This window comes from Roseibaca sp. Y0-43 (genome assembly GCF_020667835.1).
Classification (GTDB): Bacteria; Pseudomonadota; Alphaproteobacteria; order Rhodobacterales; family Rhodobacteraceae; genus Roseinatronobacter.
The window spans coordinates 222700-278416 of the sequence record NZ_JAFMPR010000004.1; the positions used below are offsets into that span (position 1 = coordinate 222700).

The following is a 55717-nucleotide window of genomic DNA, read 5'->3' on the forward strand; positions in this document are numbered from 1 at the left end:
GCGCAAAAACAAGCACGCGGCGTGCAAGAAAAATAAAGGCCTGTGTCTATTCCGCCGACAGCGCGACTTTCATGTCCTTCACCTGGTAGATCACTTCGCCATCGGCCTCGACGATGCCGTCGGCCACACCCATGGTCAGGCGGCGGGTCTGGATCGCCTTGGTGAAATCGACCTTGTAGGTCAGCATTTTACGGTCGGGGCGGACCATGCCGGTCAGCTTGACCTCTCCGACGCCAAGCGCATAGCCGCGCCCGGTCCAGCCGCGCCAGCCAAGGTTGAAGCCGGTCAGCTGCCACAACCCGTCCAGCCCAAGGCAGCCGGGCATGATGGGGTTGCCGGGGAAGTGGCATTCGAAAAACCACAAATCGGGAGTGATGTCGAATTCCGCCACGACGTGGCCCTTGCCGTGCAAACCGCCATCGCCGGAAATATCGGTGATGCGGTCCATCATCAGCATGGGCGGGGCGGGCAGTTGGGCATTGCCGGGGCCGAACAATTCGCCGCGGGCGCAGGCCAGCAGGCCTTCCTTGTCGAAGGATGTCGGGAATTGGGACATGGGAACCTCTTCTTGTTGCGGCCAGACGCGGGCCGGATGGGTCTATCACCCTCGTCCAAGCCACTGCAAGAGTGCCTGCGCCAAGCTGCGACCTGTTTTCATTTGAAATCTGCCGCAAGCGCGCGTATCTATACTGCCATGGATACGAGCTTTGCAGATATAACCGACCGCTCCATGGAAATGGGCGCAAACTGGCTGTCGCGCGCGCAGGTGCGCCCGACGCGGCAACGCCTGTCGCTGGCAAGCCTGCTGGTGGGCGATGGCTGCGACCGTCATGTGACCGCCGAAGGCTTGTTCATGGCGGCCAAGGAAAAGGGCGAAAGCGTTTCGCTGGCAACGGTTTACAACACTCTGCGCGCCTTCTGCGACGCGGGCCTGATGACCGAGATCACGGTCGATGGCCAGAAATCCTATTTCGATACCTGCACCGACGATCACCCCCATTTCTTCTGGGAGGATTCGCAGGAACTCAGCGATGCCCCCTCGGCAGAACTGGAGATTGCGCGCCTGCCAAAGGCACCGGAAGGTGCGGAAATCTCGCGCGTGGATGTCATTATCCGGGTGCGCCGCAGCTAAGCCACGCGTCCTGCGCGAAGGACAGCTTACAGCGTAATCAGACGCATTGCCTGAAACAGGAACGCCGACAGGATCGCGGCGGATGGCACGGTCACGACCCAAGCCGCGAGGATGGTGGTGAAATGCCCCCGGCGCACAACCTTCTTGCGCGTGCGCAGTTCCGGCGGAGAGGTCGTATCCAATCGGTTCTTCTTCAAAATCCGCTCGTGATACCATTCCCGAAAGAACCCGACCCCGAAGATCGCACCGATCGCGATATGGGTTGAACTGACGGGCAACCCCAGCCATGATGCGAAGATGACCGTGATCGCCGCCGCCAGCGAGACGCAATAGGCGCGCATCGCGTTCAGGCGGGTGATCTCGCTGCCGACGATGTTGATAAGCTTTGGCCCGAACAGCAGCAGGCCCATTGACAGGCCAACGGCCCCGATCAGCATCACCCAGAACGGAATGCCGACGCTGTCGGACGATCCGCCGATCTGCACCGCGTGCACGATCGCGGCGACTGGCCCGATGGCATTGGCCACGTCATTGGCCCCATGCGCGAAGGACAACAGCGCCGCCGAGAAGATCAACGGAATGTTGAACAGGATCTTCAAGGATTTCTTGCGGTTCTCCATGCCCTCGCTCTGGCGGCGGATGACCGGGCGCATCAGCACCGTCATCACCACACCGATGACCAGACCCGCCAGAAGCGCCGTGTCGAAGCCGACCTTGTAGATCTTGCTGAACCCTTTCAGCGCCAGATAGGTCGTGAAGCAGCCCGCCATGATCCCGATCAGGATAGGCACCCAGAAGCGCGCGGCTTCGATCATGTTGGGGCGATAGATGATCCGTGACTTGATGACGGCCAGAAACGCCGCCGCGAACAGACCGCCCAGCAGCGGCGAGATGACCCAGCTGGCCGCGATCTTGCCCATGGTCGCCCAATTGACCGCGCTGAAGCCTGCCGCCGCCACGCCCGCGCCCATCACACCGCCCACGATGGAATGCGTGGTAGAGACCGGCGCGCCGATCCATGTGGCCAGGTTGACCCAAAGCGCCCCGGCCAGAAGGGCGGCCAGCATGGCCCAGATAAAGGTCTGGGTTTCCGCCACCGCCGATGGCGCGATAATCCCCCGAGAGACGGTTCCCACCACATCGCCGCCCGCGATCAGCGCGCCCGCCGTTTCGCAGATGGCCGCGATGATAAGCGCCGTGCCGATGGTCAAGGCCCGCGCACCGACCGCCGGCCCCATGTTGTTGGCCACGTCATTCGCGCCGATATTCAGCGCCATATAGGCACCGATGATCGCGGCGGCGACAACGATCAGCCCCAGCGGGTCGAAACCGATCAGCGCGGCGGCGATGATGCCGGTCATCGCCATGAAGGCCAGCGCCACACCAGAGGCAACAAGCGGCCGCGCGGTATAGGCCATGGCCTGCTCGAGCGCGGAAATCCGGTCCAGATCCTTGTTCAGGGTCTTCCACGATTTTTCGAATTGTTCCGACACGCCGCGGACCCCTGTGTAACGGATTTGTGACGGCGCGGGGATAGCACCGCTTCCACGCGGCGGCAACACTCAAGGCGCGGGGGCGGTGCGGGTGTTACATGTCCTGAAAAAGCCGTGCGAGGCCGGGGGTCTTCACCATGCGCGCGGCTTCCGCCGGGCTGACCCAGCGGCGCGTGCGCTTCGCCGCTTCTGGGTAGGTGTCATGTGTCTCTGTCACGTCCAGCCGAAACACCTGCGCGCGGCATTGCACCGGCAGGCCGCTATTCTTGATCTTGGTGTAGTTGAACGACCCGAACGGCTCGCTGCAAATCTGCCCGCGCACGCCGGCCTCTTCCCAGGCTTCCTGTGCGGCGGCTTCGGCCAGCGTCAGCCCTTTCATGGGCCAGCCTTTCGGGATCATCCACAGTTTGCGTGTCAGGGTCTGGATCAGCAGCACTTCGGGACCAGCCGCGCCGGGGCGCAGGCACATGGCCGCGACCTGAATGAAAGACGGCCGCATGAATTCCAATGCGGCGGAAACAAGTTCCCTTGGTCGGCTGGGCGAATTCATCTGCTCTATTCCTTGTTGTCGGATGCGCCTGCCATGAATTTGTATCAGTTTTATGACGCGCCGGGCTGTTTCGTGACGCTTGCGGCTAGTCCGTCGGCGGTGTGGCGCGCCCGGCCTTGATATTGGCCCGATGCGCCTTTGCTTCAAGTCGGCGGCGCTTGCTGGCCAAGGTGGGCCGGGTGGCGATGCGCGGCTTGGGGCGCTGGGTGGCCTGACGGATCAGCTCTGCCATGCGGGTGCGCGCGATCTCTCGGTTGCGGGCTTGGCTGCGCGTGTCTTCCACCCGCAGCACGACCGCGCCGTCCTGTGTCCAGCGCCGCCCCGCCAAGCGTCTCAGTCGGTTTTTCACCGGCTCGGGCAAGTTCGGGCTGCGCGCGGCTTCAAAGCGCAATTCCACCGCAGAGGACACCTTGTTCACATTCTGCCCGCCCGGCCCTTGCGAGCGCGTGAAGCTTTCGGTGAATTCCCAGTCTTGCAGCGTGATTTCAGCGTTGATCTGCATCATTCCTCTGGCGGGCAATCGAAAGGGCCGCCCAATTTTTGGACGGCCCTAAACGAGCTTCAGGAGATGGAGCCGAATTAGAGCACGGCCCAATCAAAAGGGGTTCCCCATCGGGGCTGCCGTCAGGTTTTGCCCCCTCTGACTGTCTTCGCACCTCTCTCCAACATCACTCTAGACACTGGACCACCTCCTTTCTTTGCGTTGCTGTTAATAAGGATGGTGGCACATATTTTGTGTTTGTCAAAAGAAATTATGCGACAGGTTGCGTCATTCGCGCGACGATCAGGCGGAACGGCACCAGTGCCAGCAGCGCGAGCGACAGCTTTACGCCCCAATCCGCGACCGCCAGCGACACCCAGAGCGGCATTTCCGGCCCAAAACCCAGCAAAGGCAGGATTTCACCGGCCCAAGACACGTCATTGGCGGGTTCAAGGAAAGAAAACGCCGCCGAAAACGCGATGCTGAAAAATAAGGCAGTATCGAGCGTTGAGCCGACAAGCGTCGAGGCCAGGGGCGCGCGCCACCACGCGCCGCCATGCCTGTCTTCGCGCAGGCGGTCGAAAATGGCCACGTCGATCAGTTGCGCGGTCAGGAACGCGATCCCCGACCCCAGCGCGATCCGCAGCGTCACCAGCGGGCCGAATTCGCCCATGATCTGTGTGCCGATCAGCGAACAGACAACGCCCACGCCAAAGCCCACCCAGACCACGCGGCGGGCGGCGGCGGGGCCATAGACGCGGTTCATCACGTCATTGACAAGGAATGCCAGCGGATAAGTGAAGGCCCCCCATGTCAGCCAGTTGCCGAACAGGAATTGGACAAGGATATTCGAGGCGACGACAGTGGCCGCCATGGCCAGAATGCCGGGCAGATAGGTGCGGGTCATGGATATGGTCCGTTTTGGCAAGGTTGCGGAGACTTGTGTCCTGAAACAGGACAGGGCGCGCATAGTGCGCGCCCTGACGAAATGCAAGCGATGTGCCGGCGTCCTAGCGCGCTTTCAGTGTGTCACGGATTTCGGCCAGCAGCTCTTCGGTGGTTGGACCCTTGGGCGCTTCTTCGACCGGGGCTTCTTCCTTCTTGGCCATGCTGGCCACGCGGTTCACGCCTTTGACCAGCAAGAACACCACCCAGGCGATAATCACGAACTTGATGACCGCGTTGATGAAATTGCCGACCATGAATTGCGCATCACCCAGGCCGAAGCTGATGCCGCTGAAATCCACCCCGCCGATGACCAACCCGATCAGGGGATTGACCAGATCATCGACCAGCGAGGTGACGATGGCGGTAAAGGCCGCGCCGATGATGATGCCGACGGCCATGTCCATGACATTACCGCGCATGATGAAGGCCTTGAACTCGTTAATCATGGGATGCTCCCGGTTTGTGATAGCGATACCAAGATTAAGCGCGGCGCGGCTCGGTCTGTAAAGCCGGTTTTTAGCGGGGGAGGGTGCCGTCGATGACATAGCGCAGGATCTGGGCGACCTGCTCTGGGGTTTCCACCACGGCCAACGCGGCGGCATCGACCTCTTTCAGGGCGTGCTGATGATCGGCGCCATGCATCACGATCAGCGATTTGCCCAAGGCCGCCGCATAGCCCGCGTCAAAAGCCGCGTTCCACTGCTTGTATTTCTCGCCAAAGCGCACGACGACGATGTCGGCTTCCTCGATCGCCTTGCGGGTGCGGATTGCGTTCAGTTTCGCGCCCTTGTGGTCATGCCAGAACTTGTTGTCCTCTGCCCCCAGAATGGCCACGCCGCAATCGTCCGACGCCGCGTGATCCGTCACCGGCGCGCTGAAGCTGACTGGCAACCCGTCAGAGGCTGACACCAGCGCCTCGCGCCAGTCGGTGTGGATTTCGCCCGCAAGGTAAACGCTGTAATGCATGTCGTGATCCTTTCTTTTGCTGCGCCGTCATCTAGCACGATGCACGCAAAGCCAAAACCCGCGCGCGGCGCTCTATGTCATGTTGCGATGGGGGGCGTTCTGTGGCAAGCACGGGGCAAGCCGAAACTGAACCGGAGAGTTCACGTCATGCCCGATTTCGCCGCCCGCCGCACGATGATGGTCGACACGCAAGTGCGCCCTTCGGATGTCACCAAATTCCCGATCATCGACGCGATGCTGGCAATCCCGCGCGAACGCTTCACACCCGACCGCCTGGTCGAGGCCGCCTATATGGGCAACAATATCGAGCTGGGCGCAAACCGCGTCCTGCTGGAGCCGCGCACACTGGCCAAGATGCTGGACGGGTTGAACGTCTCTGACACCGACCTTGTTTTGGACGTGGCCTGCGGCACCGGGTATTCGTCGGCGGTCCTGTCGCGGATCGCGCAGGGCGTGATCGCGGTGGAAGAAGATGACACGCTGGCAGATGACGCAGAAGCGGCGCTTGCCGCCATCGGCTGTGACGCCGTGGTTCTGCATCGCGGCCCGCTGACCCAAGGGGCGACGGAATACGCGCCCTATGACGTTGTCATCGTGCAAGGCGCGGCAGAGGAGTTTCCCGACGCGCTGGCGGCACAGCTTGCCGACGGGGGCCGCGTGGCCTGCGTCTTCATGGAGGGGGCGCTGGGCGTGGTGCGTATTGGGGTGAAGCGCGGCGACCGCGTGGCGTGGCGCGATGCGTTCAACGCAAGCGCACCGGTGCTGCCCGGCTTTGAAAAGGCACGGGCGTTCAGCCTGTAAACGACTTGGACCAAGGAAGGTCGCACATATGATCCGTTCTCTCCATGCGCTTTGCATTACGGCGGTCTTGGCGGCCCCGGTGCCGGTAATGGCGCAATCCTTGGCCGATACTTTCGTCGCCGCTTACGAGAATTCGAACCTTCTCGAGCAGAACCGCGCATTGTTGCGTGCCGCCGATGAAGATGTGGCCATCGCCGTGGCCTCTATGCGGCCGGTGCTGAATTTCATCTCCGGCGTCGAGGCGCGGGCGGCTTCTGGTCCTGCGCCCATGTCGATTACCATGTCCTTCAACCTGAGCGCCGATGTCACGCTTATTGATTTCGGACGCGGGAAGCTCGCGAAAGAGGCCGCGAAAGCGCAGGTCTTGGCCACGCGTCAGGCGCTGGTCAATGTCGAGCAGCAGGTCTTGCTGGATGCGGTCGGCGCGTTCATGGATGTGCGCACCGCAATCGAGGCGGTGGCGCTGCAACAGGCCACGGTCCGCGTCATCACCCGCGAGCTGAGCGCGGCGCGCGAGCGGTTCGAGCTGGGCGAGGTCACGCGCACCGACGTGTCGCTGGCCGAAGCGCGGCTGGCAGCGGCGCGCTCGCAACTCGCGGCGTCCGAGGGTGATCTGGCGGCGGCGCGCGAAGGCTACAAGCTTGTGACCGGCAGCTACCCCGGCAATCTGCGGCAAGCCCCGGCGCTGCCGCAAACCGCGGCCTCGCTGCAACTGGCGCAAGACATCGCCCGGCGCACTCATCCCAGCATCTTGCAGGCGCAGTTCGAGGTGACGGCGGCGGAATTCAATGCCGAACGCATCGAGGCGCAGCGCCATGGTTCTGTCACCGGCAATGCCCGGCTTGGCCGCAGCTTTACCAATAACGGCGGCGACAGCACCACCGCCAGCGCCGGGCTGACCTATGCCCGCCCGATCTATCAGGGCGGTCAGATCCGTGCCTTGACCCGTCAGGCCATCGCGCGGCGCGACGCGACCCGTGCGGGCCTGCACCAGACCGTGGCGCAGGTGTTGCAGAACGTGGCCCTTGCCTGGGCCAATCTGGACGTGACCCGCGCGCGCATCGCTGCCAGTCGCCAACAAGTCGCCGCCTCGCAGGCCGCGTTCGAGGGCACCCGCGAAGAGGCCCGCTTGGGCGCGCGCACCACGCTCGATGTGCTGAACGCGGAAAACGATCTGCTCAACGCCCGCACGACCCTGCTTCAGGCAGAGGCCGGGTTGCAGACGGCAACCTACGCGCTTCTGGCCAGCATGGGGCTGCTGACGGTCGATCATTTGGGTCTTGGCATCACGACCTACGACCCCGAAGCCTATTACAACGCGGTCAAGGATGCGCCCGCGCTGTCCGCGCAGGGCGAGGCGCTGGATCGTGTGCTGCGTGCGCTGAACCGGGGCGAGTAACCTTTCGCGCGCATAGGTGATTGTCTGAACGCGCCGGACGCGCTACGTTAACATTTGTCAAGATCGAAGCCGGGCAGCAGACCCGGCGTAGTCGCGGCGTGTATGGGTAGGCGAAAGGGCAAGACATGACAGAGGCGATGTCGCGTCACGAAATTGAGGACGTGTTGTCATCCATCCGTCGGCTGGTCTCGCACGAGGACCGCAGCCCGCAGGTATCCGCGCCGCCCGCATCAGCGGCCCCCGCCAAGCTGGTCCTGACCTCTGCCCTGCGGGTCGATGGTCCTGATGCGCAAGACGACAGCACATCCAATCATGCCGAAGCGCCCGAAGCTTTACCCACTCCGTCACCGGCCTTTGCCGATGCGCCAGCGCGCGCGCCGCTTCTGACCCGGATCGCACAGGCCGGTCAGGCCATCGCTGCGACCAGCACAGAACAGACGCCCCCAAGCGATGCGTCCCAGCCCGCTAGCGCGGCCCCTGACCCGCAAGCGCCGATGGAAGACGCCGTTACCGACACCGTGCTGGAAGCCACGCTTGCGCGTCTGGAGGAAGCGCTGTCGATCACCCCGTCGAAGCCAGACAGCCCGGCCACGGCCGATGCCGTGATCGACGAAACCGCGCTCGCCCAGATCGTGTCGCAGATCGTCCGACAGGAATTGCAGGGCGAGCTGGGCGAGCGGATCACCCGCAATATCCGCAAGCTCGTCCGCGCCGAAGTGGCGCGCGAATTGCAGATGCGAAACCTCTGAGCGGGCTTGCATTCGGCTTTCGCCGCATATTACACATGATGCACGGAAACCCCGCGCTCTCCCTCGCTTTTCCGGCATAGCCCCGCGTCATGCGGGTTTTTTCTGAGGGAGAAAACACATGCATCGTCGTCTTTTTCTGCAATCGACCATCGCGGCCAGCTTGGCCGCGCAAGGCCTGTTGCCCCGCCGTGCCCGCGCCACCACCACGCTAGAGGCCGGGGGCGCGCGGCTGGACATGGTGTCGGATGGCAACCTTGTCCTGCCTTTCGATACCACGCTGGAATCTCTGCCTGCCGAATTTCTGGCCGAATTGCGCGACCGTTACGGGTTGACCGGCGACCAGATGACCCCGCCGTGCAACCACACGCTTCTGCGCGACGGCGACCGCACCGTTCTGTTCGATGTGGGCGCGGGGTTCGATTTCATGCCAAGCGCCGGGATGTTGCCCGACAGCTTGGCAGAGATGGGGATCGCACCGGAAGATGTGACCCATCTGGTCATCACCCACGGCCACCCCGACCATATCTGGGGCTTGCTGGATGATTTCGACGAACCTTTCCTTCCAAATGCCGAAATCATCATGGGCCGCGCGGAATGGGAATACTGGATGGACCCGACCACGATCGACACGATCGGGGCCGAGCGCCAGTCCTTCGCCGTGGGCGCGGCGCGGCGTCTGGAAATGATCGCCGACCAGGTCACGCTGATCGAGGACGGGGCCGAAGTGGTGCCGGGCGTGCTTGCCGTGGCCAGCCATGGGCATACGCCGGGCCATATGTCGTATCAGGTGCAGGTCGGCGGGCAGGGCGTGCTGGTCACGGGCGACGCCATTGGCAACGGGCATGTGGCGTTTGAACGTCCGACATTCGCCTCTGCCTCTGACCAAGATCCGGAAACCGGCGCGACCACGCGCGCGGCGCTTCTGGACCGCATCACCGCCGACGACCTGCTGGTCGCGGGCTTCCATGTCGGCGATGGCGGCCTTGGCCGTGCCGAAAAACTGGCCGATGGGGCCTATCGTTTCAATCCGGAGATTTAATATATGTTGCGTTCCATGCTGCTCGGGGCAACCGCACTGGTCTGGGCCGGTGCGGCCCTCGCCTCCGAGGATATTGCGGATAAATACCCGCAATCCGTGCTTTACAACAAACCGGTCGAGGTCATTCCCGGCGTCTGGTCGTCCATCGGGGCCACCGCGCCGCCCACCTATGAAAACGCGGGCCATAACAACAACCTCAGCTTCATCATCACCGGCGATGGCGTCGTGGTCATCAATTCGGGGGCGTCCTACAAGCTGGCCGAAGCGCTGCACGCTGAAATCCGCGAACGCACCGATCAGCCCGTGAAGCTGGTCATTGCCGAGAACGGTCAGGGCCATGCGATGCTGGGCAACAACTACTGGATTGACCAAGGCGTGCCGGTTCTGGCCCATGTCGATGCCGCGCATGAGTTCGAGAAGGACGCGGGGCAGGGGCTGGCCAGCTTGCAGAACTACGCCCGCGAGAACGCCGAGGGCACTGTGCCCATGGCACCCACGCTGACATTCGAGGACAGCTATGACGCCTCGATGGGCGATTTCCGCATCGAAGTGCTGCATCTTGGCCCGGCGCATAGCGCGGGCGACACGCAGGTCTGGCTGCCCGAGCAGTCGCTGATGATCGCGGGCGACATTGCGTTTCAGGAACGGATGCCGCCGATTTTCGAGGGCACCTGCACAAGCTGCTGGATCGAGACATGGGAAACCGCGTTCGAGCCGTTGAACCCGACCTATGTCATTCCGGGCCACGGCCACCCGACCAACCTTGCACAGGTGCGCCGCTATACGCATGACTATCTTGTCTACCTGCGCGAGCAGATCCGTGCGCATATCGACGAAGGCGGCGATCTTACATCGGCCTATTACGTCGACCAGTCGCCCTATACGCATCTGGATACGTTCGAAGAACTGGCGACGAAGAATGCGGGCGTCGTCTTTTCCGAGATGGAATGGGAGTGACCGGGCACCCCGGTTCCCCGTGACACGCTGCTACCAGATGGCCCGCATCACGCGGGCCATTTTTCTTGTTTGCGCGCAAGATGCGCCCGCTAAGCCAGGCCAAGGCACGCGGGCCGAACGAAAGCAGGTGCCGAAGCGCCGCCACCCGCGCGCCCAGATCGTCCAGGTCGGATTGTGTATGCTCTGGCAGCTTCAAGGCGCGAATAATCGGTTGCATCTTGGCCTCCATAGGTCATTTATGAAAGGATGGCTGATGAAAACCCGGAATTATACGCTCAAGATCGGATTGATCCTTTCGCTGGTGAAAAGCTAGGCTGGGGCGATCTGGAAGTGTTTTTCCATGTCGCGGCCTCTGGCGGGCTAAGCGCGGCAAGCCGCCATACGGGGCTTAGCCCGCCCACGCTTGGGCGGCGCATGGTGGCGTTGGAGCAGCGCGCCGGACAGGCCTTGTTCCAACGTGGGCCACGCGGCTACAGCCTGACCCCGGCAGGGCAGGCGCTGTTCGCGCGCGTCAGGGCGATGAATGCGGCGGCCCAACCGGTGAACGACCTGCTCGCGCCAGAGGCGAGCCGACCCTTGATCCGCGTCTCGGCAGGCACCTCGACCGCGCGGTTTCTGGGCGACAACCACCATGCGCTGTGCCGCCCCGATGACGGTTTTCGCCTGCACTACACCACCACAGAGGTGACGCTGGATGTCAGCCACCGCGAGTTGGATCTGGGGATTCGCAACTCCCGGCCCGAAAGCGGCGCGGTCGCGACCCGGCGGCTGGGGCAGGTCGCCTTTGCGCCCTATCGCAGCTGGTCGGCCCCGGCGTCAGGGATGTCGGGCTGGGTGGCGCTGGACCTTGCGAATGCCCGCCACCCGGCGGCCCGCTGGCTGCATGGCCAAGACCTGCCCATCGTGGCCATGGCCAGCTCGGTCGCGATGGTGCATGACCTTGTGCGCGCAGGTGTGGGGATCGGGTTGATGCCCTGCATGATCGGCGACCGCGACGACCGGCTGTGCCGGGCCGGTCCCGTCGTGGCAGACTTGACAGAGGATCAGTTCCTCGTTTTCCATGACGACGACCGCCACAGGCCGCCGCTGCGTCGGCTGATCGAGCGTCTGGTCAAGCTATACGCGGATCAGGCCGCGCTTCTGGCTGGCGAGCGCCCGCTGCGCTGAGCGCGGGCGCGGCGCTCAAAGCGTCAGACCGCCACGGGCAAGCTGCGTTGACCGCGCTGGTCGACCAGCAGATCGGTGATCCCTGCGCCGACCCACATGCTGAGCAGTGCAAGCCAAGCCGTCGCGGCGAAAACCGATGCACCGGTCAGCGAGCCGATGGCACAGCCGCCCGCCAGCATCCCGCCAAAGCCCATCAGGGCCGCGCCGAACAGCGAGCGGCGCATGGCGTTGGCGCCGTCATAGCCCTGCCATTTCAACTCTCCCGCGAACAGGGCGGCCAGGAATGCGCCCAGCACCACGCCAGGCACCAAGCCGATATCGAAGCGCAGCTGCGGGGCCGGTTCCAGGAAGAACATCAAGGTATTGGCCGACGGGCCGGTGAAGGTGGCCGAGGTGACGTTGACCGGGTCAAAGGCGATTTGGGCCAAAGTCCATGTCGCGATCCAGCCAAGCGCCACGGCAAAACCGACGCCAGAGGCGAAGATCAGCGAGCTCCATGTCAGTTTGTGCCGAAAGGCAAGAAAGAGCGCGAGCAATGCACTTGCCACACCAAGCTTCAAGCCAAGGTTCTGGCTTAGTCCGAGCAGATCCATCAGATGGACATTGCGCCCGCCCGAGGTTGTCCACAGACTGGCAAGCCAGGTGCGGAAGGGCGCAAGCCATCCGTGCAACGCCATCTGCGCGACCAGCGCGAAAACCAGACCGGCTATGACAGAGCGCAGGTTGCCCGTGGCCGCCAAGACCAGCAGCCGTCCCGAGCAGCCGCGCGCCAGAACCATGCCCGCGCCGAACATCAGCCCGCCGATGATCGCGCCCGACCAAGAGCCTGCAACCGCCATCAGCCGCGCATCTTCGGCGCGGAACAGGCCCAGCATTTGCGCGCCCTGCACCCAGACCACGGCGGTCGAGAATGTGAGAAGCCAGATCGCCATGCGAGGTCCAAGCTGGCCGCGCGCGAATTCGACGGTGGCGGCGCGCAGGCAAAAGCTGGAGCGTTGCGCGGCGATCCCGAACACCATGCCGACGAACAGGCCCATCAAGGCCTCGACAGTGTTTTCGCCCAAGGTTTCGACAATCGGAATCAGGTCCATTTCAGCGCGCCCCAGATAATACGAGTGTGGGGCACACTAAACCCATGCGGGCCATGTTACCTTGATCTGGATCAGCGTGCGGCCTAGCGGGTGCGGAACATGCGCTGCATCATCAACACCGCCTCGCGTACCCGGTCATCGGCCAGCGAATAGATGATCTGGTTGCCTTCGCGGCGCGTTGTGACCAGCTTTTCATGGCGCAAACGGGCCAATTGCTGGCTGACAGCGGCTTGGCGCGACAGGATCAGCTTCTCCAGCTCGGTGACGGAACAATCCCGTTCGCACAGGTGATAAAGCATCAACAAGCGCCCTTCATGCCCCATCGCTTTCAGGAAATCGGCGGCGGCGCGGGCCTCTGTCTGAAGGGTGTCATGGTCAATCTCGGAGGTGGGCGGAAGCGATGCCTCCGCCATCTGGCGGGTTGGCTGCGCCGATCCGCCGTGCTCCAATGATTGCCCGTCTGGCAAGGTATGCTTTCCGACCGTTACTGTCATGGCCGCGCCACTTTGGCGCCGTGTTGTTTGCCTGACTGTAGCAGATCGGAACGCGACTGGCGAGTTCGCAGCGCGCAAAAGCGTCACATTATTGGGCAGCGATGCTCAATTCACGGCAGCGTCCGACAGGGATTGCTGGGCCTCGTCGATCATCTGCGCGATGTAGGGCCAGAAGAAATCCTCGCCCGGAAAGCCGGTCATGCGCGAGATTTCAGTGCCGTCCGGCCCGATCAGGATGAAGGTCGGCGTCACGAAAGGGCGCGATGCCAGCGTGATCCCGTCGGGCATGTCATCGCGCAGGTCGGCATGGATTAGCGGCGCGGCCTCTCCTTGCGGGGTCTTTGCGTAGATCGGCGCGATGTCACGGTTGAACGCCACGCAATAGGCACAGCCTGCCTGCTCGATCATCAGCAGGCGCAACCCGGTGTCGGACTGGGCAGTTGCCAACCCCGGCAGCACCAGAAAAAGTGATGCCGCAAGCCAAACTGCACATTGACGAAAAGAATTTAACATACGAACAATCTAATATGTTGTTATGGCCCGTGCAACCAAGATACACGGCCTGTCTTCGGGAGGGGACTCACATGTTCGACATCAGTTACGCAGGGGCCGCGATTGCCGGGCTTCTGTCCTTTTTCACGCCCTGCATTTTGCCGATCGTGCCTTTTTATCTATGCTACATGGCCGGGCTTTCAATGGGTGAATTGCGCGACGAAGGCGGGCTTGCACCGGGTGCGCAGCGCCGTCTTGTCCTGTCGTCGATTGCCTTCGCGCTTGGCGTGACAAGCATCTTCGTGTTGCTGGGGATGGGGGCGACCGCATTGGGGCAGGCTTTCATTGCCTATCGCGATATTCTGAAATGGATTGCCGCAGCCGTTCTGCTGGGATTTGGGTTGCATTTTCTTGGCGTTATCAAGATCGGGTTCCTGTATCGGCAGGCCCGGATCGAGAATGTCGGCGCGCCGAAATCGGTGGTTGGGTCTTATGTGATGGGGCTTGCCTTCGGCTTTGGCTGGACCCCATGCGTCGGCCCCGCGCTGGCCGCCATCCTGATGGTTGCTTCCGGCATGGGCGAGGTCTGGCGCGGCGGCCTACTGTTGGCCGTCTACGGCATTGCCATGACCTTCCCCTTCGTCATCGCGGCACTTTTCGCGCGGCCCTTCCTGAACTGGGTCGGCAAGCATCGCTCGAAACTGGTGCATGTCGAAAAGGTGATGGGTGCTATGCTGGTTTTGTTCGCTATCCTGATCGCGACCGATTCGATTTCCTTGATCGCCGACTGGATGCTGCGCAACATGCCTTGGACAGCGACGCTGGGTTAAGCGCGCCTGACTTGAACCACACTGGGAGGACACCATGCTGAGACTTGTTTACGCCCTTGTCGCGGGCCTGATGCTGACCGGCCCCGCTACCGCCGTGCCGCTTGGCGAGGACGGGCTGCACAAGCCCGACTGGTTCGTCGAGACCTTCCGCGACCTGCGCGAGGATCTGGCCGACGCCAATGACCAGGGCAAGCGCCTGTTGCTGATCTTCGAACAGCGCGGCTGCATCTACTGCACGCGAATGCATGAAGAGGTCTATGTCGACCCGGAAATCGAGCGCCTGTTGAGCGAGGATTTCTATGTCATCCAGATGAACCTGTTCGGCAATCTGGAAGTGACCGATTTCGACGGCACCGTCATGGAAGAGCGCGACATGGCGCGGCACTGGGGCGTGGTTTTCACCCCCACCATGATCTTCGCCCCAGAGGTCGCGCCCGAATCGGGCGGCCTGCGCGATTCGGCCGTCATGGTCATGCCGGGCGCGTTCGAGCGTGGAAGCACGCGGCTGATGCTCGAATTCGTTCTGGAGAAGGGCTACGAGGGCGAAGAGCACTTCCAGAAATACGTGGCGCGCCGCCTGGAAGAAATTCGCGCGGCGCAGTAACTATTTGATCTAAATCAAACTCTCGGACCCCATCCTTCAGGCCGAAGGGTGGGGTCTCACATTGTCTGAAAAGAATATGCAAAAAATCGAATTTTCATTTGCGGCAACGGTATTCCTTGGTCTACAGTTGCGCCATGGTGAGCTTGGGAGAGCGCCACAAATACACCGCGTGTCTGGGAGGACATCCATGAATTCACGTTTCATCAGCGCAGCACTGGCCTCGGTCGTCGCCGTTGCAGCTGCGTCCGCATCGGCAGAAGTCAAACCGGCAGATGTTGTCTGGGAAGACGAGATCGCGATCCCGGCGTCGTTGACCGGCGTTCCGGGTGATCCCGCGAAAGGCGCAGAAGTTCTGTCGTCGCGCTCGCTTGGTAACTGTGTCGCCTGCCATGTCGTGTCGGCAATGCCCGACGTGGCATTCCAGGGCAATGTCGGCCCGGCGCTGGATGGCGTTGGTGCCCGTTGGTCCGAAGCGGAACTGCGCGGCATCGTTGCAGACGCGAAACGTGCTTTCCCCGAAAGCCGTATGCCGACCTTCTACGAGGGCGACCCGGCGGCTTTCATTCGCCCCGGCGACGCTTACACGGCGAAAGCCTACAACCCGGAAACCTTCTCGACCCTGCTGACCGCTCAGCAGATCGAGGATGTGGTGGCCTACCTGGTCACTCTGACCGAATACTGAGGCGGCTTCGCGCCCCCTCGGCTCCTGTCCAATTCGAAAGGATGAACTCATGATTACACGACGCGAAACTATGGCCATGGGTCTTGGTGTTGCGACCATCACCCTGCTGCCGATCAGCGCAAACGCTGCTGCTGACGAAGCGATCGCGGCTTACACCGGTGGTGCAGCCGTCTCTGAGGGTGGCGTGACCATCACCGCCCCGGAAATCGCGGAAAACGGCAACACCGTTCCGATCTCGGTCGAAGCACCGGGCGCTGCTGAAATCGCGATCTACGCCGACGGCAACCCGACCCCCGGCGTCGCCGTGTTCAAATTCGGCCCGGCTGCCGGTTCGCACCGCGCATCGACCCGCATCCGCCTGGGCGGCACGCAGGACGTGGTCGCCGTCGCGAAAATGCCCGATGGCAGCTTCCAGCAAGCGGCTGTTGAAGTGAAGGTTACCATTGGCGGTTGCGGCGGCTAATCCAGCCAGCCCTTCCTTCGCCAACGATATTCTTAGGAGAGACACATGTCTGACGTTAAACCCCGCATCCGCCTGCCGCGCTCTGTGAAGGCCGGCCAAGCCGCCGAAGTCAAGACGCTGGTGAGCCATGTCATGGAAACCGGCCTGCGCAAAGACGCCGACGGCAACACCATCCCGCGCATGATCATCAACCGCTTCACCTGCGAATATGGTGGCGAGATGGTGATCGACATGGCGCTGGAAGGTGCGATTTCCGCGAACCCCTATGTCGAATTCGACATCATGGTCGGTGAAGCCACCGACGTCGTCTTCACCTGGTACGAAGACGGCGGTGCGGTCTACACGCAAACTGAACAGTTGGCCTTCGGCTAACATATAATAACGGTCATGCGCCAGTCTGGGAGGAGACGTATGAAGACCTTTACCCTAAGCAAGCTGATGGCCTCTGCGGCAATCTGTGCGGTCGCGCTTACCGGCGCGGCCAATGCAGACCCGCATCCGGATGCAGAGCTTATCATCGAGGGCGAACTGCAACTGACCACGCGCGCCGAAGCACCGGCGCACTTGGACGGTGTTTTGCCCGGGATCTACTCGGGCTGGTTGTTCCGCACCGATGAAACCCGCGCCTTGCAGATGGACGATTTCGACAACCCGGCAATGCTGGCTGTCGAAGATGGCGAAGCCATGTGGTCGACTGCGGATGGTGCTGCGGGTCAGTCCTGCGCGGATTGCCATGGCGACGCGTCTGAAAGCATGAAGGGCGTGCGCGCTTCCATGCCCAAGGTCAACGAAAACGGCGACCTGTGGTCCATGGAAGACTACGTCAACAACTGCCGGACCACCCGGATGGAGGCTGACGCCTGGGGTTGGAACAGCGGTGACATGCGCAACATGACCTCTTATATCTCGATGCAGTCGCGCGGGATGCCGGTGAATGTTGCCATCGACGGCCCCGCGGCCCCGTTCTGGGAGCGCGGCAAGGAGATGTATTACACTCGCTATGGTCAGCTTGAGCTGTCCTGCGCCAACTGCCACGAAGACAGCTGGGGCCTGATGATCCGTGCGGACCACCTGAGCCAAGGCCAGATCAACGGCTTCCCGACCTACCGTCTGAAGAACGCCGGCATGGTGTCGATCCACAACCGCTTCCGCGGCTGTATCCGCGACACGCGCGCCGAGTCCTTCGCGATGGGCTCGCAGGAGTTCCGCGAGCTGGAGCTCTATGTCGCATCGCGCGGCAACGGCCTGTCGGTCGAAGGCGTGTCGGTTCGCCAGTAACCTAATCTGGGGCGCGCGGTTCATACCGTGCGCCCTTGTCCCCGGCAGAATTTTTTTCGGCCAACAATATTCACACCTATGAAGATTGGCATGTAGCGCGCCTCCCCGCGCTGTCTGTGTCACAGGAGAAACCTCTGATGATTTCCAGGCGCGAATTCCTGCAAGCCTCTGTCGCGGCTTCTGCGCTTTACGGCATTTCCGGTTATGGAAACTGGGGCAAGCTGGCTGCACAGCAGGCGCTGACCCAGGATGATCTGCTGAAATTCGACACGTTCGGAAATCTGTCGATCGTCCACATCACCGACATCCATGCGCATATGAAGCCGATCTGGTTCCGTGAACCGGAATGGAACGTGGGCGTGGGCGATGTGAAGGGCAAGCCGCCGCATGTGGTCGGCAAAGACTTCATCGAAATGTTCAACCTCAAGCCCGGCTCGCCCGAGGCCTATGCGCTGACCTACGAAGATTTCGTGTCGCTCGGCAAAGCCTATGGCCGCATGGGCGGCATGGACCGCGTGGCGACCGTTGTGAAAGCGATCAAGGCGGACCGTCCCGACGCGATCCTGCTGGATGGCGGCGATACGTGGCACGGCTCGATGACCAGCTATTTGACCAAGGGTCAGGACGTGGTCAACGTGATGAACGCGCTGGGTGTTGACGCGATGACCAGCCATTGGGAATGGACCTTCGGCACCGACCGCGTGATGGAAATCGTCGAAGGGCTGCCCTTCCCGTTCCTCGGTCAGAACATTTTCGATTCCGAGTGGGACGAGCCCGCCGAATTCCCCGATTACACCTGGTTCGAGCGCGGTGGCGCGAAGGTGGCCGTGATCGGTCAGGCCTTCCCCTACATGCCGATTGCGAACCCCGGTTGGATGTTCCCGGAATTCAGCTTCGGCATCCGTGACGAGCGGATGCAGGAAATGGTGGATGAAGTGCGCGCACAAGGGGCTGATCTGGTCGTCGTGCTGTCGCATAATGGCTTCGACGTGGACCGCCAAATGGCTGGTCGCGTTTCCGGCATCGACGTTATTCTGACCGGCCACACCCATGACGCGCTGCCAGAACCGGTGATCGTGGGTGAAACCCTGCTGATTGCCAGCGGCAGCCACGGCAAATTCGTGACGCGTCTGGACCTGGACGTGCGTGACGGCCGCATGATGGGCTTCCGCAGCAAGCTGATCCCGATCTTCTCGGATGTCATCACGCCCGATCCCGAGATGGCCAGCCTGATCGACGCAGAGCGCGCGCCGTTCAAGGACCAGCTGGAAGAGGTCATCGGCCATACCGACAGCCTGCTCTACCGTCGTGGCAACTTCAACGGCACCTGGGACGACCTGATCTGTGACGCGATCATGACCGAGCGCGACACCGAGATCGCCATGTCTCCGGGCGTGCGCTGGGGCGCCAGCCTGATGCCGGGCGATGCGATCACCCGCGAGGACATCCATTCGGTCACGACCATGACCTATGGCCAGTGCTACCGGACCGAGATGACGGGCGAGTTCCTGAAGGTCGTTCTGGAAGACGTGGCCGACAACCTGTTCAACCCGGACCCCTATTTCCAGCAGGGCGGGGACATGGTTCGCATGGGTGGCCTTGGCTACAAGATCGACATCTCCAAGCCGATTGGCGAGCGCATCTCGAACATGACGCTGCTGTCGACCGGCGATGCAATCGACCCGGCCCGCACTTACACCGTAGGCGGTTGGGCCAGCGTGAACGAGGGAACCGAAGGCCCGATGATCTGGGATGTGGTCGAAGCCCATATCCGCAAGATCGAACGTGTGTCCCTGACGCCGAACACTTCTGTCGAAGTGACGGGCCTCTAATACATCAACCCGGGTGGGCGCCAGCCCACCCAGTCCAGCAAAAGGAACTACGTCATGACCGACCAGTCGAATGACGCGCCCCGCAAGGCCGGTGGTGCCAGCCGCCGCGATTTCCTGCGCACCGCAGGGCTTGCTGCGGGGGGCGCTGCTCTTGCCGCCACGGGCGCACGGGCCAATACGCCCGACCCGTTGATTACCGAAATCCAGCCTTACGCGTCCTTCACCGGCGAAGCCGTGGATGCCACGCCCTATGGGATGCCGATCCATTTCGAGGAACATGTCGTTCGTCGCAACGTGGAATGGCTGACGGCTGACCCGATCAGCTCGATCAACTTCACGCCGATCCATGCGCTGGATGGCACGATCACGCCGCAGGGTTGCGCGTTCGAGCGTCACCATTCCGGCGCGATCGAGATGAGCAAGCAGGAATACCGCCTGATGATCAACGGCCTCGTTGATCGCCCGCTGGTCTTTACCTTTGCCGACCTGATGCGGATGCCGCGCGAAAGCCGCGTTGCGTTCTGTGAATGCGCTGCAAACAGTGGCATGGAATGGGGCGGCGCGCAGCTGAACGGCGCGCAGTTCACCCACGGCATGATCCACAACATGGAATATATCGGCGTCCCGCTGCGCGTGTTGCTGGAAGAGGCCGGTGTCCAGCCCGAAGGCAAATGGGTCTATGTCGAAGGCCATGATGCCAGCTCGAACGGTCGGTCTATCCCGCTGGAAAAAGCCATGGATGACTGCCTTGTCGCCTTCTACGCCAACGGCGAGGCGCTGCGCATGGAACATGGCTACCCGGTCCGCCTGATTGTGCCGGGTTGGGAAGGCAACATGTGGGTCAAGTGGCTGCGCCGCATCGCGGTCTACCACGCAGCCGTTGAAAGCCGCGAAGAGACCAGCAAATACACTGACCTGCTGGCCAACGGCACCGCGCGCAAGTGGACCTGGGAGATGGACGCGAAATCCGTCATCACCGCGCCCTCGCCGCAAGTGCCCGCCAGCCATGGCCCCGGCCCGATGGTCATCACCGGTCTGGCATGGTCCGGCCGCGGCAAGATCACCCGCGTGGACGTGTCCATGGACGGCGGTGTGAACTGGGTCGAAGCCCGCATCGCCGGCGAGCCTCAGTCGATGGCGCTGACCCGCTTCTATGTCGACCATGTCTGGGACGGCAAGCCGATGCTGCTGCAATCGCGCGCAGTCGATGAGACCGGCTATGTCCAGCCCACCAAGGACCAGCTGCGCGCTGTGCGCGGTCTGCAATCCGTCTACCACAACAACGGCATCCAGACCTGGCATGTCAACGAGAATGGGGAAGCTGAAAATGTCGAAGTGTCGTAATCTGATCGCTACCACGGCGCTTGCAACCTTGCTGGCCGCCCCCGGTTTCGCGCAGGAACTGGGCCTCGGCCGCCCGGCGCTGCCCGAAGAAATCGACGCGTGGGACGTGGCCGTCCTGCCCGATGGCACCGGCCTGCCGGTCGGCAGCGGCGACGTCTATGACGGCGAGGAAGCTTGGATCAACAACTGTGCGGCGTGCCACGGCGATTTCGCTGAAGGCGCTGGCGCATGGCCGGTAATCGCAGGCGGGCAGGGCACGCTGACCAACCCGCGCCCGGTCAAGACGGTTGGCTCTTACTGGCCCTATCTGTCGACGGTCTTCGATTATGTGCACCGCTCCATGCCTTTCGGCGCGGCACAGATCCTGACCTATGACGAGACCTATGCCATCGTCGCGTATATCCTCTACTCGAACCAGATCGTCGAAGATGATTTCGTGCTGAGCAACGAGAACTTCACCGAAGTTGTCATGCCCAACGCGGATGGTTTCATCGTCGATGACCGGGTCGAGACTGAGTTCCCGCTGTTCGTGACCGAGCCTTGCATGAGCAACTGCTCTGACCCGGTCGAGATCAGCAAGCGCGCGAGCGACATCGCCGTGACCCCGCCCTTCCCGCGTCTGCTGCTGGATGGCACTGTGGTCGAACCCGGCGAGATGGTCGAGGAAGCGTCGATGGATGCCGGCACCGCAACCGATGCCGCTCCGGTCGAGGAAGCTGCCGCCGAACCCGCTGCCGAAGAAGTGCAGGTCGCAAGCCTTGACCCCGCACTGGTCGAAGCTGGCGAAAGCGCCTTCCGTCAGTGCCGGTCCTGCCACCAGGTCGGCGACGGTGCCCGCAACGGTACCGGCCCGATGCTGAACGGCGTCGTCGGTCGTGCATCGGGGGCTGTCGAGGGCTTCCGCTACTCGCCCGCCTTCACCGAAAAGGCAGAATCGGGCCATGTCTGGACCCCGGAGTCGTTGGACGCATTCCTCGAGAACCCCTCGGACTACATCCCGCGCAACCGGATGGCATTCCGGGGCGTTCGGGACGCGGATGAGCGTGCGGCATTGATTGCCTACCTCACCTCGCACTCGAACTGAGCGGGATCTGATGAAGGGTTTTATCCTTTCCTCCACCCTCTGCATCGGGGCCATGCTGGCCCCGATCGCATCCTTCGCGCAGGCGATCGCCATCGGGGATCCCGAATCCGGCGCGGAAGTATACCGTCGTGAATGTGCCAGTTGTCACCAGATTGGCGAAGGGGCGGCGCATCGCATCGGCCCGCAACTGAACCACATTTTCGACCGCGGCGCGGCCAGCCACGACGATTTTCGGTACTCCGATGCCTTGGCTCGGCAGGGTCGCGATGGTCTGGTTTGGGATTTGGCGCGTCTGCACGCCTATATCGAGAACCCCCGCGCCCTGGTGTCGGGCACGCGCATGTCCTATCGTGGCCTTGGCGACGAAGACCGCCGCGCCGACCTGATCGCCTATCTGCGGGTATTTTCGGACCAACCGCAAAACATCCCCGAAGCCGCACCGACCGCCATCCGGCCAGAGGTCGAGCTTTCGCCAGAGATCCTCGCGATCGTGGGTGATGTCGAATACGGCGAATATCTCAGCCAGGAATGCACCACCTGCCACCAGCGCAGCGGTGCGAACGAGGGGATACCCGGCATTGTAGGCTGGCCTGAAGATGACTTCGTCGTCGCCATGCACGCCTACAAGGAAAAGCTACGCCCGCATGAGGTGATGCGCTCTGTCGCGTCGCGTCTGGGCGACGAAGAGATCGCGGCACTCGCGGCCTATTTTGCGGCGCTTGACGAATAAGGATAACGGTCCGCAATATCGGTTGCGGGCCGTTTGGCCGTTTCGAGGGAGACGCGCGGCCACCCAGACTTGTCCCACGCTCTACGCCCTGCGTGGGAACATGACCCGTCCGATAGTGCGCCATTGGCGTCGAGGAGGCTGGACGGCGGGGGAACTCGGGCGCAAATTCGCCTTCATCCAAGGCGAGACATGGGAGAGAGTATCAATGAAGCTTCAACGCAGAACATTTCTGGCCAGCGTTTCGGCAGCCAGCGCAATCATGGCGGCCCCCGCTGTCATGGGGCAGGCCCGTCCGCGCGTGGTCGTGATCGGCGGCGGCTCTGGTGGTGGCACGGTTGCCCGTTACATCGCGAAAGACAGCGACGGTGCTGTGGATGTAACGCTTATCGAGCCGACGAAGCGTTACTACACCTGTTACTTCTCGAACCTGTATCTGGGCGGGTTCTGGGACTATGACGCGCTTGGCCATGGCTATGAGGGCATTGCCGCGGCTGGTGTGAACGTGGTTCATGACTGGGCCATTGGCGTGGACCGTGACGCGAAGACCGTCACGCTCGCATCCGGCTCGTCCATCCCCTATGACCGTCTGGTCGTGGCACCCGGCATCGACTTTGTCGCCGATGCCGTGCCGGGCTGGGATGTGACCAAGCAAAGCCTGATGCCGCATGCCTACAAGTCGGGCACGCAGGTCCAGCTGCTGAAGAACCAGATCGAGAACATGCGCGAAGGTGGCACCTTCTGCATGGTCGCGCCTCCGAACCCCTATCGTTGCCCTCCGGGGCCGGGCGAGCGTGTGTCGATGATCGCGCATATGCTGTCCCAGTCGAACCCGACCGCGAAAATCCTGATCGTGGACCCGAAAGAGAACTTCTCGAAGCAGGCTTTGTTCGAGGAAGGCTGGAGCAAACACTATGCCGGCATGGTGTCGCGCATTGGCCCGGATTTCGGTGGCGCGAATGTCGAAGTGCGCCCCGACTCGATGGAAGTTGTCATCGACGGCAATGTCGAGAAGGTCGATGTCTGCAACGTGATCCCGGCCCAGAAAGCGGGCAAGATCGCAGAGCTGGCTGGCCTGACGAACGACGCAGGCTGGGCACCGGTCACGCCGTCCGACATGCGCTCGACCATGGACGAGAACATCTTCGTTCTGGGCGACGCGGCTCAGCAGGGCGCAATGCCCAAGTCGGGTTTCTCGGCCAACAGCCAGGCGAAGGTCGTGGCGAATGTGGTGCGCGGTGAATTGACCGGCAGCCGCATCTTCCCGGCACGCTACTCGAACACCTGCTGGTCGCTGATCGCAACCAATGACGGTGTGAAAGTGGGCGCCAGCTACGAGCCCGGTGCCGAGCAGATCGAGTCTGTGTCGAGCTTTATCAGCGCGACCGGCGAAACCGCCGAACTGCGTCAGCAGACCTACGAGGAAAGCATCGGCTGGTATAACGGGATCGTGGCCGACATTTTCGGCTGATCCGGTCCGACCCGAAAACAAAGGCGGTGCGAGCAATCGCGCCGCCTTTTTGCATGTGCTTGTGTTTAACGCCCTTCGCGCAGCCATGCCCCGAGCGCCAGACCAGCGGCCAGCAACAACCACGCCCAGCCCGGCAACAGCGCCGCCGTGGTGATGTCGGTCGTCACATAGGCGTTGCGCGGTGTAATCCCCAACCAGCCGCGCCCGGCGGCTGCGCGGCCCTCGCGCACCTCGCGCAGCTCTGGCAGCCCGTCCGACAGCAGTGCCACACCGCCGCGTGTCGGCTCGATCAGTGCCGCCAAACGGCCGCCGCTGGCGATAGTGCTCTCATACTCGCGCGGCGCTTGCGGGCCGACGGCCACCACGCTGTCCAGCCCGCCCTCTGCCAGCCGGTAAAGCCCGATTTCCGGCGCATCCCAATCGGCGCGGTATTCGCCGGGGGACTGTTCTGTCAGCGCAAGCGCCGTTTCGGTGCCGTCGGGGGCCGTGACAATTACCTCTCCCACGCCGTCGCTGAGGGTGCGGCGCGTGATGGTCAGTCGCTGACCCTCGGCGCTGGCCGTCAGGGTCTCTTCTTCCAGCTCCGGCTCGCCCATCATCCAATGGGCCAAGCGGCGCAGCAATTCCAGTTGTGGCCCTCCACCTTCAAAGCCGCGATCCCACAGCCATGTCTGGTCCGACGCGATCAGCGCCATGCGGCCTTGCTCTACCCGGTCCAGCATCAGAAGCGGGCGTCCGTCGATCCCTTCCATCACGATCTGACCCTCTTGCGGGATCATCTCTATCTGGCGGAACCACCGCCCCCAGCCTTCGGCAGAGGGCGCAAGCGCCTCCAGCCCAGATGTGACCGGGTGGCGTTGCCCAAGATCGGTGACGGTGGGACGATAGCCTTCATCCAGCACCCGCGCGGTCGGGCTGGCAGGGAACACCTCGCCCAAGGGCGAGCGCCAGATACTGTCGGCTCCGGCCAGTTCCGGGCCACCCACGACCAGAAGCGCGCCGCCATCCTGCACATAGCGGGCGATATTGGCGAAATAGGCCGCAGGCAGAATGCCGCGCCGCTTGTAGCGGTCGAAGATGATCAGGTCGAATTCGTCGATCTTCTCGATGAACAATTCGCGCGTCGGAAAGGCAATGAGCGACAGTTCATTGACCGGCACGCCGTCATGTCGGTCTGGCGGGCGCAGGATGGTGAAATGCACCAGATCCACCGCCGGGTCCGATTTCAGCAGGTTGCGCCATGTGCGCTGCCCTGCGTTCGGTTCGCCCGAGACCAAGAGCACCCGCAGCCGGTCGCGCACGCCGTTCATCTGCACGATCGCGGCGTTGTTGCGGTCAGTCAGCTCTCCGGGGGCTTGTTCCAGCTCGAATTGCAGCACGTTCATGCCGCCACGGTCCAGCGTGACGTCGATTTCCATGTCCTGCCCGATCGGCACCACCGCGCGCTGGCGCGGCCCACCGTCGATGGAATAGAACAGCGGCGCCATGCCGCCCGCACCTGGGGGCACCGCGCCTTCGTCTTCGACCCGCAGGGTCAGCGTGACAGGTTCCCCCACGATGGCGAAAGCGGGCGCGTTCGACACGATCAACCGGCGGTCCCAATCCTCTGGCGTGCCGGTTTGCAGCAGGTGCAGCGGCGCGGGCAGGTCGAGCGGGATGTCGGCATCATGGGCAAGTCCGTCGGACAGCAGGAACATGCCCGCCAAACGGTCGCGCGGGATTTCGGCCAAGGCTTCGGCCAATGTGCCCGCGATCAGGCTGCCTTGGTCGCGGGCCGCGTCCTCGACCGTCACCACACGGGTTTCCACGCCCGGAAGTGCCGCGAGTTCTGCTTCCAGATGCGCGCGGGCGCTCCCGGCTTGCGCCGCCCGGTCGCCCAGCCGGTTCGAGGCCGTATCATCGACCACCACCAGCGCGATGTCGCTGAGCGTGTCGCGCAATTCGGTTTGCAGCGCGGGGTTCGCAAGTGCGGCCAACAGCGCGAGCGCGGCCAGCCCGCGCAGCCACCAGCCGCGCAGGCCGCGCCATAGCGCAATGGCCACCATGACAAAGGCGACAGCCGCCACCGCGCCCAGAACCGGCCAAGGCAGCAGCGGTGCGAAAGCGATTTCGGTTCCGTTCATTGCCCCAGCCTCTCCAGAAGTGCTGGCACATGCACCTGGTCGGATTTGTAATTGCCCGTCAACACATGGGTAATCAGGTTCACCCCGAAGCGATATGCCATCTCGCGCTGCTCCTCTCCCGACAGGCCCATCCCGATGCGCACCATGGGTTGGCCCATCTCGTCCACCGCCCACGCGCTGGCCCAGTCATGGCTGCCGATGATGACCGGCGTGACCCCGTCATTGAGGTTGCGAAACGGCATCCCCTCGGCGCGTTCGGCATCGGCGGGCGCGGCTTCGACCCAGACATCACGGCCCGTGTAGCGGCCCGGAAAATCGCTCAGCAGGTAGAAGGTGCGGGTCAGGACATGGTCCTCTGGGACTGGTTCAAGCGGCGGTATGTCCAGCGGGCGGGCGATGGCCTGCAAGCGGCGCTGTTCTGGCGTGGTGCGTGTCAGGCCGGCCAGTTCCGCGTCGCGCGTGTCGAACAGGATCAGGCCGCCGCCGCGCAGGTAGCGGTTCAGCTTTGCGTAGGCCGCATCCGACGGGATGGGCGTGTTTTCTGTGATCGGCCAATAGAGGAACGGGAAAAAGGTCAGCTCGTCGCGTTCAATATCGACCCCGATGGGCGGATCGGGTTCGACCGAGGTGCGGGCAAACAGGATGCGCGACAGCCCGCGCAGGCCCGCCTGCGCCATCTCGTCCACGCGCTCGTCGCCGGTCAGGATATGGCCCAACACCACCGCGCTGGTGGCTTGCAGCGCAAGGCGGTCGTCGGTGTCTTGCGCGTGGCCATCCACGGGCAGGGCCAGCGCCAGCAGCACCGCCGCCACGGCCCCGCCGCGCAGGCGGCCCGACAGCCAGAGCGCGGCCAGAATATCGACCAGCAGCAGGGCCAGCCCGGCAAGCAGCACCGGCGCGCGCAGATCGCGAGTGACCGCGACCGTGTCGCGCTCGACCGGCACGGATGTGGGCCAAGTGGCGCCGCTAAGTGCTTGGTCCGGGTCGATCAGGTTCAGCGCAAGGCTGCCCGCCGCGCTGGAATAGACACCGGGGCGCAACTCGGGGCCGAACTGACGTGCGGCCAATATCTCGCCCTCGATCGCCGCCTGATCGCTGACATCTTGCACCTCGCCAAACCCGTCGAGGGCGCGCTGGGGTTGCCAAAGCTGGTCTGCAATGGCGCTCTCGTCCAGCGACGCGCCACGCGTGGACACGGCCAGTCGTTCCAGCATCTGCACGAACAGGCCCGACAGCGGCAGGGTGGACCAATCGGCATTGGCGGTGGTGTGCACCAGCACGATCTGCCCGTCGCCATCGAAGCGGCGCGTTACCAAGGGCGTGCCGTCGGCCAGCGTGGCAATCGTGCGCTCTGCCAGACCGGGATCGGGCTGCGCCAGAACCTGCGCCGCGATGGTCACATCTTGCGGAATGTCTAGGCCCGCGAAGGGGCTTTCGGGGGCGAATTCGCGCAACAGGCGGGGCGCGCCCCAGCTCATCGCGCCGCCAACGGTGCGCCCGCCGATGCGCAAGCGCACGGGCAAGAGCGGGTCTTCGGCATCGCGCGCCACTTCAGAGGCCGCCAAGCGCGGCCCGGCAAAACGCAAGAGCATTCCACCACCGCGCACGAAATCAAGGATCTGGCCGGTCTCGACCTCTCCCAAGGCAGCCACGTCGACCAGGATCAGCACATCGGGCGCGGTCAGCAGCAGGTCGTCGATCGAAGGGCTCTCGATCAGTTCCGACACCGGCCCAAGCGCTTGGCGCAGGTAAAAGAAGGGCGACAGCAGATCGGCCCCTTCATCGCCCTCGCGCCCGGTTAGCAACGCGACCTTGCGCCGTTGCAGCGCGTCATCGGTCAGGGCCACGGCCCCCGCGCTGCGCTGTCCTTCGATCTGGAACCGGGTGATGCGGTTGCGCAATTCGGGTTGCAGGACAAGCTCGGCCCGTGCCAGCTCAGAGCCTGCTTCAAATGTCGCGGTCGCCCGCGCCAGCGCGCGCTCCACGCCTGCTGGGTCGCGGCCATGGGCGGTGATGCTCACCTCTGTCGCAGGCTGGCCGGACAGGCGCAGCGCGCGCAATCCGAGGGTGCCTTCGCTCAGGCTTGGCGGTGCAAGCGCATAGATGGGGCGGCTGGTTTCAAACACGGTCAGCGCGCCACGCGCTTGCAGGGCATCCGTCAGGGCCGTGCGATAGGCATGGTCCAACCCGTCCGACAGCCAGTAGCTGTCCAGCCTGTCGGGAAGGGTGTCGGCCCAAGCCACCACGCTGTCGGCATCGGCCACGAAAGGCGCAGGTGCCAGCGCGCCCACGCGTTCGGCCCAGAATTGCGCGTCGCGCAGGGGCAGGGGGCCATCGGGCAGGTCGCTGAGCGCGACAAGCGCGACGGGGCGGTCGGCGCGCGCGGCCTCTGCCAACACCTCGCCCACGCGTTCGGTGCGGCGGCTCCAGTCGCGGGCGCTGGCCCAGCTGGCATCCATCACCACCAGAAGCGGCGCATCGCCCGTGCGCGTGGCCTGCGGGTTCAACATGGGGCCGGCAAAGCCCACGATCAGTGCCGCCACCGCCAGCGCGCGCAGCAACAGCAGCCACCATGGCGTTTTGTCGGTTTCCGTGCGCTCGTCCGTCAGGCCCAGAAGCAGCGCGACACCCGGAAAGCGGCGCACCACTGGCGCGGGCGGCACGGCGCGCAGCAGCCACCACAGGACCGGCAGCGCCACCAGCGCGGCCAGTAACCATGGCGAGGCGAAGCCGATAGCCCCCATCACGCGCGCCCCCCGTCCACGGCCTGCCACAGCGCCATCAGCGCGGTCGCGGGCGATTGGTCGGTATGATGACTCAGCACTTGCCAGCCGCTTTGACGCGCCAGCGCCGCCAGCGCATCCTTGCGCGCGGCCAGCCGGTCGCGGTAGCGCGCTTGCAGGTCATTGGCGCGCAGGGTTTCGTGCCGCAAGGCGCCGCTCATGGATTCGAAGATAGACCGCCCCTGATAGGGAAATTCCTCTTCCACCGGGTCGAGGATTTGCACCAGAACCCCCCGCACCCCGCGCGCGACCGCTTGGGCAACGGCACGCTCCAGCCCCTCTGTCGGGCCAAGGAAATCGGACAGGAACACCGCTTGCGAGCGCGCGGGCAAGACCGCGTCGGGCGGCGCGCCGAAATCGGCGCTGTCATCGCGGGCCAATGTCAGCGTCAGCGGCTCCAGTTGCGCGCGGCCCATGCGGGCGGGCAGGTCGGGCATCAGCCCCACGCGCTCACCGCCCTTCAGCAGCAGCACGGCCAGCGCCAAGCCCAGAAGCCGCGCGCGATCGGCCTTGGTTGCGCGGTCCTTCGCGCCTGAAAACGCCATTGCCTGCGCGCGATCCACCCAAAGCGTGACGGCCTGCGCCGCCTGCCATTCGGTTTCGCGCACGAAATGCGCATCCGCACGGCCAGAGCGCCGCCAGTCGATCCGGCCCGCACTGTCAGAGGCCGTCGCAGGGCGATATTGCCAGAACTCATCCCCTTGGCCCGCGCGCCTGCGGCCATGCGCGCCGGGCAGCACCGACGCCGCCAAATGCTCGGCCTGCGCCAGAAGCGCGGGCAGGGGCGCGGCCAGCCCCTCGGCACGTTGGCGCAGATCGGCTGTCACGCGGCGGCCGCCATGTCCGTGGCTTGTGCGGCCACGCGGTCGATGATCTCGCCCAAGTCCACACCCTGCGCCCGCGCGGCAAAGCCAAGCGCCATACGGTGCGACAGGACCGGGCGCGCCATGGCCGCCACGTCATCGAGCGAGGGCGCAAGCCGCCCCTGCAACAACGCCCGCGCCCGCACCGTCAGCATCAGCGCCTGCGCCGCACGCGGGCCGGGGCCCCAGGCGACCATGCCCTGCACGGCCTCATGTGCCTCTGGCTCGCCGGGACGGCAGGCGCGCACAAGATCAAGGATCGCATCGACCACGCGCTCGCCCACGGGCATCCGCCGCAAGAGCGCCTGCGCGTCGATCAGTTCGGCAGCGGTGAAGACCTCATGCGCGGTGTCTTCCGCCGCCCCGGTGGTGGCGATCAGGATGTCGCGCTCGGTATCGCGGTCGGGATAATTCACGTCGATCTGCACAAGGAACCGGTCCAGCTGCGCTTCGGGCAGCGGGTAGGTGCCTTCCTGCTCCAGCGGGTTTTGCGTGGCCAGCACATGAAAGGGCGCGGCCAGCTTGTGATGGTGGCCCGCGACCGTCACCTCGCGTTCCTGCATGGCCTGCAACAGGGCGGCTTGCGTGCGGGGGCTGGCGCGGTTGATCTCGTCCGCCATCAGAAGCTGGCAGAAGATCGGCCCCTCGATGAAGCGAAATGCGCGTTTGCCATCTTCATTCACGTCCAGCACCTCTGACCCCAGAATGTCGGCGGGCATCAGGTCGGGGGTGAATTGCACGCGGTTGCCGTGCAGCCCCATCACGGTCGACAGCGTATCGACCAGCCGCGTCTTGCCCAAGCCCGGCAGGCCGATCAACAGACCGTGGCCGCCACACAGCATGGCGGAGAGCGTCAGATCCACGACGGTTTCCTGCCCGATGAAGCGGCGGTTTATGCTGGCGCGCGCCTGCGCCAGTTTCTCGCCCAAGGCTTCGATCTGCTGGGGAAGGTCCGAGGCGTCAGTCATGGGGCGCGTCCTTTTGCCTTTGGTTTTCGCCCTGCACACGGGGTGAAAACGCGCGAAGTCATGTTACGTTACCCTCTGACATATCGCAAAGGCAGCCAATGGCAAAAACCCCGATGCAACAAAATACCGTGACACCTTCGGCAAATGCGCTGGCCGATGCGGCGCGCGCCGCCAGCAAGGGAAAAGGCCTGCCGCCCGTGCATTTGTGGAACCCGCCCTTTTGCGGCGATCTGGACATGCGCATCGCCCGCGACGGCACCTGGTTTTACGAGGGCACGCCGATTGGGCGCCCCGCTTTGGCGCGGCTGTTCTCGACCATTCTGAAGCGCGAAGGTGACAAGTATTTCCTTGTCACCCCGGTAGAGAAGGTGGGGATCACCGTCGATGACGCGCCTTTTGTCGCGGTCGATTTCCGGGTCGCAGGCACGGGCTGTGACCAGCATGTGACTTTCGTGACCAATATGGGCGACGAGGCTTTGGCCGGGCCCGACAACGCGCTGCGCGTCGAGCGCGATGCCGAGAGCGGCGAACCCGCGCCCTATATCCACATTCGCGCGGGGCTAGAGGCGTTGATCGACCGCAAATCCTTTTATCGTCTGGTCGAGCTGGGACAGCATGCCGAGCATGACGGCGCGTCGTGGTTCGGTATCTGGTCGGCAGGCGTGTTCTTTCCGATCATTCCCTCTGCCGAACTGGCCTGAGCATGACGCAGCGATCGGGCTTGCCCATTGGCCGCTCTGGCCTGACAGTTGGGGCTAGGCCAGAAACGGATCGCCCATGCTCTACCAAGACCTGATTGCCCTGAAACGCGATGGCGCGGCACTTGCGCCCGACCAGATCGCGGCCCTTGTGCAGGGCTTGAGCGATGGCAGCTTGTCCGATGCGCAGGCGGGTGCGTTCGCCATGGCCGTGGTGCTACGCGGCATGAGCGCGCCAGAAACCGCCGATCTGACGCTGGCGATGCGCGATTCGGGGCAGCGGTTGCACTGGGATCATGGCCCGGTCATCGACAAGCATTCGACCGGCGGGGTGGGCGATACGGTGTCGTTGGTTCTGGCGCCTGCGCTCGCGGCTTGCGGGGCGGTGGTGCCCATGATCTCTGGTCGGGGTTTGGGCCATACGGGCGGCACGCTCGACAAGCTGGAGGCGATCCCCGGCTACACCGTCACCCCCGACCCCGACCGCCTGCGGGCCGTGGTGGAGGATGCGGGCTGCGCCATCGTCGGCGCAAGTGCCGATTTGGCCCCTGCCGACCGCAGGCTTTACGCCATCCGCGACGTGACCGCGACGGTGGCATCGCAACCGCTGATCGTGGCCTCGATCCTGTCGAAAAAGCTGGCGGCGGGGGTGCAGGGCTTGGTGATGGATGTCAAAACCGGCTCTGGCGCGTTCATGCCCGACCCGGCCGATGCGCGCGCGCTGGCACACGCCTTGGTCACAGTGGCAGGGCACGCGGGGTGCCCCACGCGCGCGGTGCTCAGCGACATGAGCCAGCCGCTTGCCCCCGCCGCGGGCAACACGGTAGAATTGGCTGTCGCTTTGGACCTGTTGCGCGGCAAGGCCGATGCCGCCCCGCGCCTGCAAGAGATGGTGCTGGTGCTGGGGGCAGAAGCGTTGGTGCTTGCGGGCTTGGCCGACACGACCGCAGACGGGCGCGCGCGGATTGCGGATGCGCTGTCCTCTGGCCGCGCCGCCGAGCGTTTCGCCCGCATGGTTGCATCCCTTGGCGGGCCGCGCGATGTGATGGAAAGCCCTGCCTTGGACCGCGCGCCGGTCATGCGCCCGGTGCCCGCGCCGCAAGCGGGCCTGGTTGCGGCGTATGATACGCGCGCCATCGGGCAGGCGGTGATCGGCTTGGGCGGCGGGCGGCGCGCGGCCAGCGACCGGATCGACCCGCGTGTGGGCTTTTCCGCGATTGCCCCCCTTGGCACGAATGTCGCGGCGGGCGACGCGCTGGCCATGGTCCATGCCGCGACAGAGGGCGCAACGGACCGCGCCGTCGCCGCCTTTCAGGAAGCGTGCAGCATTGCAGACAGCGCCCGGATACCCGAGCTTGTGACAGAGATCATCTGACCCGCCGCACGGCTGCCACCCCGAAAGCCAATACCAGCAACGCGCCCCAGATTGGCCAGTCGCCCCAGCGGGCATAGACCGTGGGCGGCAAGGGCGGGGGCAGGGCAATGTCCAGAAACCCGTCGGTGTTCAAGGCAAGGCTGCCCAAGGGGCGGCCATAGGCATCGAACCCGGCACTGACGCCGGTATTGGCGCTGCGCAACAGTGGCAAGCCTTGCTCTATCGTGCGCAGCCGCGCCTGTGCCAAGTGCTGATAGGGGCCAGACAGCGTGCCGAACCACGCGTCATTCGTGACCTGCACCAGCCAATCGGGGCGCGGGGTGGCGCGGCTGTGGCGGGGAAAGATCGCCTCGTAGCAGATAAGCGGCAAGGCGCGGCCCAAAGCGCCCATGTCCAGCACCTGCGGCCCCGGCCCGGCGCTATAGCCTTGCAGCATTTGGGCCGCCAAACCGCCCACCGGGCTGCCTGCGATCCAGTCGGCAAAGGGGATGTATTCGCCAAAGGGCACCAGATGGTGCTTGTCGTAAATCTGGCCCACGCGCGCGAAACTGTCGAGTAGCGCAAGGCTGTTGTAATAGCGCCCCGCGTCCAGCCGTTGCACGCCGAACGCGATCTGGGCCTCTGGGCCTTGCGCGGCAATCGCGTCGGCCATCATCCCCAGACCCGCACCGGGATAGCTAAGCAGGAAAGGAACCGAGGTTTCGGGCCAGATGACCAGCGCAGGTGCTTGGGCGGCAGGGGCGGCGGTTTGGTCCAGCATCCGCTCGAAATAAAACAACGCGCGGTCCTGATCCCATTTTTCGGCCTGCGGGGCGTTGGGCTGGATCAGCCGCACGATTGGCCCGGCATCTGGTGCTTGATCCGGCAGCCGCGCGCTACCCCAAGCCCAAGCCCCGGAAACAAGTGCGACCGCCACCGCCGCGCCCACGACCCGGCCCCGCCCGGCGCTTCGCGCGGGCAAGACCATCGCCGCCAGCATCAGCGCCGATAAAAGCCCCGCGCCGCCAAGGCTGGCCAGTTGCGCGGCGGGGGTATCGATCAGCACATGGCCCAGCATCGCCCATGGAAAACCCGTCAGCACCCAGCCGCGCAGCAATTCCAGCGCAAGGAAGGCGACTGCGACCATGACGGGGCCAAAGCGCGCCGCCAGACCAGCACCGGCCCAGAACAGCGCCATGCCGCCCGCCATGAAGACCAGTGCGAAGGGGGCCATCCAGCCATGTGCGGCGGGGTTGATGAAGAAAGGCTGCACGATCCAGACAAGCGCCGCGCCGAAATAGCCGATCCCGGCCAACCACAGCCAGCGCATGGCGGCGCGCGGCGTGGCGGGCAGCAGCGCGAACAGACCGGCCCCGGCCAATATCGTTGCCCACCACCAGCCCAGCGGGGCTTGCCCCAGCGCCATGACCGCGCCAAGGGCAGGCGCGACAAGCCACCGGGGCGGCTGGATCATTGCGCGGCTTTGGGCTGTGCTTCGGGCAGATGCACGCGCAGGCGGCGAATGCGGCGCGCGTCGGCGTCGATCACCTCGAACTCCAACCCGCTTGGGTGTTCGATCACCTCTCCGCGTACGGGCACATGGCCGGTCAGCACGAAGACCAGACCGCCCAGCGTGTCCACCTCTTCGTCCAGATCGTCGTCTATCAGCGCAATGCCCAGCGTTTCTTCCAGCTCTTCCAGCGTCGCGCGGGCATCGGCCATGTAGGTGGTCTCGTCGATCTGCTGGATCGCGACCTCGTCCTCGGTGTCGTGCTCGTCTTCGATTTCTCCGACGACTTGCTCCAGCAGGTCTTCGATGGTTACAAGCCCGTCCACCCCGCCATATTCGTCGATGACAAGCGCCATATGCGAGCGTTCGGCCTGCATCTTGCGTAGCAGCACCGACAGCGGCATCGAGGGCGGAACATACAGGATCGGGCGCAGCAGCGGCGCAAGGTCCAGATCGTGATGACCGTTGAAGCCGTAATGCAGCGCGAGGTCTTTGAGCAGCAACAGGCCCAAGGGCTTGTCGAGCGTGTCCTCGTAGACCGGAATGCGGGAGTAGCCCGATTCGCGGAATTCCTGGACAATGTCCTTCAGGCTGGCATCATGGCTGAGCGCCACGATTTCCGCCTTGGGAACGGCAACATCCTCGACACGCAACCGTTGCAGGTTGGCAAGGCCGGGCAGGGTGCGCCCCAGCTTTTCGCCATGTCCCTCGGCCTCGTCAGGAGAGAGTGCATCGAACAGGCGGCTGAACAGCCCGCGTGGTTCGTTGCTGTGATCGTCTTGCGCGCTCTGCGCCGCACTAGATCCGTCTGTCGTGTCGCCCATTGGTCCTTTCCGGCATTACAAGGGCATATCAGCCCCAAGTTCATATGGGTTTTGCACCCCCAGCGTGGCAAGTATCGCGATTTCGGTTTCTTCCATCAACGCGGCATCTTTGTCACGGATATGGTTGTATCCCAAAAGATGTAACACGGAATGAACGACCAGATGCAACAAATGTGCGGGCAATGTTTTGTCCTGTTCGCGCGCCTCTCGGGTGCAGGTCTCATAGGCCAGCGCGATATTGCCCAGTGATTCGGGGTCGTCCGGGTCGCCTTCGGGGGGCAGGTCGGGCAAGTCGCCATCCGCTTCGGCCGACATGTCCCATGCGGGCCAGCTCAGCACGTTGGTGGGCACGGGCTTGGCGCGGAACTGGGCGTTGAGCGCCGCGATGCGCGCATCGTCGCAGGCGAGGAGGGCGATCTCGTATTCCGCGGCGGGCAGGTCAAGATGCGCAAGCGTGGCGCGTGCTGCGCGTTCTGCCAAGTCTTGCAACATGGCCAAGTCCCAAGCGCCGCCCTCGTGCACAAGGTCGATCAGGTCAGCCACCCGATTCCTCGTCTTTCTCATAGGCGCGGATAATGCGCGCCACGAGCGGGTGGCGCACCACGTCGGAGGAGGTGAAATAGCTGAACCGTATCCCCTCGACCCCGTCCAGAATGCGCTCGGCCGCGCGCAGGCCCGATTGCACGCCGCGCGGCAGGTCGATCTGGCTGCGATCGCCGGTGATGACCATGCGCGACCCTTCGCCGAGGCGCGTCAGGAACATCTTCATCTGCATCTCTGTAGCGTTCTGCGCTTCATCGAGCAGAACAAAGGCATTCGACAGCGTGCGCCCGCGCATGAAGGCCAAGGGCGCAATTTCGATCCGGCGCTCTTCCATCAGCTTTTGCAACTGCTTGCCCGGCAGGAAATCATTCAGCGCGTCGTAAAGCGGCTGCATGTAGGGGTCGACTTTTTCCTTCATGTCGCCGGGCAGAAAGCCCAGACGCTCGCCCGCTTCCACGGCGGGGCGTGACAGGATGATCTTGTCGACATGACCGTCGGCGAACATCTGCACGGCGGCGGCGACGGCGATATAGGTCTTGCCGGTGCCCGCGGGCCCGATGCCGAAATTCAGCTCTGCCTCCAGCAGGGCGCGGGTATAGGCCTGTTGCGCCTCTGTCCGCGGGATGACCGATTTCTTGCGCGTCCGCAGCTCCAGCCGGCCAGAGCGGAACATCTCCATCTGCTCTGGCGCGGCGATGTCGGCATTGCCCAGCCGGATCAGCGCGGCGATGTCGCCATGTTCCAGCGTGCCGCGTTCCTGCACCATCTGATACATGGCGCGCAAAACGTCAGCCGCGTCGGCGCGCGCCTCGCCCATGACCGCCAACTGGTTGCCCCGGCGCACAATCTGCACGCCAAGCTGGCTTTCGACCTGTGTGAGGTTTCGATCATATTCGCCGCACAGTTCCACCAGCAGGCGGTTGTCTGCGAATTCCAGATGCAGTGTCGCATCTTCTGCCCCGGCAACGGGGGTCGCGGTGTTGATACCCAAGCGGGTCTCCCATTCAATGGCGCTTCACCTGATGTAATGCTGCCAATCACATGGGCCAGTTGCAAGCATTCTTTCCCGCAGCGGTGGCTTTTTGCCCACAAGATGGGCGCGGCGCAGCGCATTGGGCCGCAAGATATTGGGCGGACATGAAAAAACGCGCGACCCTTGGGGCCGCGCGTTCCTGTGGTTATGACGACTTGCTTATTCCGCCGGAACCGGGGTTGCACCCTTGGGGGTGCCAAAGTGGCGGCGGTTCAGCAGCAGCACCATCCAGATCATCGAGAACTGGGCGGCAATCGCCAGCAGCGTCAGCGACCAGTAACCCATGCCGAATTTCTCGATCACGCCGGCTTTGACAAGGCCGTTATTGACGAAGAAGTGCAGCATCACCGATAGCGCCACGCCGGGGCAGATCAGCGCGTAAGAGCCGGCCGAGTTCTCGGACCCGAACAGGAAGCGGCCCGCATAGCCCTGCTTGACCAGCACCAGACCGCCGAACAGCAGCACCGCGACTTGCGTGGCCAGCAGCTTCGAGGTCAGCGCCAGCGTTGCGCCTGCGCCTTCCTCGACGCCGAAATGCACACCCAGACCATGCGCCTGACGCAGCATCAAGATGCCCAGAACCGTCAGAAGCGGCACGATAATCAGCAGCGTCGGGGCGGTGTCGGCATTGGCGCCGTTTTCCATCATCGAACGCAGGCCAAGGATCATGGCGACCGCAGCGATCAACCCGCTCATCATCAGGAAGAAGGTCGAGATGACGATGGCAGCACCAGCCACGGTGGCGTTCGTGCTCATGGCAGCCGGGGCGGCCATGCCGACGCCGACCATGGCAAAGGCGAAGGCGGGCAGGATCTGGCCGAAATTGTTGTTGGCCGCGCAGTTGAAGCCCCCTTCGGTCATCACACGGCCAAGGAAGCCGCCATATTGTTTCAGCCCCAGAATACCGATGGCCAGAAACGCGACCATGGCCATGGGGAACAGGTATTCCACGATCGACCACAGGCCGGGCACGAAAACCAGCCCCAGGATGAAGCCGCCATTCACGGCCATTGCCAGCGCCAGCGGCATAGCCAGAATCTGGCTTTGCGCGTTGGTCTTGGCGAATTTTTCAAACGCGTCGGTTTTGCGCCAAGCGCTGTAGCGTTGCAGGTTCCAGATCAGCAGCTTGATGTTCTGAAACGCGAAGAACGCGATCCCCGCCATGGCGGCGACGATCATCGCCTGCGTCATCAGGTTGCCCGTGGACAGCGCGGCCATGATGTCTTCGAAGACTGGAACGGTCTTGCCCGGATGCGGGATCCAGAACATCAGCCACATGAAGAAGGTTACGGTCAGGCCGCCAGCACCCAGCGAAGCCAGGAAGTAGAGCGGCGAGTAGGTGTCGGATGGTTTTGCGGTCGGCATGATGCCCTCCTAACATATTTATAAATCTGAATATGAATATATTGCCTTCAAATTGCACTGCGACGGGCTGTCGCACCCCTTTGCCCAAATCTATGCCATTTTCGCATATCTTGTGGATAACTTCGTCAATCATACCGAATGTTGGAATAGCGCTTGACTCGTGGCGCGCGCGCTTGGCACGGTTCAGGGGTCTGTAACCCCGGTGGCCCATGCAGTTTACCCGCCTGCGCCTGAATGGCTTCAAAAGCTTTGTCGACCCGACGGATCTGGTGATCCATCCGGGCCTGACCGGCGTTGTCGGGCCAAATGGCTGCGGAAAGTCCAACCTGCTGGAAGCGCTGCGCTGGGTCATGGGCGAGAATCGGGCCAGCGCGATGCGCGGCTCAGGCATGGAAGACGTGATCTTCGCGGGCACCGACAGCCGCGCGGCCCGTCATTTCGCCGAAGTCACCCTGCATATGGACAATTCGCAGCGCCTGGCGCCCTCGGGGTTCAACGACAGCGACCAGCTAGAGGTCGTGCGCCGCATCACCCGCGACGCGGGCAGCGCCTACCGCATCAATGGCAAGGACGTGCGCGCGCGCGATGTGCAGATGCTGTTCGCAGATGCTTCGACCGGGGCGCATAGCCCGGCGCTGGTGCGGCAGGGGCAGATCTCGGAACTCATCAACGCCAAGCCCAAGGCACGCCGACGCATTCTGGAGGAAGCGGCAGGGATTTCCGGCCTCTATCAGCGCCGTCACGAAGCCGAGTTGCGTCTGCGCGCGACCGAAACCAATCTGGAGCGCCTGCGCGATGTTGTCGAGCAACTGGCGGGGCAACTCTCCAGCCTTGCCCGGCAAGCGAAGCAGGCGGAACGCTACCGCAAGATCGGGGCAGAGCTGCGTCATACCGAAGCGTTTCTGATGTATCTGCGCTGGCGCGAGGCCGACATCGCGCGGGTCGAGGCGGACGCTCGTTTGCGCGCGGCTCTAAGCGCGCTTGCGCAGGCAGAGGCCGCCGCGCTGGACGCTGCGCGCGCCCGCGCGCAGGCCGACGAGGCGCTTGGCCCCTTGCGCGAGGAGGCGGCCATTGCCGGGGCCGTGCGCCAGCGGCTGGAGGTCGAACGCCAAACCCTGTCTGCCGAGACCGAGCGCGCCACCGCCCAACTGCGCAGCCTGCGCGCGCGCATCGCGCAACTGGATCAGGACATCGCCCGCGAAGAGGCTTTGAACACCGACGCACATGACACGATCGCGCAATTGCAGGCCGAACAGGCTGACCTTGCGCAGGCTGAAGAGGGGGCAGAGGCGCGCCAGCAGCAGGCGGACGCGGCCGCAGAGGCTTGTGCCCGCGCGCTTGCGCAATCCGAGTCCGATCACGCCGCTGCAACCCAAGAGCTTGCCCGCCAAAGCGCAGAGGCCGATAGCGTGAAACGCGCGCTGGACGATGCGACCCGCCTTGAGGCCCGCGCGCGCGAACAGGCCGAGCGTGCAGCCGCCGCGCAATCCGAGGCCGCTCAGGCTTTGGAACAGGCTACCCGCGCCTTGGCCACCGCAGAGGATGACACGCGCGAAGCCGAGGACTTGGCCGCCCGCACCGAAGCCGCATTGTCGGAGACCGAAACCGCCCGGTCAGAGGCGCAAACCGCCGAGAGCGCTGCTCGCGCGGCCCTGTCCGATGCCGAGGGCGCGGCGCGCAGCCTGCGCGCCGAAGAAGCGGCGCTGGCCAAGCTGGTCGCGCGCGACAGCGGCACAGGCGCGCAGCTTTTGGACGCGCTGCGCGTGGCCCCCGGTTACGAGCAAGCCTTGGGCGCGGCGCTGGCCGACGATTTGCGCCACCCGATGGCAGAGGGCGGCTCTGGCTGGGTCGATTTGCCCGATTACGACCAAACCGCGCCTTTGCCGCAGGGGGCCGCACCCCTTGCGCCCTTTGTCTCCGGCAGCGCGGCCCTTGCGCGGCGCTTGGGCCAAACCGGCGTCGCCACGCCATACCAAGGCCGCGCTTTGCACGCCGATCTGAAGCCGGGCCAAAGACTGGTCACGCTGGCGGGCGATCTGTGGCGTTGGGACGGGCTGCATATCGCCGCGAAAGACGCATCCAGCAGCACCGCGCTGCGGTTGCAACAGCGCAACCAGCTATCGGCCCTGCGCCGCGAATTGGAGCAGACAGAGGCAGGACTGACCGAACTTGCCCAGACCCATGCCGCGCGCAAAGCCCGGCTTGACGCGCTGGCCGGCGCAGAACGGCAAGCGCGCGAGGCGCGCCGCGCCGCCGAAGGGCGGCTGAGCGATGCATCGCGCGCCGCGTCGCGGGCGCAGGCCGCGCGCGACATGGCGGCATCGAAACGCGAGACTGCGGCGGCGCAGGCCGAGCGCGCGCGCATGGAACTTGCCGATCTGACTGAAAAGCTGGCCACGCTCAGCGCCGCACAAAGCGCGCTGCCCGATCTTGCCCAACTGCGCCTGAGCGTGGACCGTCTGGCCGCCAAGGTGGCCGAGGCCCGTGCCGAAACCGTCAGCGCGCGCGGGCTGGCCGAAGGCTTGCGCCGCGACGCCAACGCCCGCGCGGCGCGGGCGCAAGAGGTGGCCAAGGCGCTGGCTGGCTGGCAGGGGCGGCTGGGCAATGCCTCTGCCCGCGTGGCGGAACTGTCCGAGCGCCGCGACGAGGCCGCGCGCCGCCTGAAATCGGCGCAAGACGCGCCCGCGACGCTGGCGCAAAAGGCCGAGAACCTGCAACACGAGATCACCCGCGCCGATGCCCGCGCCAGTGCCGCCGAGGATGCGCTGAAAGCGGGCGAGGCCACCGCCCGCAGCGCCGCAGATGCAGAGCGCGACACGACCCGCGCCAGCGGTGACGCGCGCGAGGCCCGCGCCCGCGCAGAAGCACAGCGCGAGGCGGCGGGCCAAGCGGTCGACAGCCTCACCGCGCGCATCCAAGAGGATTTGAACGCCACCCCGCAAGCCCTGCTGGCCGAGTTGGAGATCGACCACGACGCCTTGCCTGAAATTGCTGCCTTGGAAGACAGCCTTGCCCGCCTGAAGCGTGCGCGCGACAGCCTGGGCGCGGTCAACCTGCGCGCCGAGGAAGACGCGCGCGAGGTCCAGACAGAGCATGACACGCTGGTTCAGGAAATGGCCGATCTGGAAGCGGCCATCGCCAAGCTGCGCGCAGGCATCTCGGCGTTGAACCGCGAAGGACGCGAGCGGCTGCTTGCGGCCTTCGACAAGGTGAACGAGAATTTCGCCAACCTGTTCCAGCACCTGTTCACCGGCGGCGAGGCGCGGTTGGTGCTGGTCGAATCCGACGACCCGTTGGAAGCCGGTCTGGAAATCATGTGTCAGCCGCCGGGCAAGAAACTGTCCACGCTCTCGCTTTTGTCGGGGGGTGAGCAGACGCTGACGGCGCTGGCGCTGATTTTCGCGGTCTTCCTTGCCAACCCCGCGCCCATCTGCGTGCTGGACGAGGTGGACGCGCCGCTCGATGACGCCAATGTCGCGCGCTTCTGCGACCTGTTGGACGAGATGACGCGCCGGGCTGAAACGCGCTACCTGATTATCTCGCACAACGCGCTGACCATGGCGCGGATGGACCGGCTGTTCGGGGTCACGATGGGCGAGCGCGGGGTCAGCCAGTTGGTGAGCGTGGACCTGAGCCAAGCTGAAACCATGGTGGCTTGACCGTCCGGAAACTTTTGAACATGTTAAGCGCATCTTTGCCAAGGTGCCGCCATGTCCGACCGCTCCGCGCCCCTGATGACCCCGGTTCTGATCGGCGGTTGCCTGATTATCATGGTGGGCTTTGCCATCCGCGCCAGTTTCGGCGTGTTCCAGATCCCGATTGCCGAGGAATTCGGCTGGCTGCGTGCCGAATTCTCGCTGGCGATTGCCATTCAGAACCTGGCTTGGGGCATCGGTCAGCCCTTGTTCGGGGCTTTGGCTGAGCGCTTTGGGGACCGCAAGGCGATCCTTCTTGGCGCGCTGACCTATGCGGCGGGGTTGGTGCTGTCATCCTTCGCCGTCACGCCCGAGGCGCATCAATGGTTGGAGATCCTTGTCGGCTTTGGTGTTGCGGGCACAGGCTTTGGCGTGATCCTGGCCGTGGTCGGGCGCGCGGCATCAGACGAGAATCGCAGCGTGGCGCTGGGGATTGCGACCGCGGCGGGCAGCGCGGGGCAGGTCTTTGGCGCGCCCGTGGCAGAGATCTTGCTGGGCTTTTACAGCTGGCAGACGGTGTTCCTGATCTTCGCCGCCGCGATCCTTCTGGCAATGCTCGCGCTGCCGATGATGCGCTCGCCCGCACCTGCCAGCCGCGCGGAGTTGGAGCAGAGCATGGGCGCGGCGCTGAAACAGGCGGCCCGCGACCCCAGCTTTAGCCTGATCTTCCTGGGTTTCTTTTCCTGCGGCTACCAGCTTGCCTTCATCACCGCGCATTTCCCCGCGATGGTGACGGAAATGTGTGGGCCGATCGACCCCAACGGGATGCTGGCGGGCTTCGGGATTACCACGACATCGGTGCTTGGGGCGGTGTCGATTTCGCTGATCGGTCTGGCCAATATTGCCGGCACGATCTTTGCCGCATGGCTGGGCAAGCGCTATTCCAAGAAATACCTGCTGGCCAGCATCTACATGGCGCGCACGGTTGTGGCGGCGGCGTTCATCCTGTCGCCGATCACGCCTGCCTCTGTGTTGCTGTTTTCGCTGCTGATGGGAGCATTGTGGCTGGCGACGGTGCCGCTGACATCCGGTCTGATCGCGCATATCTACGGGTTGCGCTACATGGGCACGCTGTACGGGATCGTGTTCTTCAGTCACCAGTTGGGCAGTTTCCTGGGCGTATGGCTGGGGGGCGAATTGTATGACATCTACGGCGACTACACGCTTGTGTGGTGGGTGGGTGTCGCGGTCGGGCTTTTCTCGGCCATCGTGCATTTGCCCGTGCGCGAGCGCAGCCTGAACGCGCGGATCGTTTAGGGGGCTTTGCCCCCGCCGCGCTGGCGCGCGCCTCCCCCAGGATATTTTTGCAAGGATGAATTAGCGGTATCGGGCTGCATGTTTGCCCGCCCAATGGCCCGTGGCAAGGCAAGCGGTCAGAAGGTAGCCGCCGGTGGGCGCTTCCCAGTCGAGCATTTCGCCAGCCGCGAAGGTGCCGGGCCAGTTGCGTAGCATCAGCCTGTCGTCGAGTTCCGCGCGTGCGATGCCGCCGGCGGTCGAGATTGCTTCGTCCATCGGGTGGGGCGCGCCCAAGGGCAGGGTCAGCGCCTTGAGCGTGGCGCCGTCGGGCGTGCGGGTGCATTCGTTGACAAGGGCAAGGCGCGCGCCTGAAAGCCCCAGTGCCTTGCGCAGCCGGTTGGTGCGCGATTCCTTGGCGGGGCGGCGGGCGAGGCGGGCGTCAAGCTCGGTGGCGCTGAGATCGGGGAACAGGTCGAGCGTGAGGCTGGCCCCCTCGCGCAAGGCGCGCGAGAGTGCGTAGATGCCGCCGCCTTCGACACCGCGCGCGGTCAGAACGAACTCGGCGCGCAGGCTATGGGCACCTGCGATCAGCCGCGCGCCCTTGATGGGCAGGCCGAAATGGGGGATCATGTGATCGGACCATGCAACCGCAAAGCCCATATTCGCGGGCTGGAACAGCGTGCAGGCGATGCCGCGCGCGGTAAGATGCGCGCGCCAAGCGCCGTCAGAGCCAAGCCGCGCCCAGCTTGCCCCCCCAAGTGCCAGAACGGTGGTGCGCGGCGCAAGTTGGCGGGGGCCATCGGGCGTGGTGAACTGATACGCGCCGCCCGTCCAGCGCCAGCCGCGCCGGAGTGTCACGCCAAGGCTGTCCAATCGTGCCAGCCATGCGCGCAGAAGCGGCGAGGCTTTCATGGCGCGCGGAAAGATGCGGCCCGACGAGCCTGTGAAAAGTGGCTCGCCAAGCCCCTCGGCCCAGGCGTGGATCTGGTCGGGGCCGAAGGCGTGGAGCATGGGCGACAGCCAATCGGCGGCTTCCGAATACGTGGCGATCTGGTCGGGCAGGGGGGCCGCGTTCAGCAGGTTCAGCCCCGATTTGCCCGCCATCAGGAATTTGCGCGCGGGCGAAGGTTTCGCCTCGCAGATGGTGATGCTGCGACCGGCGCTTGCCATGACCTCGGCCGCGATCAGCCCGGCGGGGCCGGCACCGATGACAAGCGCGTCAAGTTCCTCTGCCTGCCGCACGGGTTGGCCTTTCGGTAACGGTTCTTTCATCGCCGCGGGGTATTGTTGCCCCGCGCGCAACTTCGCATAGTTGGATTGAAGGAGAGTGCCAAGGCAACAGACATGACCATTGTCAGCTCTTACAACATTCACAAGGCGGTCGGAACCGATATGCGCCGCGATCCCGCGCGTATCGTGCAGGTGATTGCAGAGCTGGGGGCCGATATCGTCGCGCTGCAAGAGGTGGATCGCCGCTTCGGCGACCGGCGCGGGGTTCTGGACCCCGGCTATTTGCAGGCCGAGACGGGGCTTGCCCCGGTGGTCTTGACCGACCGCTTGGGCAAGGCCGCGCATGGCTGGCATGGAAACCTGCTGCTGTTGCGTGGGGCAGAGGTGGAGCAGGCTCAGGCCGTGAGCCTTCCGGGGCTGGAGCCGCGTGGCGCGATCGTCGCCGATATTCGCCTGAACGGGCACCCCTTGCGGCTGATCGCGGCGCATCTGGGTCTGCTGCGTCAGTCGCGGCTGATGCAGGCGCGGCTTCTGGCGCGGCATGTGGGCGCGGGCGATGGGCGTCCAACGCTTGTGATGGGCGATTTCAACGAATGGCGGCTGGGCGCGGATTGCGGGCTGATGCCCTTGCGGCGTGAATTGCGGGCGGTCAAACGCTCGGCGCTGACGCGGCCCAGCTTTCCCGCGCGGATGCCGGTTCTGCCCTTGGACCGCATCATCGCCTGCCCGCAACTGGACCTGCACGACCTGCGCGCCCATGACAGCACGCTTGCACGCCGCGCGTCCGACCATCTGCCCCTGCGGGCCGCGCTTCGCTTGCCCCAGACCCAAAGCGCGGTTATGTGAGCAGCGATCACGACAGCAAGAAGGGGCCGGGCATGGCCGAGGCGAAGAAGCTTTTCATCAAGACCTATGGCTGCCAGATGAATGTCTATGACAGCGAGCGCATGGCCGAAGCCTTGGGCGCGCAGGGTTATGTCACCACGGACACGGCCGAAAATGCCGACATGATCTTGCTGAACACCTGCCACATCCGCGAGAAGGCCGCTGAAAAGGTCTATTCGGAACTGGGCCGCTTCAAGCCGCTGAAGGCCGCCAATCCCGACCTGAAAATCGGCGTTGCGGGCTGCGTGGCGCAGGCCGAGGGCGAAGAGATCATGCGCCGCCAGCCCTTGGTCGATCTGGTCGTCGGCCCTCAAACCTATCACCGCCTGCCCGCGATGGAGCAGGCCGTGCGCGCAGGTGCCCGCGCGGTGGACACCGATTTCCCCGAAGAGGACAAGTTCGACCACCTGCCCAAAGGCCCGCGCGCGGGCCGGGGGCCGACAGCGTTCCTGACCGTGCAGGAAGGCTGCGACAAGTTCTGTGCCTTCTGCGTCGTGCCCTACACGCGCGGGGCCGAAGTGTCGCGCCCGGTCGCGCGCATCATGGCAGAAGCGCGCGATCTGGTAGACCGTGGCGTGCGCGAGATCACCCTTCTGGGCCAGAACGTGAATGCCTATCATGGCGAGGGCGAAGGCGGCGCCTGGACACTGGCGCGCCTGATCCGGGCGCTGGCCAAGGTGGACGGGCTGGAGCGTATCCGCTTCACCACCTCGCACCCCAATGACATGGATGACGACCTGATCGCGGCCCATGGTGATGAGCCGAAGCTGATGCCCTATCTGCACCTGCCCGTGCAATCGGGCAGCGACCGCATTCTGAAGGCGATGAACCGCAAGCATACCGCCGAAAGCTACCTGCGCCTGATCGAGCGTCTGCGCGCGGCGCGGCCCGACCTGCTGTTGTCGGGCGATTTCATCGTGGGCTTCCCCGGCGAAACCGAGACGGATTTCGACGACACGATGGCGCTGGTGCGCGCGGTGCATTACGGTCAGGCCTATAGCTTCAAGTATTCCGCGCGTCCCGGCACCCCGGCCGCTGAACGCGCGGGCGTGCCAGATGACGTGGCGAGCGACCGACTGCACCGCTTGCAAGCGCTTCTGACCGAACAGCAGCGCGCGACGCAAGACAGCATGGTCGGGCGCGAGGTCTCGGTCCTGTTCGAGAAGCCGGGCCGCCTGCCGGGCCAGATGGTAGGGAAATCCGACTATCTGCACGCGGTCCATGTCAAGGACGCGGGCGCGCAGATCGGCCAGATCGCGCGGGTGCGTGTGACCGAAAGTGCCGCCAATTCGCTGGCCGCCGTGCTGATCTGACATGATCCACATGCTCGCCCTGATCCTGTCTTGCCAGCTTGCGGGTGAGGCGGTGTCGCGCGCGTTGTCACTGCCCGTGCCCGGACCGGTTCTGGGCATGGCCCTGTTGTTCGCGCTTATGCTGGCTAGCCCGCGCCTGGCAGAGGCCGTGCGCCCGGTGGGAGAGGGCATCTTGCGCCACCTGTCGCTTCTCTTCGTGCCGGCGGGTGTGGGCGTGGTCGGGCATTTGCGTCTGTTGGGGGAAAACGCGGCGGCCATCGGCGTCGCGCTGGTCGGGTCGACTGTTCTGGCCATTGCCGTGGGCGCGCTTGTGTTTCGCGCCGTGGCGCGACTGACCGAGGGCAAGCCCGATGCGTGATTTCACCGAAATCTGGTCCTACCTTGCCGCCGGCCCCTTGGTCTGGCTGACCGCCACGCTGGTCGCCTACCTGCTGGCCGACGCGGTCGCTGCGCGGCTGGGCCGCCGTCCGCTGGCCAATCCGGTGGCGGGCGCGGTGGTGCTTCTGGCGCTGCTTCTGTGGCTGACAGGCACCAGCTACGACACCTATTTCGAGGGCGCGCAATTCGTCCATTTCCTGCTGGGCCCGGCGACCGTCTGCCTTGCCATTCCCCTATGGCTGCATCGCGCCACCGTGCGGCGCGCGGCGCTTCCCATCGTGGCGGCGTTGCTGGCCGGGTCGTTCACCGCGCTTGCCTCTGCGCTCGCGCTGGGCAAAGCGCTGGGCCTCTCGCCCGACATGCTGGCAACCATCGCCCCAAAAAGCACGACCGCCCCTGTCGCGCTGGGTATCAGCCAGTCGCTTGGCGGCTCGCCCACGCTGACGGCGGTGCTGGTGGTGCTGACGGGCATGATCGGCGCGGTGGTCATCACGCCCATGATGAACGCCTTTCGCATCACCGACTGGCGCGCGCGTGGCTTGGCGGTGGGGGTGGCAGCACATGGCATAGGCACGGCGCGCGCGCTACAGGTCAACCCGCAGGCGGGCGCGTTCGCAGGCATCGGCATGGCGCTGAACGCGATCGTCACGGCGCTGCTGGCCCCGTGGTTGCTCGCGCTGTTTCTTTAGCCGTGCTCTTTCAGCAAACGGCGCTTCTGCTTGTCCCAGTCGCGCTTGGCTTCGGTCGCGCGCTTGTCGGCCAGCTTCTTGCCCTTGGCGACCGCGATCTTCAGCTTCACCAGTCCACGATGGTTGAAATACATCACCAGTGGCACAAGCGTCATGCCGTCCTTCGCCGTGGCCGCCCAAAGCTGCGCCAATTCCTTGCGAGAGGCGAGCAGCTTGCGCCGCCGCCTTTCGTCATGGCCGAAGGTCTTGGCCTGCAAATAGGGCGCGATATAGCTGTTCACCAACCACAGCTCGCCATCTTCCACGGCGGCATAGCTTTCGGCGATATTCGCCTTGCCCGTGCGCAGCGATTTCACTTCCGACCCGGTCAGCATGATCCCGCATTCAAGATCACTCTCGATTGCGTAATCGAACCGCGCACGGCGGTTTTCAGCGATGACTTTGTAGTTCGGGTCGGATTTCTGGGCCATGTCAGCGCAGATAAGGGCGCACCCGCCCCATGTCTAGGGCTTCAGGCGCACTTGTAGCGCATTGCCCGGCGCTTTGCGCAACTCGAACGCGCCCGCGCGGCTCACCAATTCGCTCAGCTTCGCGCAGCCATAATTGCGGCTGTCGAAATCCGGGTTTGCCGCAACAATGAACTGCCCCAACGGCCCAAGCGAGAACCACTCTTCGTCCTTGTCGATCGCCTGCATCGCGGCCTTTATCAGCGGCACCGCCTGCGCGGGCTGCGCCTTGGCGCCTTGCTTGCCTGCATCGGGCGCGGCTTCGGGCAGGATATTCTCGACAAAGATGAACCGCTTGCAGGCCTTGCGAAACGCTTCGGGCGTCTTTTGCTGGCCGATGCCGTAGACATCCAGACCCTGTTCGCGGATGCGGCTTGCCAGCCGCGTGAAATCGCTGTCGGAACTGACCAGCACGAACCCGTCGAAGCGGCCCGAATGCAACAGGTCCATCGCGTCTATGACCAGCGCGATGTCGGACGAATTCTTGCCCACCGTATTCGCGGGCTGGTGATGCGGCACCAGTGCAAGGCTGGGCAGCTTGTCCTGCCAGCCCGACATCTGGCTGCGCGAGAAATCTCCATAAATGCGCCGCACGCTCGCCTCGCCCAAGCTGGCGATCTCTTCGAAAATCGCCTCGGCCCATTTGGGGCTGGAATTGTCGGCGTCGATCAGAACCGCAAGAAGCGGTATCCCCGCGCGTGCCATGGCTGCTCCTTCATCCTTGCAAAAATATCCCGGGGGAGTCGCGGCTTGCCGCGACGGGGGCAGCGCCCCCTACACCACCCGATACATGACCAGCGCGTCGACGTAACCCGCTTTCGGATGCCGGAATGCGCCGGGCAGGCGGCCCACGATCTCGAACCCCGCGCGCGCCCATGTCGTCACGGCGCGGGTATTAGTCTCAACCACGAAATTGAACTGCATCGCGCGGTAGCCTTCGGCCTTTGCCCGTTCCAGCGCATCTTCCAACATCGCGCGCGCCACACCGCGCCCCTGCGCTGCGGGCGCGGTCACGAAGCCGCAATTGCACACATGCGCCCCGCCGCCTTGCTGGTTGGGGCAGATGTAGTAGCTGCCCAAGGTCGTGCCCTCGGCCTCTGCCAGATAGGCTTTATGCGTGCCGCCGCACCAATAGGCCAGCGCCGCCTCGCGGCTGATCGCAGGGTCGACCGCATAGGTGTCGCCCGCGCGGAAGACGGGCTTTAGCATGGTCCAAAGTGCGTCGTGATCCGCCGCGCCCGCGCGCCGGATCACCAGTTTCGTGTCCGCCGTCAGGCTCAAAATTCAACCACTGCGCGGATCGACTTGCCTTCATGCATCAGGTCGAACCCTTCGTTGATCTGATCGAGCGTCAGCTTGTGGGTGATCATCGGGTCGATCTCGATCTTGCCGTCCATATACCAATCTACAAAGCGCGGCACGTCCGAACGCCCCTTGGCCCCGCCAAAGGCCGTGCCCTTCCAGACGCGGCCCGTGACAAGCTGGAAGGGCCGCGTGCTGATCTCGGCACCCGCCGGTGCGACCCCGATGATGACCGACACGCCCCAGCCGCGGTGCGAACATTCCAGCGCCTCGCGCATGACCTGCACATTGCCGGTGGCGTCGAAGGAATAATCCACGCCCCCGATCGCGTCATCTCCGCGTTGGGTCAGCTTGATGATCTCGGCGGTGACGCTCTCGACCTTGGACGGGTTGATGAAATGCGTCATCCCGAATTTGCGCGCCATCTCGGCCTTGCCGTCATTCAGGTCGACCCCGATAATCATGTCGGCCCCGGCCATGCGCAGCCCCTGAATGACGTTCAGACCAATGCCACCCAGCCCGAATACCGCCGCCGTGGACCCGATTTCCACGCCCGCCGTGTTGATGACCGCGCCGATGCCGGTGGTCACGCCGCAGCCGATATAACAGATTTTGTCGAAGGGCGCGTCGTCGCGCACCTTGGCCAGCGCGATTTCCGGCAGGACCGTGTGGTTCGCGAAGGTCGAGCAGCCCATGTAGTGATAGATCGGCGTTCCATCGAGCATGGAAAACCGTGTCGTGCCATCGGGCATCAGCCCCTTGCCCTGGGTGCCGCGAATGGCCGTGCACAGGTTCGTCTTGCCCGAGCGGCAGGAATAGCACTCGCGGCATTCGGGCGTGTAAAGCGGGATCACATGATCGCCGGGTTTCAGCGTCGTGACCCCTTCGCCCACCTCCAGCACCACGCCTGCGCCCTCATGGCCCAAGATGGACGGGAACAGCCCTTCCGGGTCCGCGCCAGACCGGGTGAATTCGTCGGTGTGACAAATGCCCGTGGCCTTGATCTCGACCAGAACCTCGCCCGCCTTGGGGCCGTCAAGGTTCACTTCCATGATTTCCAAGGGCTTTCCGGCCTCTAGGGCGACTGCGGCGCGTGTGCGCATGGGGCTATCCTCCGCGTGTTATCGTTGCGCGCAGCATGGCCCGGCAGGCGGTCCATGCGCAAGCCCATCTGCGGCTTTAACAGGCGCGAAAGCGAAGCGGGCCGCCTGCGGGCTTGATTTTTATCCCGGCGCGTCACACTCTTTTCACATGAACATGCAAACGCCGTTTTCCGCGCAGGCCGGTCAGGTCAGCTTCGACCGCCGCGAATTGGGGGTCATCCTGTCGCTTTACGGGCGCATGGTCGCGGCGGGCGAGTGGCGCGATTACGGCATTTCCTGCCTTAGCCAGTCGGCGGTGTTCTCGGTGTTCCGGCGCACGGCGGAAACCCCGCTCTACCGCATCGAAAAACACCCCGCCCTGCGCAACCGGCAGGGCATGTACATGGTCGTGGGCATGGACGGGCAAATCCTGAAACGCGGGCATGATCTTGCGCAGGTCTTGCGGGTGATCGAACGCAAATCACTGCGCGTGGTGGGCGACTAGGGCTTTACAGGGCCGCCCGCTTGGCATACCCAACCGGCATGATTACGCACGCACCCCATACCCTGACCCTGCGACGCCGCTTCGGCGTGTAATCTTGCCCACGCGCGCCCCGGCGCACGCCTTCCCCCATCACCGATGTTGACTTGGCCGCGCCGCTTTGGCAGGTCAGTGGCTTCTTTCCAACGGGATACCGCCCATGAACGCCCCTTTTCCGCCGGTTCTGCCCACCTATAATCGCACGCCCCTGTCCTTCGTCAAAGGCGAAGGCGTCTGGCTGACCGAAGCCTCGGGCGCGCGATATCTCGACCTGACCTCGGGGATTGCCGTGAACGCGCTGGGCCATGCGCACCCGGCGCTGGTGCAGGTGCTGCACGATCAGGCGCAGGCGCTCTGGCATGTCTCGAACCTGTATAAGATCCCGGCGCAGGAACAACTCGCGCAGGCGTTGGTCGATAACACCTTCGCCGATACCGTGTTCTTCACAAATTCCGGCACAGAGGCGGCGGAACTCGCCATCAAGATGGTCCGCAAATACTGGTATGAGAGGGGCGAGGACCGTCCCACCATCCTGACCTTCGAGGGTGCGTTTCATGGCCGCTCGACCGGGGCGATCGCCGCCGCCGGGTCGGAAAAGATGACAAAGGGCTTCGGCCCGCTTATGCCCGGCTTCAAGGTGCTGCCATGGGGCGACCATGATGCGCTGAAAGCGGCCCTTGATGACAGCGTCGCCGCCGTCATGATCGAACCCGTCCAAGGCGAAGGCGGCATCCGTCCCTTGCCCGACCAATGCCTGAAGGGCCTGCGCGACGCTTGCGACAGCACCGGCGCGCTGCTGGTTCTGGACGAGGTGCAATGCGGCATGGGCCGCACGGGCCGCCTCTTCGCGCATGAATGGGCAGGGATCGCGCCCGACATCATGATGGTCGCCAAGGGCATCGGCGGCGGCTTCCCGCTAGGGGCCGTTCTGGCCACGGCCAATGCGGCCAGCGGCATGACCGCGGGCACGCACGGGTCCACCTATGGCGGCAACCCGCTGGCCTGCGCCATCGGGGCCAAGGTCGTCGAAATCGTGACCGCGCCCGGCTTTCTGGAAGATGTGCAGCGCAAAAGCGCCGGTTTCCGCCAAAGCCTTGAGGGGCTGGTCGCCGCGCACCCGGATGTGTTCGAAGCCGTGCGCGGGCAGGGGCTGATCCTTGGCCTGAAATGCCGCGCGCCCAATGCCGATGTGGTCAAAGCGGCCCAAGCCCAGCACCTGCTGACAGTGCCCGCTGCCGACAATGTCGTGCGCCTGCTGCCGCCGCTGACCATCACCCCAGAGGAATTGTCCGACGCCGTCGCGCGCCTTGACGCGGCCGCGCAATCCCTCGTCTAACTTCATCCTTGCCCAAATATCCCGGGAGCGCGAGGGCAGCGCCCTCGCATTTCCCGCCAGCCAGAAGGCCCGATGCCATGCCGCATTTCCTCGACCTCCACACCACCGACCGGGCCGCTTTGCGCGCCATGATCGATCAGGCCCATAGCATGAAACAGGCGCGGGCTGACCGGCCCAAGGGCACGCCTGATGACGACCAGCCCCTCAAGGGCCGCATGGTCGCGCTGATTTTCGAGAAACCCTCGACCCGCACACGCGTCAGTTTCGACATGGGTGTGCGGCAGATGGGCGGGCAAAGCATGGTTCTGTCCGGGTCCGAGATGCAGCTTGGCCATGGTGAGACGATCGCCGACACGGCCCGCGTGCTGTCACGCTATGTCGACCTCATCATGATCCGCACGTTCGAAGAAACCGTGCTGCATGAATTGGCCGAATACGCGTCGGTTCCGGTCATTAACGGGCTGACGAATGAAAGCCACCCGTGCCAGATCATGGCCGATATCTTGACCTATGAAGAACATCGCGGGCCGATCAAGGGCCGTCGCGTGGTCTGGCTGGGCGATGGCAACAATGTCTGCGCGTCGTTCCTGCACGCTGCGGGGCAGTTCGGCTTCGACATGGTCTTTGCCGGGCCAGAGTCGCTGGACCCAGACCCCAAGGCCGTGGCCTTTGCCCGCGAGCATGGCGTGCATGTCGAGATCATGCGCGACGCCACGCGCGCCGTGGCCGGTGCCGATCTGGTCGTGACCGACACTTGGGTCAGTATGCATGACAGCCAGTCGAACCGCGAACGCCGCCACAACCTGCTGCGCCCCTACCAGGTGAATGATGCGCTGATGAGCCACGCCAAGCGCGACGCGCTGTTCATGCACTGCCTGCCCGCCCATCGCGAGGAAGAAGTGACCAATGCCGTCATGGATGGCCCGCAATCCGTGGTCTTTGACGAGGCGGAAAACCGTCTGCACGCCCAAAAGGCGGTGATGCGCTACTGTCTGGGTGTCTGACCTCCGGCTTGGGTTGCTCGCTCTGGCCAGTGTGGCCTAGGCAGCTTACCTTTTCGTTAAAGCAGCCAAGGACAGCCCATGCCCATCGCATTCGACAACAGCTATGCCCGAGAGTTGAAAGGCGCCTATGTTCCGGTCGCGCCGCAGGGCTGGGCCGCGCCTGACCTAGTGCTTCTGAACACCGCATGGGCCGCGCATCTGGGGCTGGATACGGCGTATCTGCAAAGCCCAGAGGGTGTCGCAACCTTGTCGGGCCACGCCGCGCCAGAGGGGGCGCAGCCCCTTGCTCAGGCCTATGCCGGGCACCAGTTCGGCAGTTTCAACCCGCAACTGGGCGATGGGCGCGCCTATCTGATGGGCGAAGTGGTTGCGCCCGATGGCACGCGCCATGACATCCACCTCAAGGGCGCGGGCCGCACGCCCTTTGCGCGCGGAGGCGACGGGCGTGCGGTCCTGGGGCCGGTTTTGCGCGAATACCTTGTGTCAGAGGCGATGGCGGCGCTTGGCATCCCCACCACCCGCGCGCTTGCCGCCTGCACCACGGGCGACCGGGTGCTGCGTCAGCATGGGCTTGAGCCGGGTGCGGTTCTGGCGCGCACCGCGACCAGCCATTTGCGCGTGGGCACTTTGCAGTTCTTTGCCGCGCGTGGGCAGACTGACATGGTCGCGCGCGTGGCCGATTACGCGATTGGGCGGCATGATCCCGACCTTGCAGGGACCGATGGGCGCTATCTGGCGTTCCTGTCCCGCGTCGGCACGCGGCAGGCGCGGCTTGTGGCGCAATGGATGGGCGTGGGCTTCGTTCATGGGGTGATGAATACCGACAATTGCACGCTTTCGGGTGAAACCATCGACTATGGCCCTTGCGCCTTCATGGACAGCTACGATCCCGCCACCGTGTTCAGCTCCATCGACCATGGCGGGCGCTATGCCTATGGCAACCAGCCCGGCATCTTGTTGTGGAACATGTCGCGGTTGGCAGAGGCGCTTTTGCCATTGATCGACCCGGATCAGGACCGCGCGATTGCGCTGGCCACGGAAACGGTCGAGCGGGTGCAGGATGATTATCGCGCCGCGTGGCTTGCGGTTTTCGCGCGCAAGCTGGGGTTCGATGGCCCATGCCCCGAGGGGCTGGTCGATGACCTGCACAGACTGCTGGACGGGCAGGACGTGGATTTCACCAGCTTCTTCCGTCTGTTGCCCGAGGCCATCACCGGCACGGCCGCGCCGCTGAAAGCCTTGTTCAAAACCGGCGAGGGGCTGGAAGATTGGCTGGCAGAGCTGACACGGGCCTTGGACAAACCCGATTTGGCGCCTGATAGGATGCGCGCGGTCAATCCCGTCTATATTCCGCGTAACCACTTGGTAGAGCACGCTTTGGAAGCTGCGAGCGAGTATGGCGACCTGAACCCGTTCCTGTCACTTTTGGAACATGTTCAGCAGCCGTTCACCAAGCGCGAAGGCAGCGAGGCCTATGCCGCCCCCGCGCCCAAGGATGCGGGCCCGGTCGTGACCTTCTGCGGCACCTAAAGGCCGCCCAGTTCGCAGATCACTGCCCATTCCTCTGGCCGTACCGGCTGCACGGAAAGACGCGCCTGTTTCAGCAGCGCCATGTCCGCCAAGCGAGGGTCGTTCTTGCACATTTCCAACGTGACGGGCGTTTTCAGGGGCGAAACAGCGCGCACATCGACACATTCCCAACGTGGGTCGTCCGTGGTGCTGTCGGGGTGGGCGGTGGCGATGACCTCTGCAATGCCGACCACGGCCTTGTCACTTTGCGAGTGGTAGAAGAACACCCGGTCGCCAATCGCCATCTCGCGCATCATGTTGCGGGCTTGGTAGTTGCGTACGCCGTCCCATTCTTCGCCCGCGTCGCCCTTGGCGACAAGGTCGTCCCATGAAAACGCGTCGGGTTCGGATTTCATCAGCCAGTAGCGCATCAGCCGATGACCTTTTTCCACTCCTGCACGCGGACATCCGCAAACAGACCCGCTTTCGCATAGGGGTCGCCCTTGCCCCAGTCCAGCGTCGCGGTCAGGTCGGGCAGGTCCAGCACGATCAGCGAGCCGGCCATCTCGCCCGCGTCATCCAGCAGCGGCCCGGCCTGCACGACCACGCCGGTGTCACGCACATAGGCCAGATGCGCGTCGCGGGTGGCTTTGCGCAGCTCCAGCGCGCCGGGTTTGTCGGTGCAGACCATCATGAAAAGGGGCATCGGTTACTCCGTGGTCAGGGGGCGGGCGAGCAGCGCGCCCTTGGCTTCGGTCAGGGTCAGCATACCGTCCAGAACGGCGGCGACCATACGGGTTATGGGCATATCGACGCCACGTTCAATGGCCAAGCGCGCCACGGCGCGGGCGGTGGCGGCGCCTTCGACCGTGG

General features: G+C 64.3%; 57 protein-coding genes (1 of these 57 cut by a window edge). 30 read left to right on the top strand and 27 right to left on the bottom strand.

Annotation, left to right across the window (positions count from 1 at the left end; all coding sequences use genetic code 11):
* Positions 1 to 46: 46 nt before the first annotated feature.
* Positions 47 to 556, bottom strand: coding sequence for a bifunctional 3-hydroxydecanoyl-ACP dehydratase/trans-2-decenoyl-ACP isomerase (gene fabA / locus J1C52_RS06905; protein WP_227427199.1), 510 nt, complete (start codon positions 554 to 556; stop codon positions 47 to 49).
* Between the two features lie 174 nt (positions 557 to 730).
* Here fabA and irr point away from each other — a divergent pair, with 174 nt between their 5' ends.
* On the top strand, positions 731 to 1132 hold the full coding sequence (gene irr / locus J1C52_RS06910; protein ID WP_227427200.1) for a Fur family transcriptional regulator Irr: 402 nt from the start codon (positions 731 to 733) through the stop codon (positions 1130 to 1132).
* 26 nt (positions 1133 to 1158) lie between these two features.
* On the opposite strand, the gene J1C52_RS06915 is transcribed toward irr, so the two are convergent.
* The 6 genes from J1C52_RS06915 to J1C52_RS06940 form a co-directional block, all read right to left on the bottom strand.
* Positions 1159 to 2625, bottom strand: coding sequence for an inorganic phosphate transporter (locus tag J1C52_RS06915; protein ID WP_227427201.1), 1467 nt, complete (start codon positions 2623 to 2625; stop codon positions 1159 to 1161).
* Positions 2626 to 2719: 94 nt separating this feature from the next.
* The gene (locus J1C52_RS06920; protein WP_227427202.1) at positions 2720 to 3124 is read right to left on the bottom strand and encodes an NUDIX hydrolase; all 405 of its coding nucleotides are present in this window, start codon (positions 3122 to 3124) and stop codon (positions 2720 to 2722) included.
* Between the two features lie 136 nt (positions 3125 to 3260).
* Positions 3261 to 3680 carry an alternative ribosome rescue aminoacyl-tRNA hydrolase ArfB gene (gene arfB, locus J1C52_RS06925; RefSeq protein WP_227427203.1) on the bottom strand — a complete coding sequence of 140 codons (420 nt, stop codon included), beginning with the start codon at positions 3678 to 3680 and terminating at the stop codon, positions 3261 to 3263.
* A gap of 247 nt (positions 3681 to 3927) precedes the next feature.
* Complete coding sequence (locus tag J1C52_RS06930) at positions 3928 to 4563, bottom strand: queuosine precursor transporter (protein ID WP_227427204.1); 636 nt, start codon at positions 4561 to 4563, stop codon at positions 3928 to 3930.
* A gap of 103 nt (positions 4564 to 4666) precedes the next feature.
* Positions 4667 to 5050 (bottom strand): large conductance mechanosensitive channel protein MscL, encoded by a 384-nt coding sequence (gene mscL / locus J1C52_RS06935; protein ID WP_227427205.1) that lies wholly within the window; start codon positions 5048 to 5050, stop codon positions 4667 to 4669.
* Positions 5051 to 5120: 70 nt separating this feature from the next.
* The gene (locus J1C52_RS06940; protein WP_227427206.1) at positions 5121 to 5570 is read right to left on the bottom strand and encodes a YtoQ family protein; all 450 of its coding nucleotides are present in this window, start codon (positions 5568 to 5570) and stop codon (positions 5121 to 5123) included.
* A gap of 147 nt (positions 5571 to 5717) precedes the next feature.
* Here J1C52_RS06940 and J1C52_RS06945 point away from each other — a divergent pair, with 147 nt between their 5' ends.
* From J1C52_RS06945 to J1C52_RS06970, 6 genes are all read left to right on the top strand, one after another.
* A complete protein-coding gene (locus tag J1C52_RS06945; RefSeq protein WP_227427207.1) occupies positions 5718 to 6371 on the top strand; it encodes a protein-L-isoaspartate O-methyltransferase family protein in 654 nt (217 codons plus the stop codon).
* Positions 6372 to 6399: 28 nt separating this feature from the next.
* On the top strand, positions 6400 to 7770 hold the full coding sequence (locus J1C52_RS06950; RefSeq protein ID WP_227427208.1) for a TolC family outer membrane protein: 1371 nt from the start codon (positions 6400 to 6402) through the stop codon (positions 7768 to 7770).
* A gap of 125 nt (positions 7771 to 7895) precedes the next feature.
* Entirely contained in the window at positions 7896 to 8519 is a 624-nt protein-coding gene (locus J1C52_RS06955; RefSeq protein ID WP_227427209.1) for a hypothetical protein, read from the top strand.
* A 118-nt stretch (positions 8520 to 8637) separates the two neighbouring features.
* Positions 8638 to 9558 carry an MBL fold metallo-hydrolase gene (locus J1C52_RS06960; protein ID WP_227427210.1) on the top strand — a complete coding sequence of 307 codons (921 nt, stop codon included), beginning with the start codon at positions 8638 to 8640 and terminating at the stop codon, positions 9556 to 9558.
* A 3-nt stretch (positions 9559 to 9561) separates the two neighbouring features.
* Positions 9562 to 10515, top strand: a complete 954-nt coding sequence (locus tag J1C52_RS06965; RefSeq protein ID WP_227427211.1) for an MBL fold metallo-hydrolase — start codon at positions 9562 to 9564, stop codon at positions 10513 to 10515.
* 246 nt (positions 10516 to 10761) lie between these two features.
* Positions 10762 to 11682: a LysR family transcriptional regulator gene (locus J1C52_RS06970; RefSeq protein WP_227427212.1), complete on the top strand. Its 921-nt coding sequence runs from the start codon at positions 10762 to 10764 to the stop codon at positions 11680 to 11682.
* A 23-nt stretch (positions 11683 to 11705) separates the two neighbouring features.
* Here the strand turns inward: J1C52_RS06970 and J1C52_RS06975 are convergent, their stop codons facing one another.
* The 3 genes from J1C52_RS06975 to J1C52_RS06985 all read right to left on the bottom strand — a co-directional run bounded on the left by J1C52_RS06975 (position 11706) and on the right by J1C52_RS06985 (position 13714).
* Complete coding sequence (locus tag J1C52_RS06975; protein WP_227427213.1) at positions 11706 to 12773, bottom strand: YeeE/YedE family protein; 1068 nt, start codon at positions 12771 to 12773, stop codon at positions 11706 to 11708.
* An 83-nt stretch (positions 12774 to 12856) separates the two neighbouring features.
* The gene (locus J1C52_RS06980; RefSeq protein WP_370633236.1) at positions 12857 to 13267 is read right to left on the bottom strand and encodes an ArsR/SmtB family transcription factor; all 411 of its coding nucleotides are present in this window, start codon (positions 13265 to 13267) and stop codon (positions 12857 to 12859) included.
* 105 nt (positions 13268 to 13372) lie between these two features.
* Complete coding sequence (locus J1C52_RS06985; protein ID WP_227427214.1) at positions 13373 to 13714, bottom strand: hypothetical protein; 342 nt, start codon at positions 13712 to 13714, stop codon at positions 13373 to 13375.
* Positions 13715 to 13851: 137 nt separating this feature from the next.
* On the opposite strand from J1C52_RS06985, the gene J1C52_RS06990 reads away from it, so the two are divergent.
* The 11 genes from J1C52_RS06990 (at position 13852) to J1C52_RS07040 (ending at position 24074) form a co-directional block, all read left to right on the top strand.
* Complete coding sequence (locus J1C52_RS06990; protein ID WP_227427215.1) at positions 13852 to 14589, top strand: cytochrome c biogenesis CcdA family protein; 738 nt, start codon at positions 13852 to 13854, stop codon at positions 14587 to 14589.
* A 34-nt stretch (positions 14590 to 14623) separates the two neighbouring features.
* On the top strand, positions 14624 to 15193 hold the full coding sequence (locus J1C52_RS06995; protein ID WP_227427216.1) for a thioredoxin family protein: 570 nt from the start codon (positions 14624 to 14626) through the stop codon (positions 15191 to 15193).
* 187 nt (positions 15194 to 15380) lie between these two features.
* On the top strand, positions 15381 to 15875 hold the full coding sequence (gene soxX, locus J1C52_RS07000) for a sulfur oxidation c-type cytochrome SoxX (protein WP_227427217.1): 495 nt from the start codon (positions 15381 to 15383) through the stop codon (positions 15873 to 15875).
* 49 nt (positions 15876 to 15924) lie between these two features.
* Positions 15925 to 16338: a thiosulfate oxidation carrier protein SoxY gene (gene soxY, locus J1C52_RS07005; protein WP_227427218.1), complete on the top strand. Its 414-nt coding sequence runs from the start codon at positions 15925 to 15927 to the stop codon at positions 16336 to 16338.
* A 45-nt stretch (positions 16339 to 16383) separates the two neighbouring features.
* Positions 16384 to 16710, top strand: coding sequence for a thiosulfate oxidation carrier complex protein SoxZ (gene soxZ, locus J1C52_RS07010; protein WP_227427219.1), 327 nt, complete (start codon positions 16384 to 16386; stop codon positions 16708 to 16710).
* 39 nt (positions 16711 to 16749) lie between these two features.
* Entirely contained in the window at positions 16750 to 17616 is an 867-nt protein-coding gene (gene soxA / locus J1C52_RS07015; RefSeq protein ID WP_227427220.1) for a sulfur oxidation c-type cytochrome SoxA, read from the top strand.
* A gap of 137 nt (positions 17617 to 17753) precedes the next feature.
* Positions 17754 to 19448: a thiosulfohydrolase SoxB gene (soxB, locus tag J1C52_RS07020; protein WP_227427221.1), complete on the top strand. Its 1695-nt coding sequence runs from the start codon at positions 17754 to 17756 to the stop codon at positions 19446 to 19448.
* 54 nt (positions 19449 to 19502) lie between these two features.
* Positions 19503 to 20792 carry a sulfite dehydrogenase gene (gene soxC / locus J1C52_RS07025; RefSeq protein ID WP_227427222.1) on the top strand — a complete coding sequence of 430 codons (1290 nt, stop codon included), beginning with the start codon at positions 19503 to 19505 and terminating at the stop codon, positions 20790 to 20792.
* The gene (locus J1C52_RS07030; protein ID WP_227427223.1) at positions 20776 to 21876 is read left to right on the top strand and encodes a c-type cytochrome; all 1101 of its coding nucleotides are present in this window, start codon (positions 20776 to 20778) and stop codon (positions 21874 to 21876) included. Before soxC ends, J1C52_RS07030 begins: the two co-directional genes overlap by 17 nt.
* 10 nt (positions 21877 to 21886) lie before the next feature.
* Positions 21887 to 22606 carry a c-type cytochrome gene (locus tag J1C52_RS07035; protein ID WP_227427224.1) on the top strand — a complete coding sequence of 240 codons (720 nt, stop codon included), beginning with the start codon at positions 21887 to 21889 and terminating at the stop codon, positions 22604 to 22606.
* A 205-nt stretch (positions 22607 to 22811) separates the two neighbouring features.
* A complete protein-coding gene (locus J1C52_RS07040) occupies positions 22812 to 24074 on the top strand; it encodes an NAD(P)/FAD-dependent oxidoreductase (protein WP_227427225.1) in 1263 nt (420 codons plus the stop codon).
* Between the two features lie 65 nt (positions 24075 to 24139).
* On the opposite strand, the gene J1C52_RS07045 is transcribed toward J1C52_RS07040, so the two are convergent.
* Genes J1C52_RS07045 through J1C52_RS07060 form a run of 4 tightly spaced genes read right to left on the bottom strand, consistent with a single transcriptional unit; the run spans position 24140 to position 30811 of the window.
* Positions 24140 to 26197, bottom strand: a complete 2058-nt coding sequence (locus tag J1C52_RS07045) for a hypothetical protein (protein ID WP_227427226.1) — start codon at positions 26195 to 26197, stop codon at positions 24140 to 24142.
* On the bottom strand, positions 26194 to 28941 hold the full coding sequence (locus J1C52_RS07050; protein WP_227427277.1) for a DUF4159 domain-containing protein: 2748 nt from the start codon (positions 28939 to 28941) through the stop codon (positions 26194 to 26196). The genes J1C52_RS07045 and J1C52_RS07050 overlap by 4 nt, the downstream gene beginning before the upstream one ends.
* The gene (locus J1C52_RS07055) at positions 28941 to 29807 is read right to left on the bottom strand and encodes a DUF58 domain-containing protein (RefSeq protein WP_227427227.1); all 867 of its coding nucleotides are present in this window, start codon (positions 29805 to 29807) and stop codon (positions 28941 to 28943) included. The genes J1C52_RS07050 and J1C52_RS07055 overlap by 1 nt, the downstream gene beginning before the upstream one ends.
* The gene (locus J1C52_RS07060; RefSeq protein ID WP_227427228.1) at positions 29804 to 30811 is read right to left on the bottom strand and encodes an AAA family ATPase; all 1008 of its coding nucleotides are present in this window, start codon (positions 30809 to 30811) and stop codon (positions 29804 to 29806) included. The genes J1C52_RS07055 and J1C52_RS07060 overlap by 4 nt, the downstream gene beginning before the upstream one ends.
* A gap of 98 nt (positions 30812 to 30909) precedes the next feature.
* Between J1C52_RS07060 and J1C52_RS07065 the strand changes: the two genes are divergently transcribed.
* Together J1C52_RS07065 and J1C52_RS07070 are read left to right on the top strand one after the other, a co-directional pair.
* Positions 30910 to 31512, top strand: a complete 603-nt coding sequence (locus J1C52_RS07065) for a DUF1285 domain-containing protein (RefSeq protein ID WP_370633237.1) — start codon at positions 30910 to 30912, stop codon at positions 31510 to 31512.
* A gap of 76 nt (positions 31513 to 31588) precedes the next feature.
* On the top strand, positions 31589 to 32884 hold the full coding sequence (locus J1C52_RS07070; RefSeq protein WP_227427230.1) for a thymidine phosphorylase: 1296 nt from the start codon (positions 31589 to 31591) through the stop codon (positions 32882 to 32884).
* Here the strand turns inward: J1C52_RS07070 and lnt are convergent.
* The 5 genes from lnt to J1C52_RS07095 form a co-directional block, all read right to left on the bottom strand.
* The gene (gene lnt / locus J1C52_RS07075) at positions 32877 to 34337 is read right to left on the bottom strand and encodes an apolipoprotein N-acyltransferase (protein ID WP_227427231.1); all 1461 of its coding nucleotides are present in this window, start codon (positions 34335 to 34337) and stop codon (positions 32877 to 32879) included. The genes J1C52_RS07070 and lnt overlap by 8 nt on opposite strands.
* Positions 34334 to 35197 carry a hemolysin family protein gene (locus J1C52_RS07080; RefSeq protein ID WP_227427232.1) on the bottom strand — a complete coding sequence of 288 codons (864 nt, stop codon included), beginning with the start codon at positions 35195 to 35197 and terminating at the stop codon, positions 34334 to 34336. The genes lnt and J1C52_RS07080 overlap by 4 nt, the downstream gene beginning before the upstream one ends.
* A 15-nt stretch (positions 35198 to 35212) precedes the next feature.
* Positions 35213 to 35689: an rRNA maturation RNase YbeY gene (gene ybeY / locus J1C52_RS07085; RefSeq protein WP_255618422.1), complete on the bottom strand. Its 477-nt coding sequence runs from the start codon at positions 35687 to 35689 to the stop codon at positions 35213 to 35215.
* A gap of 43 nt (positions 35690 to 35732) precedes the next feature.
* Positions 35733 to 36731, bottom strand: a complete 999-nt coding sequence (locus J1C52_RS07090; protein ID WP_227427234.1) for a PhoH family protein — start codon at positions 36729 to 36731, stop codon at positions 35733 to 35735.
* Between the two features lie 201 nt (positions 36732 to 36932).
* On the bottom strand, positions 36933 to 38138 hold the full coding sequence (locus J1C52_RS07095; protein WP_227427235.1) for a TsoY family (seleno)protein: 1206 nt from the start codon (positions 38136 to 38138) through the stop codon (positions 36933 to 36935).
* A 209-nt stretch (positions 38139 to 38347) separates the two neighbouring features.
* Between J1C52_RS07095 and J1C52_RS07100 the strand changes: the two genes are divergently transcribed.
* Both J1C52_RS07100 and J1C52_RS07105 read left to right on the top strand, forming a co-directional pair.
* Positions 38348 to 41797, top strand: coding sequence for a chromosome segregation SMC family protein (locus tag J1C52_RS07100; protein WP_227427236.1), 3450 nt, complete (start codon positions 38348 to 38350; stop codon positions 41795 to 41797).
* Between the two features lie 51 nt (positions 41798 to 41848).
* Positions 41849 to 43090, top strand: a complete 1242-nt coding sequence (locus J1C52_RS07105; protein ID WP_227427237.1) for an MFS transporter — start codon at positions 41849 to 41851, stop codon at positions 43088 to 43090.
* A 60-nt stretch (positions 43091 to 43150) separates the two neighbouring features.
* Here J1C52_RS07105 and J1C52_RS07110 read toward each other — a convergent pair whose 3' ends face one another.
* Positions 43151 to 44341: an NAD(P)/FAD-dependent oxidoreductase gene (locus tag J1C52_RS07110; protein ID WP_227427238.1), complete on the bottom strand. Its 1191-nt coding sequence runs from the start codon at positions 44339 to 44341 to the stop codon at positions 43151 to 43153.
* Between the two features lie 72 nt (positions 44342 to 44413).
* Here J1C52_RS07110 and J1C52_RS07115 point away from each other — a divergent pair, with 72 nt between their 5' ends.
* The 4 genes from J1C52_RS07115 to J1C52_RS07130 are packed head-to-tail and all read left to right on the top strand — an operon-like array spanning position 44414 to position 47564.
* Complete coding sequence (locus J1C52_RS07115; protein WP_227427239.1) at positions 44414 to 45145, top strand: endonuclease/exonuclease/phosphatase family protein; 732 nt, start codon at positions 44414 to 44416, stop codon at positions 45143 to 45145.
* A gap of 32 nt (positions 45146 to 45177) precedes the next feature.
* Positions 45178 to 46497, top strand: a complete 1320-nt coding sequence (gene miaB, locus J1C52_RS07120) for a tRNA (N6-isopentenyl adenosine(37)-C2)-methylthiotransferase MiaB (protein WP_227427278.1) — start codon at positions 45178 to 45180, stop codon at positions 46495 to 46497.
* A 1-nt stretch (position 46498) separates the two neighbouring features.
* The gene (locus J1C52_RS07125) at positions 46499 to 46855 is read left to right on the top strand and encodes a CidA/LrgA family protein (protein WP_227427240.1); all 357 of its coding nucleotides are present in this window, start codon (positions 46499 to 46501) and stop codon (positions 46853 to 46855) included.
* Entirely contained in the window at positions 46848 to 47564 is a 717-nt protein-coding gene (locus tag J1C52_RS07130; protein WP_227427241.1) for an LrgB family protein, read from the top strand. Before J1C52_RS07125 ends, J1C52_RS07130 begins: the two co-directional genes overlap by 8 nt.
* Here J1C52_RS07130 and smpB read toward each other — a convergent pair.
* From smpB to J1C52_RS07150, 4 genes are all read right to left on the bottom strand, one after another.
* Positions 47561 to 48034 (bottom strand): SsrA-binding protein SmpB, encoded by a 474-nt coding sequence (gene smpB, locus J1C52_RS07135; protein ID WP_227427242.1) that lies wholly within the window; start codon positions 48032 to 48034, stop codon positions 47561 to 47563. The two genes, J1C52_RS07130 and smpB, sit on opposite strands and share 4 nt — an antisense overlap.
* Positions 48035 to 48067: 33 nt before the next feature.
* Positions 48068 to 48775 carry an NYN domain-containing protein gene (locus J1C52_RS07140; RefSeq protein ID WP_227427243.1) on the bottom strand — a complete coding sequence of 236 codons (708 nt, stop codon included), beginning with the start codon at positions 48773 to 48775 and terminating at the stop codon, positions 48068 to 48070.
* 69 nt (positions 48776 to 48844) lie between these two features.
* Positions 48845 to 49279, bottom strand: a complete 435-nt coding sequence (locus J1C52_RS07145; protein ID WP_227427279.1) for a GNAT family N-acetyltransferase — start codon at positions 49277 to 49279, stop codon at positions 48845 to 48847.
* Positions 49280 to 49347: 68 nt separating this feature from the next.
* A complete protein-coding gene (locus tag J1C52_RS07150; protein WP_227427244.1) occupies positions 49348 to 50475 on the bottom strand; it encodes an S-(hydroxymethyl)glutathione dehydrogenase/class III alcohol dehydrogenase in 1128 nt (375 codons plus the stop codon).
* A 148-nt stretch (positions 50476 to 50623) separates the two neighbouring features.
* Here J1C52_RS07150 and J1C52_RS07155 point away from each other — a divergent pair, with 148 nt between their 5' ends.
* From J1C52_RS07155 to J1C52_RS07170, 4 genes are all read left to right on the top strand, one after another.
* Positions 50624 to 50959, top strand: coding sequence for a DUF2794 domain-containing protein (locus J1C52_RS07155; protein ID WP_227427245.1), 336 nt, complete (start codon positions 50624 to 50626; stop codon positions 50957 to 50959).
* 196 nt (positions 50960 to 51155) lie between these two features.
* Positions 51156 to 52331, top strand: a complete 1176-nt coding sequence (locus J1C52_RS07160) for an aspartate aminotransferase family protein (RefSeq protein WP_227427246.1) — start codon at positions 51156 to 51158, stop codon at positions 52329 to 52331.
* A gap of 77 nt (positions 52332 to 52408) precedes the next feature.
* A complete protein-coding gene (gene argF / locus J1C52_RS07165; protein ID WP_227427247.1) occupies positions 52409 to 53335 on the top strand; it encodes an ornithine carbamoyltransferase in 927 nt (308 codons plus the stop codon).
* Between the two features lie 78 nt (positions 53336 to 53413).
* Complete coding sequence (locus J1C52_RS07170) at positions 53414 to 54865, top strand: protein adenylyltransferase SelO (protein WP_227427248.1); 1452 nt, start codon at positions 53414 to 53416, stop codon at positions 54863 to 54865.
* On the opposite strand, the gene J1C52_RS07175 is transcribed toward J1C52_RS07170, so the two are convergent.
* The 3 genes in view from J1C52_RS07175 to J1C52_RS07185 are tightly spaced (at most 3 nt apart) and all read right to left on the bottom strand, a layout consistent with a single transcriptional unit that may run on beyond the window.
* Complete coding sequence (locus J1C52_RS07175) at positions 54862 to 55275, bottom strand: EVE domain-containing protein (protein ID WP_227427249.1); 414 nt, start codon at positions 55273 to 55275, stop codon at positions 54862 to 54864. The genes J1C52_RS07170 and J1C52_RS07175 overlap by 4 nt on opposite strands.
* The gene (locus tag J1C52_RS07180; protein WP_227427250.1) at positions 55275 to 55550 is read right to left on the bottom strand and encodes a YciI family protein; all 276 of its coding nucleotides are present in this window, start codon (positions 55548 to 55550) and stop codon (positions 55275 to 55277) included. Before J1C52_RS07180 ends, J1C52_RS07175 begins: the two co-directional genes overlap by 1 nt.
* A gap of 3 nt (positions 55551 to 55553) precedes the next feature.
* Positions 55554 to 55717, bottom strand: the 3' end of a protein-coding gene (locus J1C52_RS07185) for an NAD(P)H-dependent glycerol-3-phosphate dehydrogenase (RefSeq protein WP_227427251.1). 787 nt of this gene lie beyond the right edge of the window; 164 of the gene's 951 nt are visible here — the last part of the coding sequence; its start codon lies off the right edge, out of view; it ends in the stop codon at positions 55554 to 55556.

Coding starts and splice junctions, on each gene's coding strand:
- fabA (WP_227427199.1), bottom strand. CDS start 556: ATGTCCCAATTCCCGACATCCTTCGACAAGGAAGGCCTGCTGGCCTGC.
- irr (WP_227427200.1), top strand. CDS start 731: ATGGAAATGGGCGCAAACTGGCTGTCGCGCGCGCAGGTGCGCCCGACG.
- J1C52_RS06920 (WP_227427202.1), bottom strand. CDS start 3,124: ATGCGGCCGTCTTTCATTCAGGTCGCGGCCATGTGCCTGCGCCCCGGC.
- arfB (WP_227427203.1), bottom strand. CDS start 3,680: ATGATGCAGATCAACGCTGAAATCACGCTGCAAGACTGGGAATTCACC.
- J1C52_RS06930 (WP_227427204.1), bottom strand. CDS start 4,563: ATGACCCGCACCTATCTGCCCGGCATTCTGGCCATGGCGGCCACTGTC.
- mscL (WP_227427205.1), bottom strand. CDS start 5,050: ATGATTAACGAGTTCAAGGCCTTCATCATGCGCGGTAATGTCATGGAC.
- J1C52_RS06940 (WP_227427206.1), bottom strand. CDS start 5,570: ATGCATTACAGCGTTTACCTTGCGGGCGAAATCCACACCGACTGGCGC.
- J1C52_RS06945 (WP_227427207.1), top strand. CDS start 5,718: ATGCCCGATTTCGCCGCCCGCCGCACGATGATGGTCGACACGCAAGTG.
- J1C52_RS06950 (WP_227427208.1), top strand. CDS start 6,400: ATGATCCGTTCTCTCCATGCGCTTTGCATTACGGCGGTCTTGGCGGCC.
- J1C52_RS06955 (WP_227427209.1), top strand. CDS start 7,896: ATGACAGAGGCGATGTCGCGTCACGAAATTGAGGACGTGTTGTCATCC.
- J1C52_RS06960 (WP_227427210.1), top strand. CDS start 8,638: ATGCATCGTCGTCTTTTTCTGCAATCGACCATCGCGGCCAGCTTGGCC.
- J1C52_RS06965 (WP_227427211.1), top strand. CDS start 9,562: ATGTTGCGTTCCATGCTGCTCGGGGCAACCGCACTGGTCTGGGCCGGT.
- J1C52_RS06970 (WP_227427212.1), top strand. CDS start 10,762: ATGGCTGATGAAAACCCGGAATTATACGCTCAAGATCGGATTGATCCT.
- J1C52_RS06975 (WP_227427213.1), bottom strand. CDS start 12,773: ATGGACCTGATTCCGATTGTCGAAACCTTGGGCGAAAACACTGTCGAG.
- J1C52_RS06980 (WP_370633236.1), bottom strand. CDS start 13,267: ATGACAGTAACGGTCGGAAAGCATACCTTGCCAGACGGGCAATCATTG.
- J1C52_RS06990 (WP_227427215.1), top strand. CDS start 13,852: ATGTTCGACATCAGTTACGCAGGGGCCGCGATTGCCGGGCTTCTGTCC.
- J1C52_RS06995 (WP_227427216.1), top strand. CDS start 14,624: ATGCTGAGACTTGTTTACGCCCTTGTCGCGGGCCTGATGCTGACCGGC.
- soxX (WP_227427217.1), top strand. CDS start 15,381: ATGAATTCACGTTTCATCAGCGCAGCACTGGCCTCGGTCGTCGCCGTT.
- soxY (WP_227427218.1), top strand. CDS start 15,925: ATGATTACACGACGCGAAACTATGGCCATGGGTCTTGGTGTTGCGACC.
- soxZ (WP_227427219.1), top strand. CDS start 16,384: ATGTCTGACGTTAAACCCCGCATCCGCCTGCCGCGCTCTGTGAAGGCC.
- soxA (WP_227427220.1), top strand. CDS start 16,750: ATGAAGACCTTTACCCTAAGCAAGCTGATGGCCTCTGCGGCAATCTGT.
- soxB (WP_227427221.1), top strand. CDS start 17,754: ATGATTTCCAGGCGCGAATTCCTGCAAGCCTCTGTCGCGGCTTCTGCG.
- soxC (WP_227427222.1), top strand. CDS start 19,503: ATGACCGACCAGTCGAATGACGCGCCCCGCAAGGCCGGTGGTGCCAGC.
- J1C52_RS07030 (WP_227427223.1), top strand. CDS start 20,776: ATGTCGAAGTGTCGTAATCTGATCGCTACCACGGCGCTTGCAACCTTG.
- J1C52_RS07035 (WP_227427224.1), top strand. CDS start 21,887: ATGAAGGGTTTTATCCTTTCCTCCACCCTCTGCATCGGGGCCATGCTG.
- J1C52_RS07040 (WP_227427225.1), top strand. CDS start 22,812: ATGAAGCTTCAACGCAGAACATTTCTGGCCAGCGTTTCGGCAGCCAGC.
- J1C52_RS07045 (WP_227427226.1), bottom strand. CDS start 26,197: ATGAACGGAACCGAAATCGCTTTCGCACCGCTGCTGCCTTGGCCGGTT.
- J1C52_RS07050 (WP_227427277.1), bottom strand. CDS start 28,941: ATGGGGGCTATCGGCTTCGCCTCGCCATGGTTACTGGCCGCGCTGGTG.
- J1C52_RS07060 (WP_227427228.1), bottom strand. CDS start 30,811: ATGACTGACGCCTCGGACCTTCCCCAGCAGATCGAAGCCTTGGGCGAG.
- J1C52_RS07065 (WP_370633237.1), top strand. CDS start 30,910: ATGGCAAAAACCCCGATGCAACAAAATACCGTGACACCTTCGGCAAAT.
- J1C52_RS07070 (WP_227427230.1), top strand. CDS start 31,589: ATGCTCTACCAAGACCTGATTGCCCTGAAACGCGATGGCGCGGCACTT.
- lnt (WP_227427231.1), bottom strand. CDS start 34,337: ATGATCCAGCCGCCCCGGTGGCTTGTCGCGCCTGCCCTTGGCGCGGTC.
- J1C52_RS07080 (WP_227427232.1), bottom strand. CDS start 35,197: ATGGGCGACACGACAGACGGATCTAGTGCGGCGCAGAGCGCGCAAGAC.
- ybeY (WP_255618422.1), bottom strand. CDS start 35,689: ATGTTGCAAGACTTGGCAGAACGCGCAGCACGCGCCACGCTTGCGCAT.
- J1C52_RS07095 (WP_227427235.1), bottom strand. CDS start 38,138: ATGCCGACCGCAAAACCATCCGACACCTACTCGCCGCTCTACTTCCTG.
- J1C52_RS07100 (WP_227427236.1), top strand. CDS start 38,348: ATGCAGTTTACCCGCCTGCGCCTGAATGGCTTCAAAAGCTTTGTCGAC.
- J1C52_RS07105 (WP_227427237.1), top strand. CDS start 41,849: ATGTCCGACCGCTCCGCGCCCCTGATGACCCCGGTTCTGATCGGCGGT.
- J1C52_RS07110 (WP_227427238.1), bottom strand. CDS start 44,341: ATGAAAGAACCGTTACCGAAAGGCCAACCCGTGCGGCAGGCAGAGGAA.
- J1C52_RS07115 (WP_227427239.1), top strand. CDS start 44,414: ATGACCATTGTCAGCTCTTACAACATTCACAAGGCGGTCGGAACCGAT.
- miaB (WP_227427278.1), top strand. CDS start 45,178: ATGGCCGAGGCGAAGAAGCTTTTCATCAAGACCTATGGCTGCCAGATG.
- J1C52_RS07125 (WP_227427240.1), top strand. CDS start 46,499: ATGATCCACATGCTCGCCCTGATCCTGTCTTGCCAGCTTGCGGGTGAG.
- J1C52_RS07130 (WP_227427241.1), top strand. CDS start 46,848: ATGCGTGATTTCACCGAAATCTGGTCCTACCTTGCCGCCGGCCCCTTG.
- smpB (WP_227427242.1), bottom strand. CDS start 48,034: ATGGCCCAGAAATCCGACCCGAACTACAAAGTCATCGCTGAAAACCGC.
- J1C52_RS07140 (WP_227427243.1), bottom strand. CDS start 48,775: ATGGCACGCGCGGGGATACCGCTTCTTGCGGTTCTGATCGACGCCGAC.
- J1C52_RS07145 (WP_227427279.1), bottom strand. CDS start 49,279: ATGCTAAAGCCCGTCTTCCGCGCGGGCGACACCTATGCGGTCGACCCT.
- J1C52_RS07150 (WP_227427244.1), bottom strand. CDS start 50,475: ATGCGCACACGCGCCGCAGTCGCCCTAGAGGCCGGAAAGCCCTTGGAA.
- J1C52_RS07155 (WP_227427245.1), top strand. CDS start 50,624: ATGAACATGCAAACGCCGTTTTCCGCGCAGGCCGGTCAGGTCAGCTTC.
- J1C52_RS07160 (WP_227427246.1), top strand. CDS start 51,156: ATGAACGCCCCTTTTCCGCCGGTTCTGCCCACCTATAATCGCACGCCC.
- argF (WP_227427247.1), top strand. CDS start 52,409: ATGCCGCATTTCCTCGACCTCCACACCACCGACCGGGCCGCTTTGCGC.
- J1C52_RS07170 (WP_227427248.1), top strand. CDS start 53,414: ATGCCCATCGCATTCGACAACAGCTATGCCCGAGAGTTGAAAGGCGCC.
- J1C52_RS07175 (WP_227427249.1), bottom strand. CDS start 55,275: ATGCGCTACTGGCTGATGAAATCCGAACCCGACGCGTTTTCATGGGAC.
- J1C52_RS07180 (WP_227427250.1), bottom strand. CDS start 55,550: ATGCCCCTTTTCATGATGGTCTGCACCGACAAACCCGGCGCGCTGGAG.